56 protein-coding genes (1 of these 56 cut by a window edge) are annotated in these 56,847 nt (G+C 62.8%); 20 read left to right on the forward strand and 36 right to left on the reverse strand.

What is annotated here, in order from left to right:
- The 3 genes in view from IFT67_RS16520 to IFT67_RS16530 are tightly spaced (each overlapping or abutting the next) and all read right to left on the reverse strand, a layout consistent with a single transcriptional unit that may run on beyond the window.
- A protein-coding gene (locus IFT67_RS16520) for an SLC13 family permease (protein WP_192239268.1) crosses the window boundary here: on the reverse strand, positions 1–1,004 show its 5' portion. Its footprint begins 247 nt before the window's first position; 1,004 of the gene's 1,251 nt are visible here — the first part of the coding sequence; the start codon lies at positions 1,002–1,004; the stop codon falls past the left edge of the window.
- Positions 1,001–2,128: a metallophosphoesterase family protein gene (locus IFT67_RS16525; RefSeq protein ID WP_342450639.1), complete on the reverse strand. Its 1,128-nt coding sequence runs from the start codon at positions 2,126–2,128 to the stop codon at positions 1,001–1,003. Before IFT67_RS16525 ends, IFT67_RS16520 begins: the two co-directional genes overlap by 4 nt.
- Positions 2,125–3,375 carry an MFS transporter gene (locus IFT67_RS16530; RefSeq protein ID WP_192239269.1) on the reverse strand — a complete coding sequence of 417 codons (1,251 nt, stop codon included), beginning with the start codon at positions 3,373–3,375 and terminating at the stop codon, positions 2,125–2,127. Before IFT67_RS16530 ends, IFT67_RS16525 begins: the two co-directional genes overlap by 4 nt.
- Positions 3,376–4,068: 693 nt before the next feature.
- Here IFT67_RS16530 and IFT67_RS16535 point away from each other — a divergent pair.
- On the forward strand, positions 4,069–4,605 hold the full coding sequence (locus tag IFT67_RS16535) for a J domain-containing protein (protein ID WP_192239270.1): 537 nt from the start codon (positions 4,069–4,071) through the stop codon (positions 4,603–4,605).
- A 186-nt stretch (positions 4,606–4,791) separates the two neighbouring features.
- Here IFT67_RS16535 and IFT67_RS16540 read toward each other — a convergent pair whose 3' ends face one another.
- Positions 4,792–5,697: a LysR family transcriptional regulator gene (locus IFT67_RS16540; protein WP_192239271.1), complete on the reverse strand. Its 906-nt coding sequence runs from the start codon at positions 5,695–5,697 to the stop codon at positions 4,792–4,794.
- Positions 5,698–5,814: 117 nt separating this feature from the next.
- On the opposite strand from IFT67_RS16540, the gene paoA reads away from it, so the two are divergent.
- Genes paoA through paoC form a run of 3 tightly spaced genes read left to right on the forward strand, consistent with a single transcriptional unit; the run spans position 5,815 to position 9,601 of the window.
- Positions 5,815–6,447, forward strand: coding sequence for an aldehyde dehydrogenase iron-sulfur subunit PaoA (paoA, locus tag IFT67_RS16545; RefSeq protein ID WP_192239272.1), 633 nt, complete (start codon positions 5,815–5,817; stop codon positions 6,445–6,447).
- Positions 6,444–7,394, forward strand: a complete 951-nt coding sequence (locus IFT67_RS16550; protein WP_192239273.1) for an FAD binding domain-containing protein — start codon at positions 6,444–6,446, stop codon at positions 7,392–7,394. Before paoA ends, IFT67_RS16550 begins: the two co-directional genes overlap by 4 nt.
- Positions 7,391–9,601, forward strand: coding sequence for an aldehyde oxidoreductase molybdenum-binding subunit PaoC (gene paoC / locus IFT67_RS16555; protein WP_192239274.1), 2,211 nt, complete (start codon positions 7,391–7,393; stop codon positions 9,599–9,601). The genes IFT67_RS16550 and paoC overlap by 4 nt, the downstream gene beginning before the upstream one ends.
- Positions 9,602–9,815: 214 nt before the next feature.
- Here the strand turns inward: paoC and IFT67_RS16560 are convergent, their stop codons facing one another.
- On the reverse strand, positions 9,816–10,448 hold the full coding sequence (locus IFT67_RS16560; RefSeq protein ID WP_192239275.1) for a peptidoglycan-binding protein: 633 nt from the start codon (positions 10,446–10,448) through the stop codon (positions 9,816–9,818).
- 27 nt (positions 10,449–10,475) lie between these two features.
- On the reverse strand, positions 10,476–11,435 hold the full coding sequence (locus IFT67_RS16565; protein ID WP_192239276.1) for a hypothetical protein: 960 nt from the start codon (positions 11,433–11,435) through the stop codon (positions 10,476–10,478).
- A 175-nt stretch (positions 11,436–11,610) separates the two neighbouring features.
- Here IFT67_RS16565 and IFT67_RS16570 point away from each other — a divergent pair, with 175 nt between their 5' ends.
- Positions 11,611–12,324: a bacteriorhodopsin gene (locus tag IFT67_RS16570; RefSeq protein WP_192239277.1), complete on the forward strand. Its 714-nt coding sequence runs from the start codon at positions 11,611–11,613 to the stop codon at positions 12,322–12,324.
- Complete coding sequence (locus IFT67_RS16575; protein WP_192239278.1) at positions 12,321–13,175, forward strand: Brp/Blh family beta-carotene 15,15'-dioxygenase; 855 nt, start codon at positions 12,321–12,323, stop codon at positions 13,173–13,175. The genes IFT67_RS16570 and IFT67_RS16575 overlap by 4 nt, the downstream gene beginning before the upstream one ends.
- Here the strand turns inward: IFT67_RS16575 and IFT67_RS16580 are convergent.
- Genes IFT67_RS16580 through IFT67_RS16590 form a run of 3 tightly spaced genes read right to left on the reverse strand, consistent with a single transcriptional unit; the run spans position 13,151 to position 16,603 of the window.
- Positions 13,151–14,395, reverse strand: coding sequence for a DUF2254 domain-containing protein (locus tag IFT67_RS16580; RefSeq protein WP_192239279.1), 1,245 nt, complete (start codon positions 14,393–14,395; stop codon positions 13,151–13,153). The two genes, IFT67_RS16575 and IFT67_RS16580, sit on opposite strands and share 25 nt — an antisense overlap.
- A gap of 34 nt (positions 14,396–14,429) precedes the next feature.
- A complete protein-coding gene (locus IFT67_RS16585) occupies positions 14,430–15,443 on the reverse strand; it encodes an AI-2E family transporter (protein ID WP_192239280.1) in 1,014 nt (337 codons plus the stop codon).
- Positions 15,440–16,603, reverse strand: coding sequence for a YihY/virulence factor BrkB family protein (locus tag IFT67_RS16590; protein ID WP_342450640.1), 1,164 nt, complete (start codon positions 16,601–16,603; stop codon positions 15,440–15,442). The genes IFT67_RS16585 and IFT67_RS16590 overlap by 4 nt, the downstream gene beginning before the upstream one ends.
- On the opposite strand from IFT67_RS16590, the gene IFT67_RS16595 reads away from it, so the two are divergent.
- The gene (locus tag IFT67_RS16595; RefSeq protein WP_120298864.1) at positions 16,580–17,050 is read left to right on the forward strand and encodes a nucleoside deaminase; all 471 of its coding nucleotides are present in this window, start codon (positions 16,580–16,582) and stop codon (positions 17,048–17,050) included. The genes IFT67_RS16590 and IFT67_RS16595 overlap by 24 nt on opposite strands.
- A 14-nt stretch (positions 17,051–17,064) precedes the next feature.
- On the opposite strand, the gene IFT67_RS16600 is transcribed toward IFT67_RS16595, so the two are convergent.
- From IFT67_RS16600 to IFT67_RS16625, 6 genes are all read right to left on the reverse strand, one after another.
- Positions 17,065–17,946: a polysaccharide deacetylase family protein gene (locus IFT67_RS16600; protein ID WP_192239282.1), complete on the reverse strand. Its 882-nt coding sequence runs from the start codon at positions 17,944–17,946 to the stop codon at positions 17,065–17,067.
- A gap of 114 nt (positions 17,947–18,060) precedes the next feature.
- A complete protein-coding gene (locus IFT67_RS16605) occupies positions 18,061–18,486 on the reverse strand; it encodes a PAS domain-containing protein (protein WP_192239283.1) in 426 nt (141 codons plus the stop codon).
- A 490-nt stretch (positions 18,487–18,976) separates the two neighbouring features.
- A complete protein-coding gene (locus IFT67_RS16610) occupies positions 18,977–19,327 on the reverse strand; it encodes a response regulator (RefSeq protein ID WP_192239284.1) in 351 nt (116 codons plus the stop codon).
- A gap of 91 nt (positions 19,328–19,418) precedes the next feature.
- Entirely contained in the window at positions 19,419–20,768 is a 1,350-nt protein-coding gene (locus tag IFT67_RS16615) for an HWE histidine kinase domain-containing protein (RefSeq protein WP_244647455.1), read from the reverse strand.
- Between the two features lie 259 nt (positions 20,769–21,027).
- Positions 21,028–21,492 carry a response regulator gene (locus IFT67_RS16620; protein ID WP_192239286.1) on the reverse strand — a complete coding sequence of 155 codons (465 nt, stop codon included), beginning with the start codon at positions 21,490–21,492 and terminating at the stop codon, positions 21,028–21,030.
- A complete protein-coding gene (locus tag IFT67_RS16625) occupies positions 21,492–22,592 on the reverse strand; it encodes a histidine kinase dimerization/phosphoacceptor domain -containing protein (protein ID WP_132898241.1) in 1,101 nt (366 codons plus the stop codon). Before IFT67_RS16625 ends, IFT67_RS16620 begins: the two co-directional genes overlap by 1 nt.
- 346 nt (positions 22,593–22,938) lie before the next feature.
- On the opposite strand from IFT67_RS16625, the gene IFT67_RS16630 reads away from it, so the two are divergent.
- Positions 22,939–24,480 (forward strand): glycosyltransferase, encoded by a 1,542-nt coding sequence (locus tag IFT67_RS16630; RefSeq protein ID WP_192239287.1) that lies wholly within the window; start codon positions 22,939–22,941, stop codon positions 24,478–24,480.
- Here IFT67_RS16630 and IFT67_RS16635 read toward each other — a convergent pair.
- Positions 24,428–25,354 (reverse strand): phosphatase PAP2 family protein, encoded by a 927-nt coding sequence (locus IFT67_RS16635; protein WP_244647471.1) that lies wholly within the window; start codon positions 25,352–25,354, stop codon positions 24,428–24,430. The two genes, IFT67_RS16630 and IFT67_RS16635, sit on opposite strands and share 53 nt — an antisense overlap.
- A 239-nt stretch (positions 25,355–25,593) precedes the next feature.
- Between IFT67_RS16635 and IFT67_RS16640 the strand changes: the two genes are divergently transcribed.
- From IFT67_RS16640 to IFT67_RS16650, 3 genes are read left to right on the forward strand one after another with little or no spacing between them, the layout of a single operon-like run.
- Positions 25,594–26,121, forward strand: coding sequence for a sterol desaturase family protein (locus IFT67_RS16640; protein WP_192239289.1), 528 nt, complete (start codon positions 25,594–25,596; stop codon positions 26,119–26,121).
- Positions 26,118–26,900 carry a fatty acid desaturase gene (locus tag IFT67_RS16645; protein ID WP_192239290.1) on the forward strand — a complete coding sequence of 261 codons (783 nt, stop codon included), beginning with the start codon at positions 26,118–26,120 and terminating at the stop codon, positions 26,898–26,900. Before IFT67_RS16640 ends, IFT67_RS16645 begins: the two co-directional genes overlap by 4 nt.
- Positions 26,897–27,658 (forward strand): sterol desaturase family protein, encoded by a 762-nt coding sequence (locus IFT67_RS16650; protein WP_192239291.1) that lies wholly within the window; start codon positions 26,897–26,899, stop codon positions 27,656–27,658. Before IFT67_RS16645 ends, IFT67_RS16650 begins: the two co-directional genes overlap by 4 nt.
- Positions 27,659–27,804: 146 nt before the next feature.
- Here the strand turns inward: IFT67_RS16650 and IFT67_RS20445 are convergent, their stop codons facing one another.
- The 18 genes from IFT67_RS20445 to IFT67_RS16740 all read right to left on the reverse strand — a co-directional run bounded on the left by IFT67_RS20445 (position 27,805) and on the right by IFT67_RS16740 (position 44,158).
- Complete coding sequence (locus IFT67_RS20445; RefSeq protein WP_446740822.1) at positions 27,805–27,933, reverse strand: hypothetical protein; 129 nt, start codon at positions 27,931–27,933, stop codon at positions 27,805–27,807.
- Positions 27,934–28,126: 193 nt separating this feature from the next.
- The gene (locus tag IFT67_RS16660) at positions 28,127–28,447 is read right to left on the reverse strand and encodes an HNH endonuclease (protein ID WP_192239361.1); all 321 of its coding nucleotides are present in this window, start codon (positions 28,445–28,447) and stop codon (positions 28,127–28,129) included.
- A 72-nt stretch (positions 28,448–28,519) separates the two neighbouring features.
- The gene (locus IFT67_RS16665; protein WP_192239292.1) at positions 28,520–29,440 is read right to left on the reverse strand and encodes a glycosyltransferase; all 921 of its coding nucleotides are present in this window, start codon (positions 29,438–29,440) and stop codon (positions 28,520–28,522) included.
- On the reverse strand, positions 29,437–30,369 hold the full coding sequence (locus tag IFT67_RS16670; protein WP_192239293.1) for a polysaccharide pyruvyl transferase family protein: 933 nt from the start codon (positions 30,367–30,369) through the stop codon (positions 29,437–29,439). Before IFT67_RS16670 ends, IFT67_RS16665 begins: the two co-directional genes overlap by 4 nt.
- Complete coding sequence (locus IFT67_RS16675) at positions 30,366–31,439, reverse strand: glycosyltransferase (RefSeq protein ID WP_192239294.1); 1,074 nt, start codon at positions 31,437–31,439, stop codon at positions 30,366–30,368. The genes IFT67_RS16670 and IFT67_RS16675 overlap by 4 nt, the downstream gene beginning before the upstream one ends.
- Entirely contained in the window at positions 31,436–32,365 is a 930-nt protein-coding gene (locus tag IFT67_RS16680; RefSeq protein WP_192239295.1) for a galactosyltransferase-related protein, read from the reverse strand. The genes IFT67_RS16675 and IFT67_RS16680 overlap by 4 nt, the downstream gene beginning before the upstream one ends.
- Before the next feature lie 51 nt (positions 32,366–32,416).
- Positions 32,417–33,112 carry a PIG-L deacetylase family protein gene (locus tag IFT67_RS16685; protein ID WP_192239296.1) on the reverse strand — a complete coding sequence of 232 codons (696 nt, stop codon included), beginning with the start codon at positions 33,110–33,112 and terminating at the stop codon, positions 32,417–32,419.
- Between the two features lie 7 nt (positions 33,113–33,119).
- Positions 33,120–34,328, reverse strand: coding sequence for a glycosyltransferase family 4 protein (locus IFT67_RS16690; RefSeq protein ID WP_192239297.1), 1,209 nt, complete (start codon positions 34,326–34,328; stop codon positions 33,120–33,122).
- Complete coding sequence (locus IFT67_RS16695) at positions 34,328–35,158, reverse strand: sugar phosphate isomerase/epimerase family protein (RefSeq protein ID WP_192239298.1); 831 nt, start codon at positions 35,156–35,158, stop codon at positions 34,328–34,330. The genes IFT67_RS16690 and IFT67_RS16695 overlap by 1 nt, the downstream gene beginning before the upstream one ends.
- Positions 35,155–36,675, reverse strand: coding sequence for a YcaO-like family protein (locus IFT67_RS16700; protein WP_192239299.1), 1,521 nt, complete (start codon positions 36,673–36,675; stop codon positions 35,155–35,157). Before IFT67_RS16700 ends, IFT67_RS16695 begins: the two co-directional genes overlap by 4 nt.
- Positions 36,672–37,487 carry an MBL fold metallo-hydrolase gene (locus IFT67_RS16705; RefSeq protein WP_192239300.1) on the reverse strand — a complete coding sequence of 272 codons (816 nt, stop codon included), beginning with the start codon at positions 37,485–37,487 and terminating at the stop codon, positions 36,672–36,674. Before IFT67_RS16705 ends, IFT67_RS16700 begins: the two co-directional genes overlap by 4 nt.
- Entirely contained in the window at positions 37,478–38,473 is a 996-nt protein-coding gene (locus IFT67_RS16710; protein WP_192239301.1) for a Gfo/Idh/MocA family protein, read from the reverse strand. The genes IFT67_RS16705 and IFT67_RS16710 overlap by 10 nt, the downstream gene beginning before the upstream one ends.
- Before the next feature lie 2 nt (positions 38,474–38,475).
- Positions 38,476–39,585: a methyltransferase domain-containing protein gene (locus IFT67_RS16715; protein WP_192239302.1), complete on the reverse strand. Its 1,110-nt coding sequence runs from the start codon at positions 39,583–39,585 to the stop codon at positions 38,476–38,478.
- Entirely contained in the window at positions 39,582–40,475 is an 894-nt protein-coding gene (locus IFT67_RS16720) for a hypothetical protein (RefSeq protein ID WP_192239303.1), read from the reverse strand. Before IFT67_RS16720 ends, IFT67_RS16715 begins: the two co-directional genes overlap by 4 nt.
- A complete protein-coding gene (locus IFT67_RS16725; protein ID WP_192239304.1) occupies positions 40,472–41,650 on the reverse strand; it encodes an inositol-3-phosphate synthase in 1,179 nt (392 codons plus the stop codon). The genes IFT67_RS16720 and IFT67_RS16725 overlap by 4 nt, the downstream gene beginning before the upstream one ends.
- A gap of 734 nt (positions 41,651–42,384) precedes the next feature.
- Positions 42,385–42,804 (reverse strand): EAL domain-containing protein, encoded by a 420-nt coding sequence (locus IFT67_RS16730; RefSeq protein ID WP_192239362.1) that lies wholly within the window; start codon positions 42,802–42,804, stop codon positions 42,385–42,387.
- Positions 42,805–42,959: 155 nt separating this feature from the next.
- Positions 42,960–43,490 (reverse strand): diguanylate cyclase, encoded by a 531-nt coding sequence (locus IFT67_RS16735; protein WP_192239363.1) that lies wholly within the window; start codon positions 43,488–43,490, stop codon positions 42,960–42,962.
- On the reverse strand, positions 43,484–44,158 hold the full coding sequence (locus IFT67_RS16740; protein ID WP_192239305.1) for a hypothetical protein: 675 nt from the start codon (positions 44,156–44,158) through the stop codon (positions 43,484–43,486). Before IFT67_RS16740 ends, IFT67_RS16735 begins: the two co-directional genes overlap by 7 nt.
- A 454-nt stretch (positions 44,159–44,612) precedes the next feature.
- Here IFT67_RS16740 and IFT67_RS16745 point away from each other — a divergent pair, with 454 nt between their 5' ends.
- From IFT67_RS16745 to IFT67_RS20725, 3 genes are all read left to right on the forward strand, one after another.
- A complete protein-coding gene (locus IFT67_RS16745; RefSeq protein ID WP_192239306.1) occupies positions 44,613–45,644 on the forward strand; it encodes a diguanylate cyclase in 1,032 nt (343 codons plus the stop codon).
- 721 nt (positions 45,645–46,365) lie between these two features.
- Complete coding sequence (locus tag IFT67_RS20720; RefSeq protein WP_244647456.1) at positions 46,366–46,557, forward strand: hypothetical protein; 192 nt, start codon at positions 46,366–46,368, stop codon at positions 46,555–46,557.
- 25 nt (positions 46,558–46,582) lie between these two features.
- Positions 46,583–46,816 carry an SDR family oxidoreductase gene (locus IFT67_RS20725; protein WP_244647457.1) on the forward strand — a complete coding sequence of 78 codons (234 nt, stop codon included), beginning with the start codon at positions 46,583–46,585 and terminating at the stop codon, positions 46,814–46,816.
- Positions 46,817–46,963: 147 nt separating this feature from the next.
- Here IFT67_RS20725 and IFT67_RS16760 read toward each other — a convergent pair whose 3' ends face one another.
- The gene (locus IFT67_RS16760; protein ID WP_197983127.1) at positions 46,964–47,953 is read right to left on the reverse strand and encodes an SDR family oxidoreductase; all 990 of its coding nucleotides are present in this window, start codon (positions 47,951–47,953) and stop codon (positions 46,964–46,966) included.
- Positions 47,954–48,293: 340 nt separating this feature from the next.
- Between IFT67_RS16760 and IFT67_RS16765 the strand changes: the two genes are divergently transcribed.
- On the forward strand, positions 48,294–48,476 hold the full coding sequence (locus IFT67_RS16765; RefSeq protein WP_192239307.1) for a hypothetical protein: 183 nt from the start codon (positions 48,294–48,296) through the stop codon (positions 48,474–48,476).
- A 729-nt stretch (positions 48,477–49,205) separates the two neighbouring features.
- On the opposite strand, the gene IFT67_RS16770 is transcribed toward IFT67_RS16765, so the two are convergent.
- On the reverse strand, positions 49,206–49,805 hold the full coding sequence (locus IFT67_RS16770; protein ID WP_192239308.1) for a hypothetical protein: 600 nt from the start codon (positions 49,803–49,805) through the stop codon (positions 49,206–49,208).
- A gap of 612 nt (positions 49,806–50,417) precedes the next feature.
- Here IFT67_RS16770 and IFT67_RS16775 point away from each other — a divergent pair.
- Genes IFT67_RS16775 through IFT67_RS16795 form a run of 5 tightly spaced genes read left to right on the forward strand, consistent with a single transcriptional unit; the run spans position 50,418 to position 56,808 of the window.
- Positions 50,418–51,113, forward strand: coding sequence for an ImuA family protein (locus IFT67_RS16775; RefSeq protein ID WP_192239366.1), 696 nt, complete (start codon positions 50,418–50,420; stop codon positions 51,111–51,113).
- A complete protein-coding gene (locus IFT67_RS16780) occupies positions 51,028–52,818 on the forward strand; it encodes a Y-family DNA polymerase (protein WP_342450641.1) in 1,791 nt (596 codons plus the stop codon). The genes IFT67_RS16775 and IFT67_RS16780 overlap by 86 nt, the downstream gene beginning before the upstream one ends.
- Positions 52,815–56,078, forward strand: a complete 3,264-nt coding sequence (locus IFT67_RS16785) for an error-prone DNA polymerase (RefSeq protein ID WP_192239309.1) — start codon at positions 52,815–52,817, stop codon at positions 56,076–56,078. The genes IFT67_RS16780 and IFT67_RS16785 overlap by 4 nt, the downstream gene beginning before the upstream one ends.
- On the forward strand, positions 56,078–56,365 hold the full coding sequence (locus IFT67_RS16790; protein WP_056056312.1) for a hypothetical protein: 288 nt from the start codon (positions 56,078–56,080) through the stop codon (positions 56,363–56,365). Before IFT67_RS16785 ends, IFT67_RS16790 begins: the two co-directional genes overlap by 1 nt.
- Positions 56,366–56,367: 2 nt before the next feature.
- Entirely contained in the window at positions 56,368–56,808 is a 441-nt protein-coding gene (locus tag IFT67_RS16795; protein WP_192239310.1) for a hypothetical protein, read from the forward strand.
- The last annotated feature ends 39 nt before the right edge of the window (positions 56,809–56,847 follow it).

Genomic DNA, 56,847 nt, shown 5'->3' on the forward strand with positions numbered 1-56,847 from the left:
GCGGGCAGGTTGTTCATCAGGTTCGATCCGAACGCCAGGATCGTCCCCGATACCGCCGACGCCTGCGCCGGATCGGCCGACGCGGTGCGGATCGCGTGCGCGACCCACGCGATCACGCCGGTCAGGTCAAGCGCCTCGACCAGGACGAACAGTCCCGCGACCAGCGGCAGCACGCTCCACGAGATATCGCGCAGCAGCGCGACCGGCGACGACCGGGCGATCGTGCAGACCGCCAGCGTCGTGACGACACCGGCGATCGCGGTCGGCAGACCGAGTTCGATATCGAGCGCGGATACGGTGAGCAGCACGATTGCGGTGGCGACGATCCCGACGAACGCAGCCTTGCCGCCCGCGGTCAGTGGCGTGCGCTCGACCGCGCTGGTGCAGCTACCTGCCAGCCGCGTGCGCTCTAGCCAGCGCAGCACGGCGAAGGTGACGACGATCGACGCCAGTGATGGCAGCGCGAACGAGGCAAACCACTGGCCGAGCGGCGGCATCTTGCCACCGTAGAGGACGAGGTTGGCGGGGTTGGAGATCGGCAGGACGAAACTTGCCGCATTGGCGATCAGCGCGCAGGCGAACAGCAGCGGCAGGGGATCGGCCTTCGCCTTCTTTGCCGCGGCATAGACCGCCGGGGTCAGCACCACCGCGGTTGCGTCGTTCGACAGGAAGGTCGTCGTGACGATCCCGGTAACGTAGACCAGCGCGAACAGCCGTGCGGTCGATCCCTTTGCGTGGATCGCTGCGGTCGCCGCGACCCAGTCGAACAGCCCTTGGGCGCGCGCCACCTCGCTCAGCAGCATCATGCCGATCAGGAACAGATAGACGTCCATACCCTTTCCGACGGCATGGAGCGCTGCGGGGAAGGGCATCAGCCCGAACAGCAGCAGCAACGCTGCCCCTGCCACCGCCCAGATCGCTTCCGGCCAGCGGAACGGTCGTGCGATCACCGCAGCGGTCGAGGCAGCGCAGATACCCCAGGTGGCACCGGTCGCGAAAATCACCAGTGCTTCCCGTTCTTGTTCGGGCCGAGTTGCGTGCCGGCGATGCCGTGCTCGGGCCACTCGCCGATGCTGTGGAGATCGCGACCCGGCGCGATCGGCATGCCACGTCGCGGGATATCCGCTTCGCCGCGGACCAGGATATCGACCGTGTCGCGGTCGGTGCCGACGCTGGCCGCAACGCGGTGGAGCCCGGCGTCGAGCGTGATGCGCAACGACCAGAGCGCCGTGCCCGACACGGCGAGCATCGGCTGGGCAATGCCGTCGTCGACCGACAGCATCACCGGCTGTGTCGTGCCGCCGAACAGCCTGGTGACAATCTCGACCTCGCCCGGCCGCGGGACCTGCGTGGCATCGGCGGGGCGGGTCACCAGCCGGATGTCGGCAGGCGCGACGATCTGGACGAACGGCCAGTCGCCCCCGGTCTCCTTGAACCGCCAGCTTGGCACGCGGCCGTGTACCGTGACAATCGAGAAACCGGGCTTGCCGCCGCCTTCCTCGATCTCGCCGGTCGAACGCGTTGCGCCGTAGACGACCCGTCCGTCGTTGAGCAGCTCGTTGTAATGCGTATGCCCGGTATCGACGAAGGCGACGCGGGCGTCGGCGAAGATGCGGGCGATATCCTCGCCATCCGCGGCGAGGTCGCCGGGGTAGGCATGCATGAACACGACCGGCGTCTGCCGTTCCGCCTCGGCGCGCGCGAGTTCCTCGAGCAGGCGGTTGCGATGGTGCATCGTCAGCCGAAAATCTGGGCCGCCCGCACCCGGCGAGACGATATCGAGGAAGATGCAGCGATGCCCGGCGATGACCTCGACCTCGGGCCGGTTCGCTTCGGCAAACGCGGCGTCGTAATGCGCGAGATCGCCGAGTTCGAAATCGTGATCGCCGGGGATGACCCGGTAGGGCAGGCGCAGCGGGGCAAGCGTATCGGTGATGACCCGGTATTGTTCGGCCGTCGCGTGATTGGCATTGTCGCCGGGCAGGTAGACGAAGTCCGCGGCGTCACCGATATGCGCGTTGATCTCCGCGACGATCGCGGCGAGCCGGTCGCGGCTCTGCCAGCCGTTCGCCTCGTCCATGTGCAGATCGCCGATGTGCACCCATGTGATGGAGGAAGGGTGGGTCACTTGTGTGTCTCCGGCATGGCGGTGAGGTACAGCACGAACCCCGCCGCCGCGATCCCGGCGAGCGTCAGGAAGCTTGCACTGTATCCGGCCCAGACGATGATCGATCCGGCCAGCGTCGCCGACAATGCCGCCCCCAGGCCGAACACGCTCGACACGACGCCCTGGCTGACGTTGAACCGGCCGGATCCCTTGGTCAGGTCGGCGACGATCACCGGGAACAGCGCGCCGAAGATCCCCGCGCCGATCCCGTCGAGCGCCTGCACGCCGACCAGCCACCACGGATCGTTCGACACGGTGTAGAGCGCGCCGCGCGCCGCCAGGAAGCCGAACGCGACCAGGAAGATCGGCTTGGTGCCCCAGCGCTCGGTGTTGCGCCCGACGACGATCGCGACCGGCACCATCACGAGCTGCGCCGCGACGATGCACGCGGCGGTCAGCGACGTCGCCTTGTCGGTGCCGACGGTGCGACCTAGCAGCTGACTGACCGAGGTCAGCATCGCCGCATTGGCGAGATGGAAGGTGAATGCGGCCGCCGCGAAGATCATCAGCGGACGGTTCTCGATCAACGTCTTCCAGCCGCTCGGCTCCTCGCAGCCTTCTTCCGGCTCGCAGTCGAGGCCGCGCGCGACCGCATTGTCGATGTCGTCGTTCTTCAGCCGCCCCGCCACGATGACACTGGCGACCGTCAGCCCCGCCATCAGCCAGAAGACGACGACCGGACCGAACGACCAGGCAAGGACGCCGGCCAGCGCTGCGGACACGGCATTGCCGGCGTGGTTGAACGCCTCGTTGCGACCGACCCGCTTGGCGAACAGCTTCGGCCCGACCAGCCCCAGCGTAATCGCCGAGATCGCCGGTGCAAAGATCGCGCCCGCCGCAGCCGCGATCGACTGGGTGATCGTCACCATCGTGAAACCCGAGACGATCGGCAGCGACAGGCTGCTCAGCGTCACCAGCAGGGCGCCGGCGATGACGATGCGCGGCTTGTTCTTCGCCCGGTCAATCAACCCGCCCGCCGGCGTCTGCGACAACAGGCCGACGATTCCGGCGATGGTCAGCACGAGGCCGACCGTCGCTTCGTTCCAGCCATGCGAAGGCCCACGTACGACCAGCAGGTAGATTGCGAGATACGGCCCGAGCCCGTCGCGGACGTCCGCCAAGAAGAAGTTGAGCGCGTCGAGCGTACCGGTAGGCACGCTGCGCTGCGCCGGGTTCTTCGTCTCGGGCATGGCTGCCGCAGATGCCATCGGGTGTCTCCAGATTTCGCGTAAAGAAAAGTGAACCGCGCAGTAAAGCGCTTCAGAGGCGGCAGCCTGAACGGTGCCGTTCAGGTTGGATTTACAATGGCTTGAGGCATGCCGGATTAGCTGCGCAATATCGTTTCGGAGCTCATACAAGTTCCGAAGTGGACCGATATTCGTAAGAAATAACCATATATGACAGTATGTTAAAGCTTCTATGAATCGGATTTCACAGTTTGGTAGAGTGCGTTGACGATGGGGCGCGTTCCACGAAACGTTGATGGCATGCCTTTGGATCGGCAAGCTATCATTCGAGAGAAATCCGAAGGAATGTCCCGAGTCTGACGAGTATGGGCAAAGTGTCGAAGTGATCTGTTGTTGCGGAAAGCGACAGTTTTGCAGCCGACGAACGGACCCGGCGCGGTGCGCCTGATGCCGGGGGCACGCAAGGCGGTCATGGTGCCGAGATGAATGGATGTCCGAAGTTTGGGAGCGGGCGAGGCCGCCTATGCATACGGATGTAGGTTAGCGCCCGGGGGGCGGCGTCGTGTCATCGAAAGCAGGAAGTTGCGGATGGGAATGGTAGCCATCTAGCTGTTGGCGCCTGAAGCCGCCCTTTGGATCACCCAGAAGGCCAGGTTAAGATCAAGGGCCAGGCGGACTTTCCTTTTTCGCGTTTTAGCCGCAAGTAACAGCTAGATGGCGCTCTCACCCGACTATTATTCTGTTTTAGGGGTGCCCTCGACGGCAAGTCGCGACACTATCCACGCCGCGTGGAAAGCGCTGCTCCGTCAATATCACCCCGATGCCAACCATGGTGTGGATGTCTCTGCTCGTGCGAAAGAGATCAACGAGGCGTATTCCGTTTTGGGAAAGAAGGAATCGCGCGCCGCCTATGATCAGTCGCAAATCCGGCCGTCTGCTTACCGAGCGACAGCGGACCGCCCGTTTCACCCCAGGAAAGCCGGCAAGCGCCCGATGCGACCTAGCCCGTCGATGCAGCCCAGCGGTAGCTTCTCGCAGCCGCTACAGCCCAACGAATGGCTGATGGGTCTTTTCCTGCTGATCCTCACCGCCGCACCGATCGCTACAATTCTCGTTCTGTGGAATGAGGAATCCGGATTGGCACCTACGGTTCGACGTAGCGTCACCGCTAATCCCGTACCTCAGACCCCCGCAAAAGCCGTCCGCAGCTCATCGGGCACAAAACTCGGACTTGGACAGCCTGCTTCCTAAACTAACACCCAGTCGCGACGTTCGAGTTCGCAGGGTCGGGCGCCAAAAGCGGTCGCATTGCGGAGATGAACGAGCGGCTGAAGTTGGGAAGCTGGGAAGGGGCGGGGACGTCTGCTTCTGGGTCGTCGCTTCGTTATTAAAGGCCGGGTTTCAGACGCCTTGAATGCTTGGTGTCGAACAGACGCGTCAGCCAAGTGGTTTTAGTTCACCTGCAATCGTCAGCAGCGCGCGCAAACCCGCGGGTAACTGTCGCCGTCCGGAATAGTAAAGGTAGAAGCCCGGCCCGGTCGTCACCCACTCGGTTAGCACAAGGCGCAGGGTGCCGTCTGCGACATACTTGGCGAACAGGGCTTCAAGACCGAACGTCAGCCCCGCGCCGTTCAAAGCCATTGCCAGCGTTGATCGGCTATCGTCGGCAGTCATCGCGCTTTTGATAGGCATATCAAAGTCCCCGTCAGGCCCCTCGAATTCCCACCGGTAGATACTGTCGTCCCCAAGACGCACTCCAAGACACCGGTGATGCTTCAGCTCGTTTGGGTGCGTTGGTGTGCCATGTTCTTCGAGGTAGCGGGGAGAAGCTGCGACAACCCATCGGAGGTCAGTTGAAAGTCGCTGCGCGATCATGTCTTCGGGGACGGTGCCGCCATACCGAACGCCTGCGTCGAATCCCTCGCCAACGACATCGACGATGCGATTGCTCGATACCAGATCGACCTCAATATCAGGGTGACGGCGAGACAGTTCGGCAAGCACAGGACCAAGCACCAGCGTTGCCGCATCGACCACGGCGTTGATGCGGATTTTTCCGCCAGGAGAGGCGCGGAGCTGATCTAGGTTCTCCAACGCGGAGCCGATGTCAGCAAATGACCCGGAGACCGACTGCTCCAGCGCCTTTCCAGCCGACGTCAAGGTTACGGATCGGTTGGTCCGGTTGATCAGTCGGACACCCGCGCGCTCTTCGAAACTTTTGAGAGCATGGCTGACCGCGGAGGCAGACACGCCAAGCTCGAGGCCGGCCCGACGAAGATTGCGATGCCGCGCGATCGCTAGGAAATAGGCAAGGTCGGTAAGGTTGGTGCGGGTGACAAGCATCCCTAATGTTGAACCAGATTCAGTATCGCATCAAGCTGCTGACGGGTAACCTACTTCTGTTGAAAGCGTTTAATGGTCCTGACCGGCGCCTGTTGGCGCGCCCATGGAGGATCGCCGATGGCCAGTGAGACTTTTCAATTGTCCCGAAGGGAGATGCTGATGAGCAGCGCCACTACTGCGGCAGTATCCGCCATCGTGAGCGAAACAGCCGACGCCGCGCCGCCCGCGCAAGCCCTGCCGACATACAGAGTCGCCATGAGCGTGAACGGAACAGCCCAAGCGCTGACGCTCGATCCGCGTACGACCCTGCTCGATGCGCTGCGCGAACAGCTACATCTCACCGGCACCAAGAAGGGCTGTGACCACGGGCAGTGCGGAGCGTGCACGGTCATCGTCAACGGTGAGCGTATCAACGCCTGTCTCAGCCTCGCCGTCCAGCATGAGGGCGATGCCGTAACAACTATCGAAGGGCTCGGCACACCCGAGCGTCTGCATCCGATGCAAGCCGCTTTCGTGAAGCATGACGGATATCAGTGCGGTTACTGCACCCCGGGGCAGATTTGCTCTGCCATTTCCGTTCTCGAAGAAATTAAACGAGGCATTCCCAGCCATGCGCAGGCCGATCTTATGGCGGCCCCGCAGCCTACCGGTGCCGAAATGCGGGAGCGGATGAGCGGCAACATCTGCCGCTGCGGTGCCTATTCCAACATCGCTGAGGCGATGGCCGATGTCGCAGGAGCACGCGCGTGAAGAGCTTTACCTACGAGCGGGCAACGACGCCTGCAGACGCGGCTCGGATCGTTGCGCGCAATCCTGGCGCGCGGTTCCTGGCCGGCGGTACCAACCTGCTCGATCTGATGAAGCTCGAGGTCGAGACGCCGACCCATCTGGTCGACGTGCAGGACCTCAAGCTCGACCGGATCGAACCGACCGACGCTGGCGGGCTGCGGATCGGTGCGTTCGTCAGTAACACCGCGCTGGCGAGCGACGAGCGGGTGCGGCGTGACTATGGCGTCCTCAGCCGCGCTATCGTTGCCGGCGCCTCGGGCCAGCTGCGGAACAAGGCGACGACCGCTGGCAATCTGCTCCAGCGGACGCGGTGCCCGTATTTCTACGACACCAACCAGCCCTGCAACAAGCGCAAGCCCGGCTCGGGTTGCGCTGCGATCGGTGGCTATTCGCGCCAGCTTGCCGTCATCGGGTCGAGCGAGTCGTGCATTGCGACCCATCCGGGCGACATGGCGGTCGCGATGCGCGTGCTCGATGCGACAGTCGAGACGGTGAAGGCGGACGGGAAGACACGATCCATACCGATCGGCACCTTCCATACGCTGCCGGGTAGCACGCCTGAGCAGGATAATGTGCTCGATCACGGCGAACTCATCACCGCGGTCACCTTGCCGCGCCCGATCGGTGGTGCGCATGTCTACCGCAAGGTGCGCGACCGCGCGTCCTACGCGTTTGCCCTCGTTTCGGTCGCTGCCATCGTCCAGCGCGACGGGAGCGGCCGCGTAGCATTCGGTGGTGTCGCCCATCGGCCTTGGCGGGTGGAGGCTGCGGAGGCAGCGATGCCCCGCGGCGCGGCCAATATGGCGAAAGCGGTCTTTGCCGACGCACGGCCGACCGACGACAACGCATTCAAGATCCCACTCGCGACGCGCACCCTCGCGGCGGTGATTGCAGAGGTGAAGCCATGATCTTCGACACACCCGCAGGCGCCAACCCGACCGACCGGATGAAGGTGCTCGGCAAGCCACTCGATCGCTACGAAGGGCATTTGAAGACCACCGGCACCGCGACCTATGCTTATGAATGGCAGGATGTCGCGCCAGGGTTTGCGTACGGCTACATTCTCGGCGCCGCGATCGCCAAGGGCCGGATCATGACGATCGATACCCGCGATGCCGAACGCGCGCCCGGAGTGGTCGGGGTCGTCACATATCTGAATGCCGGTAAACCCGGGGTCGGCAAGTTCTACGTCCAGAAGATGCTCGCCGCGCCTGAGGTGGACCATTACCATCAGCCGGTCGCCGTCGTTGTTGCAGAGACGTTTGAGCAGGCTCGTGCGGCTGCGGCGCTGGTGCGGGTCGACTATCAGCGGACGGCAGGCCGGTTCGATCTGGCCGCGCAGAACGCCAGCGCGCCGGTCCCACCAGAGGGCGAGTTTGGCGGCCCCAACGAGAAGCAGGTCGGCGATTTCGCCAAGGCGTTCGCCGCGGCCCCGGTCAAGGTCGACGAGACCTACACCGTGCCCGACCAAGCGCACGCGATGATGGAGCCGCACGCCTCGATCGCGAAATGGGACGGAGACCGCGTGACGTGCTGGACGTCGATTCAGCAGATGAATTGGGGAACGCGGGACCTCGGGCTGATCCTCGGGATCCCCAAGCAGAACGTCCACCTGATCTCGCCCTATATCGGTGGCGGTTTCGGCGGGAAGGGGACCGTGCAGATCGATCTGGCGCTGGCGGCGATCGCGGCGCGCGTGGTCAAGCGTCCGGTGAAGATCGCGCTACAGCGTCCGATCATGTTCAACACCACGATCCACCGGCCCAAAACGATCCAGCGTGTGCAACTGGGGGCGGGACGTGACGGGCGGCTGACGGCCATCGGTCATGACAGCCTATCGGGTAACCTCGTCGGTGGGCGTACCGAACCGACCGTGACCTCGACGCGGACGCTGTATGGGGGCGCGAACCGGCTGACCCGGATGCGGCTGGCCACGCTCGATCTAGCTGAAGGCAACGCGATGCGTGCGCCCGGTGAAGCACCCGGCCTGATGGCACTAGAGGTCGCGATGGACGAACTCGCGGAAAAGCTGAAGATGGATCCGATCGAGCTTCGCATCGTGAACGATACGCAGGTCGATCCCGAAAATCCGAACAAGCCATTCTCGACCCGAGCGTTCGTCCGTTGCCTGCGGGAGGGCGCAGAACGCTTCGGCTGGGACAAGCGGCAGAGCAAGCCCGGTGCGGTCCGCGAAGGGCAATGGCTGATTGGTATGGGGATGGCGGGGGCGATCCGTGGCGGCAAGATCGCCAAGGCTGGCGCACGCGCCCGGCTTGATCGGCACGGCGTTGTGACGATCGAGACCGACATGACGGATATCGGCACCGGCAGCTACACCGTCGTCCAGCAGACCGCGGCCGAGATGATGGGCGTCGCGCCCGACCGCATTGTGGTGAAGCTCGGCGACTCCACCTTCCCGGAAACGCCGGGATCGGGCGGGCAGCAGGGCGCGCCTTCCGTGACCGCCGGCGTCTATGCGGCGTGCATGAAGCTGCGTGAAACCGTCGCTCAGCGGCTCGGCTTCAACACCGCCGACGTCGACTTTGCCGATGGCCAGGTGCGCAGCGGCAACCGTTCGGTGAAGCTTGCCGACGCGGCAAAGGATGGCGAGATCGTGGTCGAGGATCTGATGGAGTTCGCCAAGCTCGCGGATCAATTCCAGCAGCAGACCTTCGGAGCGCATTTCGTCGAGGTCGCGGTCGACGTCTATACCGGTGAGGTCCGGGTGCGGCGCATGCTCGCCGTCTGCGCGGCGGGACGCATCCTCAACGCCAAGACCGCGCGCAGCCAGGTAATCGGCGGGATGGTGATGGGCGTCGGTGCGGCGCTGATGGAGGAGATGGCGATAGACAAGCGTTTCGGCTTCTTCGTGAACCACGATCTCGCCGGCTACGAGGTGCCGGTGCACGCCGACATCCCGCATCTCGACGCTTTTTTCATCGACGAGGCCGATCCGACGATTTCGCCGGTAAAGGCCAAGGGTGTTGGCGAGCTGGGTCTGACCGGGGTCGCTCCTGCGGTCGCCAACGCGATCTACAACGCGACCGGCGTGCGCGTGCGCGAATATCCGATCACGCTCGAAAAGCACCTCGACGCGCTGCCAGCACTGACGTGATGGGGGTGGTTTTGCCGAGCGCTTGAACGGCGAAGATGAACGAGCGTCTGAAGTTGGGAAGCGAGGGAACGGGCGGTAGCGGCCGATTATGGGTCAGGCGCGCGACTCCATAAAGGGCGTTAGGCCTTTCATGCCGCTCTTACGATTACGCATCAAGGACTTGCAGAGGCAACGACGTGTCTCGTTTTTGACGCCGCCACACAACTATTGAACCTCACCCGCTGGAAACCATCAACGCGTCGAGGGTTGGCGACGTGATGGTGCCGGTAACGTCGAGACCGCGAGCCTTCTGGAACTTTCGTAGGGCCGAGCGCAGCGCCGGCCGGACCACTCCATCAACTGCTCCCGAGTAGAGATCCTGGGCTTTCAGGGCGATCTGGACCCGGCGCACAATCGACGTGAAGCGCTTCGTTCTTCCTGACAGTGCCGGTAGCCCGTCCGGGGGCAGTGCCGCTGCTCTGGTTTCGCGTGCAAACAGAGGCTGCACAGATGGTGTGGGCTCTGCCGGAGCTGACGGCGTGGGAGCTGGCGCGACGTACGGCGCTGAATAGGTCGGTGTGCTGTCGTAGCTCGGGCTGTACCCGCCACCGGATGACGAGCGATGACTGGTATGGCTGTAATGACCGCCGCCGCCACCGCCCGACCGGTGACTCGAATGGCTGGAATGACTGCGATGCTGGGCAAGCGTGATCGCGTGATCTTGCGAGAATCGACGCAGGAGGGCAACCCCCTGTGGATCATCAATAACCCGCATCGTGGCTTTCGAGAATGCCTGCGCCAGTGCGTCCTGTTGGCCAGAGAAGCCAGCCGCGAGGAGGCTCGACACAAGGAACTTAGTTCGTTTCACAACGGTCTCACGGTCACGCGTGCCTCCTCATCGGGATGCCATTCGAAGAAGCCGGAGCATTTCGTCTGCTCCCGGCAATCGCTGCACGCTGGCGCGAACTTGCGCTTCCAGTCGGAGATCGAAGCGATCGCAAGGCTGCGATAGGCGGCGGGAACCGTGCAGCGAGGAAAGTTGAAAAGCTGCGCTCTCACGCCGTGTAGCAGAGCCCGATCCAGCGCTTCCGCGATCGGCCCGAACCGCCTGCTGTGGTCGAAGAAGAGGGCGGGCCACCTGGTTTTCGCGAAGCCGACATGTTCCAGCTACATGATCGACCAGGCTTCGACAAAAGCGAAGCCTTGACGATACGTAGCCCGCGAGCACCGGTAAGCCACCGACATTGTCGTTCATCACGACCGTTCTCAGTTCGATCCGCGCCCCAGCCATCGCGAGGTTGGAAAGGCCCCCTGCGAGTTGTGCAAAGGCGCCGTCCTTGCCGACCAGAAGGTCGTGAAGGGCAAGTTCGGTGGAATAGAGCGGGATCCCCCAGCCGACGCGCCGGTACTCGGGAGCACCAAGCCGCTGGATGTCAGCCGCCGTCAAATGCTGACCATTGGTCAGAACGTGAAAGCTCGGATCCGCGCGAATGGAAAGCGTCCGCTCCATCAAAGTGAGAAGGCGCTCCTTGTACAGCATGGGCTCACCCCCTGAAATGCCGATGAGCATGTCTTCTGGGGCTAGCAAACACGCCCGCTCGAGTAGATCGAAACGGTCGACGTGCGTCTTCTTCGGTGGCTGAGAGCACATGACGCACAGCTGATCGCAGCGCTCGGTCACCAACAGCGTGTTCGTCGTCGACTCGGCTCGGAGCAAACGTTCGATGCGGCGGCGGGCCGGATCTACCAGCACCACCTCACCTTCAAGCTGCCCAGGGGGTATGCCCTCAATAGCAACTATGCCGAACGCGCCGCTGAACAAGCCTCCTTCGGCGTCGCTGACGCTGAGTGACAATGCGCCAGGGCTTCGTACGGCTGTGCACTTTCCGAAGGCGTAAGCATCAGTCTGTCGTGACGTCGCCAAACATGACGCATTCATGAACTTATCGCAAGCCAGGACCCAAAACATGTGAGCAATGTTAGGGGCTTAAGGTCGGCGCCGGGTCGTCCTCATGATAGGGGGCTCCCTCGTGGATCAAACCGCTTTTCTGATCGGCTTCAGCGTGATGTCGGTCGCGTCGCTGGCGATATACGCGACGGGTAAGAGGACGCATCCGTCGGGTCATCATACGCTCCTGCACGCCAGCGTTCCGTTCATCGCGGCAACCGCGTATCTCGCAATGGCCTTTGGGATCGGCACGCTGATCAACAGCGACGGCTCGGCGACCTATCTGGCACGCTATGTCGATTGGTCGGTAACGACGCCGATACTATTGTCCGGGCTGGTGCTGCTGGCGTTCCACGAGCACGGAAAGACAGGTGAAGTCGGCGGGTATTTGACATCGGTCATCGTCCTCGATGTCCTGATGATCGTCACGGGCCTGATATCGTCGCTTGCCGCCCCATCGCTGGCGAAATGGATCTGGTACGGATGGTCCTGCGTCGCGTTTCTCGGCGTCCTGTATCTGCTCTGGGGTCCATTGCGATTACAAGCCGTCAGCCGCGGTGCGGCGTTGGGCGCGGCTTACGCCAAGAACCTCATATTCCTGACGGTGATCTGGTTCCTCTATCCCATCGTCTTCCTGGTCGGGCCGGAAGGTCTAAAGCTGATCACTGATCCCGCATCGGTCTGGGCGTTCCTGATAATGGATATCATCGCGAAGGTAGGCTATGCGTTCTATGCGGCAGCCAACCTCGACAAGGCGTTGGCGCATCAGGGCGACGAACGAGGCTATCGGGCATGACACGACGCGCCCCGGCCCTTGGCTGGGGCCTCCTTTCCGGGGCGGCTTTGATCGCATCATTCTGCTTGCTCACCGTGCAGCTTGCGTTCGCAGCCATCGCGGTCGGCATCGTGGGCATAGTGCACGGCGCCAGTGATCTTGAAATCATCGAGCACCAGCGACGCCCGACATTCCTGGCACTGTACGTCTCTGCGCTACTGGTCTGTCTCTGGTGGTGGCTCGTCGATCCCGCGATCGCACTTCCCGCATTCCTGCTGGCATCCGCAGTCCATTTTGGCCTTGAGGATGCCCCGGCAAGCCGGCCGTTCGAGAGGATGGCCCGCGGCATAAGCCTGGTTGCCACTCCTGCGACGCTGCATGCGGCGAGCCTGACCCGCATTCTCGATTCTGCCGGCGTTCAAGCCTCAAGTCTGCCGACCATGGTCAGTAGTCTGGCGATTGCTGGTGGCTTAGCCGCCGGCTGCCTCGCGATCATCGGCGTAGCGCGTCACGATCGACGTCTCCTGGTTGGAACGACGGCACTACTGGTTCTACCCCCGCTCGTCGGGTTTTCGGTGGGGTTCCTCGTGCTGCACGCGGTGCCACAGACGAAAGAGCGTCGTGATCGCTTGCAGTGCGTCACGACCACCGCGTACCTTCGTACCACGGCTCCAGTCCTCGTCGCGGCCGTGACGCTGGTGGGGATCGTGGGCGGGGTGCTGCTGCAATGGGACCCTTCGGGCGTGCGTTCGCTATTTGCCGGCATCGCGGCACTGGCAATGCCGCATTTGCTGGTGACCCCGTATTTTGAAAGGGTCGCCCGGCAATCGGGGACTATGCCCCAGCCTCAAGCACGCCAGAGCTTCCTGTAAGCCGTATCGAAGGCCGTCAGATCGTCAGGATCCGTGATGGTGGTCGTCACCCGCTTCGCGTGACGGTGCGCCCAGCGTTCGATTGCGGCTTGTGCATCAGGCAGGTTCGCGTGCAACGCCGCCAGCGTCGCGGTCAGCCGCAGCGATACCTCGACCTCTTGAACGCCTTCGCGCAGGATCGGCCCGAACGCGTCCGTCAGCATATCGTCCATTGTCGGTCTGCCGATATGGACCGGATGGGTTTCGACCTTGTCATTGAGGCGCGTTGCGCTCGGCCGGAGCGTCAGGAACACGCGCAGCAAGGCATTAAGGACTTCGATCCCCGTGCCCGGATCGTTGGTTGCCGGCGCCAGCGCTCGGCTCGCGATCTCGGACAATGCGATCAAGCCCAGCCGTGGGTCCTGATCGAACGAGCGATGTCGCTCGATCGTGAAGGTCCTGACCAGGGCGGTCTGGACCGCGTGGATCGGTTCCCCCTTGACCCGCAGGAGCGTACGCGCGGGGTGCATCATCGCGCCAGGCAAGACGTCGACATAGACCGTCAAGCCGTGGCGGTCAGCGATGGTGCCGAGCGCGGCGACGTCGATATGCGTGATGTAGCCGGTCTGTAGAGAGTTTAGCGCCACGGCGTCGGCGGGGATGCCAACGGGAGCCCGCCCACCGAGATACGGATGCGCGGCGAAATCCCGCATCGCCTCGGTCGCGGCCTCCTCGACGCGGTCGATCACGTCGGCCATCCGTCCGAAGGCGGTGATATGCCCGATCCAGCGCAACAACGTGCCGACCACCAGCAGGATGACCAGCACCGTCGCCGCGAACAGGATGATTCGGCCGTCATGACCGTAGGCGCTGGTGTTCAGCCCGACGATACCCACCATCGAGAAGACGAATGCACCGAGGAAAGTCGACAGCGCGTTCTGCGAGGTCGGGTCGCTGACCATCAACTGGGTCGCACGTGGTGTCGCGAGTTGCGTCGCCGAAGAATAGGCGCTGACCATCGCGGTCAGGGAAAAGGTCGTGACCGCCAGCATGCTGGAGGCCATGATCTGGAGGATCGTACCGACCGATTGCTGCCCGATATCGGCGTCGAACGTGTAAGGTAGATACGGCGTGACGAGCCCGGCGACGATCGCCAGCGCGACGCTGAGCAGACTGATGATCGCCGCGCGGAACCAGATCTGCCGGACGATCCGCTTTAGGATCCATGACCATTGCCTCATGCTGCGTTCTTCGAGCGGTCGTTGTCCCCGATCATCATGACGACAGCAGCTTGGCGATCCAGCGGCTACTATCGAACTGGCCGCAGATCATCACGATGGCCGCGGTCAGCGGCACCGCGATCAGTGCTCCGGCGATGCCCCATACCCAGCTCCAGAACGTCATCGCGACGATGATCGCGAGCGGCGACAGCGACAGCTGCTTGCCCTGCAGGATCGGGTATACGACGTTGCTGATCGTCATCTGTAGAACCACGAATCCTGCGAACACCAGCAACGGCATCTGCCATCCGCCGAACTGGATGAACGCGAAGAGCACGGGCGGGACGATGCCGACGATGTTGCCGATGACGGGGACGAAGTTGAGCAGGAAGTTGAGGATGCCCCAGACCAGCACCAGCTCGAGCCCCGTCATCCACGACCATAGCGATGACGCGACGCCGGTCAGGATGCTGGTCGCAAGCGTGGTGCCGAGATAGCGGCGGATCTGGCCGGAAATCTTCTCGCCGACTTCGAGCATGTCGCGTCGCGCTCCACCCTCGAACATCTCGTACAGCTTGCGCCGAAGCCGTGGCACTTCAGGCAGGCCGAGCATCACCACGATCCCGATGAAGCCGACATAGGTGACGAAGGCGTAGACGCCGCTCGCCAACATCTGGACCAGCATCGTGATCCGCTGCCGGTTGATCGTCCCGGCGATCGGCACGCCGCGATCCGCCGCCCATGTGGCGAGGTGGTTGTAACCCCGCTCGAGACCTGCCCATTGCGACGCAACCGCGCCGATCACCTGGCCGACCGAGAGGTACACCGCGGCGGCGAACGCTCCGAGGATCGTGACCAGCGACAGGAGGGTCAGCGTATAGGCGACCCAAGAGGGCATGAACCGCGCCAGCCAGCGTTTCAGCGGCCAGAGCGCGGCGACGATGATTGCGGCAAAGGCGATCGGCATGATGACCGCAAAGCCGATCCGTAGCGCGGCAATCAGCAGGATCGCCGTGATGATGCCGAGCAGACGGTTGCGATAGCGGTCCTGCACGGGGTTTTCGGTCATTCGGCACGTTCCTTTATGTGTTCGCCGGCATGGCGCATGGCTTCGGCATTGAGCCGCGCGCCGAGCAGAAGGGCCCAGGCCGACACCATCAGCCAGAGCATCAGCACCACGACCGCGGACAACGAGCCATAGGTGTCGTCGAAGCGCGCGAACCGCGCGACATAGGCGCGAAACATCATCGTCGCGGTCAGCCACAGGGCGACGCCGGCGATCGTGCCGGGCAGGGCGCTACGCCACGGGATCGCCTCCGACGCCGGGGCATAGCGATAGAGCGCGATCAGGCCACCACCCGCGCCAAGCGTCAACGAACCGAACAGCGTGATCGCAGAAACCAGCCGGGCCCCCGGCAGTCCGTCGGGAACATAGCTCTGCAGGAACGTGAGGACCGACAGCGATACGAGCGCCGTCAGCACCAGCGCGGCGCAGCCCAGCACTATGATCGTCGACACCAGCTGCCGACGCAGTCCACGACGCTCGCGCTCGATGCGATAGGCAAGGTTGATCCCGTGGAGCAGCGACCGTCCCGCACGACGCGCGCTGAACAGAGCGATGCCGAGCGACACTATCAGCGTAACGATCCCACCACGACCGCTGGCAAGCCCGTGGTTCAGGTTCGCCGCCACCAAATGCTGCGCGCTGACCGGCAGGATGGCGACGATCTTGTCCATATTGTCAGCGACCGCGGTTGGTGGAACCACCATGCCGTAAACGCCCGCGACGACGCCGACGAGCGGTATCATCGCTAGGAATGCGGCAAAGGCAATCGAACTCGCGGCAATGCCAAAATCGTCACGGAACGCGCTACGGACCGTCCGGGTCGATAACACAGCCCATAGCCCGATCCGACCAAGCGCTTGGGTAGACATCTTGAATCGCAGCAGACGAACACCGGAACGGAGGGATTGGCGCCCCTTCAAGTCCGTAGCCATCATGGACCAGTGTTTCCGGTGCATGGGCAAGACGTGAAGCTGCGGCAGGATAAGTCGGTCACGGTCAGCTCCACATTGCTCCGGCATACCGTTCGAGATGGGGACAGAGTTCCCGCGCGTCGTACTGAGCCAGTCGCCGGATCCAACTCGGACTTGGGTCGTCTGTATACCGCCCGCCGTTGCCGGCCGTTTTCTCAAGGAAATTTCATGAACGACGTGGACATACGGCATCTGCAACGGTGCGTTGAGTTGGCGACAGAAGCGGTCGACGCGGGAGATCAACCGTTCGGCTCGATCCTTGTATCGCGAGACGGAACCGTATTGTTCGAGGACCGAAACCGGACGGGCGGTGGCGACGCCACGCGTCATCCCGAGTTCGCGATCGCGCGCTGGTCGGCCGAACACCTGACGCCCGAGGAGCGGCGACATGCTGTCGTCTACACCTCCGGCGAACATTGCGCGATGTGTGCAGCGGCGCATGGGCTCGTCGGGTTGGGCCGTATCGTCTACGCGACGTCCACGCCACAGCTCAGTCACTGGATGCAGGAGCTGGGCAAGCCCTCGCTCGGGATCGCCCTGCTGCGCATCATCGACGTGGTGCCGGATGCGGACGTGGCTGGCCCGGTGCCCGACTTTGCCGACGAGGTCCGAGCACTCCACGCACGTGCCGTCAGCTAGTGTGATACAGGCGGTCAGACCGCGAGGCCATGCGCCTCGACATGGGCGGCGATGTCGCCGGCGGTCGTCCACCAGATACGGGGATCGTCCGCTTCCCGAAGCTCCGTCAGGACGCGGGCAAGTGCCGGAACGCGGTGTGCCTGCCCCATGATGAAGGGGTGGAGCGCGATACCAAGGACGAGCGGCCGCCGGTCGCATTCGGACAACAGTTGTTCCACGCCTGCGCGTATCATTGCCGCAAACGTCTCTGCCTCTTGGTGGCGCTCGATGATCGCGGGGAGGTCGTTAATTTCCTGAGAGTAAGGAACGGAGAGAAGCCCGCCATATTTGGTCGAGAGTCGGGTGGGTTGATCGTCGTGCGCCCAATCGAGCACGTAACGGTAGCCGTTCTTGGCAAGCAGATCCGGCGTGTGTTTGCTTTCTGAAATCCAAGGCCCCAACCAGCCAGACGGTCGTATACCGAGCGTCGCTAACCTCTCGGTAACGTCTGTGATCAAGCTATCCTCGCGCAGGCCGAACATGTTCCCCTGCGCCTTCGCATTGGTGCTGCCGTGCGCCGCAATCTCGTCGCCACGATCACGGCATGCTTCTGCCAAGCCGGGGCAACGATCGAGCACGTCGGCGTTGAGCAGTGCGGTGGTCCGCAGCTTCAACCGATCAAAGAGATCGAAAAGCCGCCATGCTCCCACGCGATTGCCATAGTCGCGCCATGCGTAGTTCATCACGTCAGGTTCGGTCTGAGACGGCGCTAGCTTTGGCCCCAAACCGCCACCGAAGTCGAAGACCTCATAATTTACGCCGACGTAGATAGCGAGGCGACGTCCACCCGGCCAGTCGTAGTCCGGCCGGTTTGTGATGGGGCGGTATTCATAGCGGTCATGGTTCGGATTGCTCATGACGGCGCAACGCACGGACAAGCGAATGGCGTCACCGCGATCTCACGAAATGTCTATTTTCGGGCACCAATGCTCTCAAACCGGTAACTTTTAGGGCTGAGTTCCCCCGCAGGGTCAGGGCCGAATACCCTTCGCCTTACTGTCATGAATATCAATATTGACGCCGAACCATTTTATGATCTTTCCGTTCTCGTCGCGCAGCGGCACGGCATGAACGTGCATCCAGCGGTAGTTTCCGTCCTGTCCTTTAAGGCGGTATTCTGCGTCTACCGCTTGCTGATCCTGAACGGTATTACGCCATTGTGTAACCGTCGCTATCCGATCTTCAGGGTGTATTGCAGTCAGCCATCCATAGCCTTTCCAATCGTCGTAACTCTGACCGGTGTAAAACCGCCAACTAGGGCTGTCGATTTCAATTAAGCCGTCTGGCGCGCTTTCCCAGGTTGCCCTGACAATGCCTTCGGCGAGAAGTCGAGCACGCGTTTCTTCATCGAAAGGCGCATCGCTATCGAAGAATCCCCATGCCCGAGCATCGCCCATGTCAGGCCTCCTCGGGTGTTCGGCTATGCCGACTGTGTACATTGTTGGTCGGGCAAAAGAGAGGGTATTTGGAGGTGTCTAGTATTAACTCCCGTTCAATGCGCAACCTCATCCCCTCGGGGCCGTATACTTGCCAAGTTACCACGGCTTAGAGCCGTGACCTTTCGGTCGAATAACGCCGCTGTCCCTTGCAAGCTGTGACAGGTGCTCAGCTGCTCGCAGGTGTATAGCCCTCACTTCCTCGATCGGAGACAAAACCGCCGCAACAATGTGCTTCGACATCTCAATATGAGGATTATTTAGAAACGGCGATTGAGACATGCACTACCCCTCCTGTCGCTTATTATCGCCGAAGCCAGCCACGTTTATAACAACGCAGCAGTGACAGGTTCGGCCCGCAAGTCGGGCTAAATACTAGACTTTTGTCGGCCCTCAGATGGGCCGGATCACTGGCAGAGCTTCGCTTCACTATCGGTCGGCGATTGCTGGCTCAGGCGGGCACTAGGCTTTGGAACGCCGCGATAAGAGCCTGTTCGTTGATCGGTTTGTCGAGAACAATCATCGATGGCCGACTTACATGGCATGCTTCGCGCGTGCCGGTCACGAAGATCACGGGCGTCGGCCCATGCTCCAATATGATGGCTTCCACCGCGGCAGGGCCGGTACCGGCTGAGAGATTGACGTCGGACATGATGATGGAGGGAGGCCTCAATCTCGCGGCATCGATTGCCTCATCTTGCGAGGCAGCCTGATCAAAGGATGTCCCGCCAACCCGCTCGATCAGCTGGATGATGTGATCGGCGATGAGGAAATCATCCTCGATGACGAGCACATGGCACATATGACAGATCCCGATAAACTGAGCTCTCAACCAATGTGGTCACGCAATGGGCCCGCCACGGGGTTAATAAATGTCAGACAAGGCCGAAAGCTTAGATCGGCGCTTCAATTGCGAAGCGAACACCTTCCGGCAAATATTGGATTTCCGCCTTGCCGCGGATATGCCGTGACAGGACGCGCTCAATCATTCGCGTACCAAATCCAACACGTGTTGGCATAGCAACGATAGGTCCATCCTGCTCCGCCCAGGAGAAGGTAAGCCGGCGTTCCGTTGCATTGCCGTTCAGGTCCCAGCGTATGGTCACCTGCCCCTCCGGTACCGAGAGCGCTCCATATTTGATCGCATTGGTCGCCAGCTCGTGCAGCGCCATCGACAACGCAAGTGTCACTTCCGGGGTCAGCCGTATCGTCGGGCCGACAGCGGAAAACCGTCGACCGTTGCTGTCCATGAACGGCGCCAACACCCGCTCGACGATCTCACCGATTGCCGCGCCTTCGATCTCATCCTTGAGCAGAAGTTCGTGCGCAGACGCAAGGCTAGCGATGCGGCCCGACACCGCATCCCGAGCCTCACCAAGAGACGCCGCATCGCGTAGCGTCTGGCTGACAACGGCACTTACTGTAGCAAGCGTGTTCTTCACGCGATGCGTCAGTTCATGTGCCAGAACCGACCGTTGCTCCTCGGCAAATTTGCGCGCTGAAACATTGCTCGAAAAGCCCGAAACCGCCAACGGTGTGCCATCCGCGCGACGCTGCAGCGAGCCTTGGGAATGGATCCAGCGTTGCTCGCCTTCAGGCGTTAGAATGCGGTATTCGACGTTATACCGTGTGCCATGTTCGATAGCGCTGTTCAGCGAGGTCGTGAGGAGGTCTCGATCCTCTGGATGAACGCATGCCAACATACCTTCCATCGACAACTTTTCGCCGACAGGCCGGCCAAAGTTCGTCAGGCAACTTGGCGAGTAGGTGAGCCGCCATTCTGGCAGGTCGATGGTCCAAGTGCCCAGTCCGCCGGCATCGAGCGCAAGTGCCAGGCGGGCCTCTCGTTCGGCTAGCGCAACTTCCCGCTTCGCAAGCTCGGCACTCAGCGTGTCGCGGTCGCGTTCCAACTGCAACAGCCCGTGCCGCTCGAGTGTGACATCGAGCTGAGATGCCACGAAGTAGCGTAGGCTGCCAGTCGCGTCATGCACGGGCGCGACCATGAGGCGGTTCCAGAACGGCGTGCCATCACGACGGTGATTCAGGAGGTCGATATCGATCGGCTCGCGGCGAGCGATCGCGTCCTTCATGCGTCGGACGTCGGCCTGATCGGTCAGCGGTCCCTGCATGAAACGGCAATTCCGGCCAACGACCTCGACCGCCGAGAACCCCGTCAGAGCCTCGAACGCACGATTGACGTAAACCAGCGGGTTATCTGGTAGCGTTGGATCGCTGACGACCATCGGCGTTATGCAATGATCGAACGCCGCAACGAAGGGGTCATGCTCGTTGAGGCGGGACGCAAATGCGTCGACAGCCTCGCGTACGACACCTGTGGCATCGTGCGGTCGAATAGGCGAAGGTGGGAGTGGCTGACGGTCCAAAGCGGGAACGTCCTAGCGGTAAGACGTTGATGGATCAACGTAATCGAAATTATGTATAACTTCTGTCATCTGTCGTCCCACCTCGTGAGGCCATACGATTGTCGCTTATCACCCGAAATCAGGGACTGGTCTGGGACCAATCTGCGGCAAACGCGGGCGCAGCAATGAAGCTCGCTGGCTGCGGGGATACGGGCGGCGGATCGCAGACACCCTCTTCGATGTAGCGCATTGCGGACATCAGACCATTCCGGGAGAAGGGCTTGGGTATGATGCCATGGCCACCGGCAAAATCGGCTGGAATCTTGAGCGGGTTTGCAGTGACGAAGACGACTATCGCGCCCGCCCATCGCTTCCTGATCAATGCACAGACATCCAGGCCGCTGGTGCCTTTCGCAAGCTGTATGTCGACAAAAGCCAGGTCCGGGTGGAGATCGCCTGCTAGGTCTTCAACTTCATAGAGAGACGCGGCCTCGCCGACGACACGGTGACCGGAGTCTTCGATCATCGCTTCAATATCCATCGCCAAAAGAGCTTCGTCCTCGACGATCAGCACATTCAACGGCGGTTTGGCACGTCCACTCATTAATCGTCCACCGGGAATGAGAGAGATACACGAACACCGGGGGCGGCGTCGGACCATACGACGTCGGCCCTGACTTGCTTGGCGAGGCGGGAAATAAGCATTTTGCCAATGCCGTCCGGCTGAACGTCATTGCTGGCAAGCCCATGCCCATCATCGGTGATTTCGATCAGGGCATTATTGCCTTCTAGGGCGGTGCGGACGGAAATCGTACCCGCTCGCCCGTCGGCAAATGCATGCTTGATGGCGTTGGTCGCTATTTCGTTGAGGATCAACCCAAGCGACGCCGCCTTACTGGACGGCACCTCTATTTGCGAAATGTTCGAAACCAGCTTGATGTCGTCGCGTCGGCTGGCACCAACGACGTCGCTGATCAGATTTTCGGTAAACGCCCCGACATCGAACCGGGTGACGTCGTCCGACTGATAAAGGCGGCGATGCACTGTCGCCAGCGCATCAACCCGTTCGAGCATGGTTTCAAGTTTTGATGAAACGGCCGGGTCTGATATGCTACGCGCCTGCAAACGCAGAAGTGAACCGATCATCGTAAGGTTGTTCTTTACGCGATGGTCGACTTCGTGAAGAAGTAGAGTTTTTGCATCTAACGCGGCCTCGAGGTCTGACGTGCGCGCCTCGACTTCCTGTTCGACCAATAACTTCTGCTTCGAAATGATAGTCTGCGCCTTGACGCGGTCGGTAACGTCAAGCTGGGAGGCGAAGAAGAATACAACCTTGCCGGCGTCATTGCGTACAGGACTCAGGTACAACGCGTTCCAGAACGCAGATCCATCTTTTCGATAGTTTAGAAGGTCCACGGCAATGTCGGTCTGGGCGTCGATTGCCTGACGCACCTTAGCCACCTGCTCTCGGTCGGTGTCGGGACCCTGCAGGAAGCGGCAGTTACGGCCGATGATTTCACTTCGGTCGTAGCCCGACAGCGTTTGAAAGGCTTCGTTGCAGAAGACGATCGGGTTATCGGTCTGCGCGGGGTCCGTAATGACCATAGGCATTCGGGTAGCCCGAACAGCCGCGGCAAAAGGGTCCGCTCGTCCGTGCTCGTAATCGAGTGCTTCCGTCAGATGCCAATCGTCCCGCTGCTTCATCACGCCTCCGTGGAGCGTGCCGACCAGCCGAACTCCGTGCCGGGACTAAATCGTTTTGATCGTTTTCCGTTCCGTTGAGAGGTCGACTTCGTCTCACTGAGGCATGACCATTGGGCGGGATGGTTTGTCCGTACAAAGCCTTTTGGGTTCGAAAATCGGCGACGCGTGTGCAGGCTGGAAGCTGAACGACCGAAATTAGAGAATGGCGACCGGCGCTGTTTTCATGAACGATCTCCTTGGCGTCGCGCACTAGCTCGGGGCGGCACGGCAGGGCAAATGGCTGAGTTTTCGCCGGTGGGGCGCGAAGCAGTCAACCCCGGCAGCGAACGTCCTCTTTCCTCCCATCATGTTACTCGCGAGCGGAAAGCCTGGCTTCAAGATCGGTTATATCGTGAAGCTGAACCAGCGTCAGAAGGCAAGACGTCGGTCGGCTTCACTCGCATCGAACCTCCCTTTTAGAATTAGCCCATCGCGATCATTGGCGAGGCGGGTGCTCTCTTCGAATTATTGCGCTATCGCGCATCGCCCGCATGCTGGTAGTAGCCGATCGAACACGACGGCGACGGAAAGCTCCACGGCATTGACGGTCAAAAGGCGGCATATCGCCATCATCGCGCCGCCAACGGCGGGCCACATCAATCCGCTGGCAGCATTGGGAACATCGCTCGTCGAAACGGGACATAGGGTCACGATAGTCCACTCGACCGACGTTGAGTCACTGGTGCCCGACTGCGGCGTCGGGTTTGCGGCGTTTGATCACCCCGCGGACGGGGAAGGCCTGCTGGCAGAGTATTATCGCAAGCTGGCGCAGCCATCGGGGCCGGTCGGACTACCCCGCATGATCCGCGGTACCGCATCGATGACTGAACTGCTTCTGAAGGCTCTCCCGACGGCGCTGTCGAGGCTGGGGGTCGATGCGATCGTCGCCGACTCGGTCGAGCCAGCCGGACCACTGGTGGCACGACATCTCCGACTGCCCTTCGTAACGGCCGTTACCGGATTGCCCTTGCTCAGGGAGCCGACGGTGCCGCCACCCTTTCTCGGCTGGGCGTATCGTCCCGATGCGGTGGGGCGGAATCGCAACAATGGCGGGTACGCAATCAGTGACCTGTTGATGCGGCCAATCACGAAGATGGTGGCGACGTATGCACGGCGTTGGGGGCTCGATCCCGACCCCCGATATCAATGGTCCAAACGATTGCAGATCGCGCAATGCCCCGAAGGCCTGGACTTTCCGCGCTTGGCCTTGCCGAAGAGCTTTCGATACGGTGGGCCATGGCGACGGGACGAGCTCGAGGAAAATCTGCCGGACGACGACGGTCGACCGCTCATATTCTGCTCGCTGGGGTCGTTGCAGGGCGCGCGCCGATCGCTGTTCGCGGCGATGACGGCGGCCTGTTCCGCGGTGGGTGCCCGTGCGGTGGTGGCGCATGGCGGCGGGCTGAGCGACCGCGAAGCCCACTCGTTACCGGGAAACCCGTTGGTGAGGGCATTCTGGTCGCAGACCCGCATCCTGCCCCAATGTTCTGCCGCGATCCTGCATGGCGGGTTCAATACGGTGCTGGACGCGCTCGCGGCGGGTGTTCCGATCGTCGCCGTGCCGCTGGCGTTCGAACAACCGGCGACGGCGGCTCGTCTGAAGCGAATCGGGGCTGCACGCGTCGTCTCTGCTGCCGACGCAGGCAAGGGAGGTCTCGAACCGGCGTTGCGGCTGGTGTTGCGCAATCCGGAATACCGTCGTGCGGCACGAAGTATGGCGACGGATATGGCGGCTGCAGGCGGCGCGGCCGAAGCGGCGGCGATGGTCGACGCGGCGCTCGGCCGTGAGACCGACGTCAGGCCGGCAGGGCTGAGTCCACCTGATGGAAAGGCTGCCTTTGCCGCGTGAGGTGGCGCGCAGCAAGGAGGGCAGGCGGTGCGAGGACAAGCCCCACGATGACGTCCATCCCATAGTGACCGCCGAAGATCGGCGTCGCGACGATCGTCAGTATGGCCCACGCCCGGCCCGGTAGGGCAACCCGCGGCATCGCGCCGAATGCCCAGATGAAAATGGCGGCGAGCGTCGCGTGGAAACTGGGAAAGGTGACGATCCCCATAAGCATGGAGAGGTCGAGCACGCGTTGGGATCCGTCGCGAAGCCCAGATATCAGCCCTTGTTCCAGCCAGGCTATCGATGGCCAGAGATGCGCGTAGCCGGATGGATCGAACAGGTTGCCCATCGCCGGGGTAAGGCCTGAGATCAATATGGTGACGAAACCGGACAGGATCGCCGCGCAAACCATTATCCTCAGCGTGTCGAATTTTCCCATGCCGCTCAACGCAACGATAACGACGATCATCTGCAAGGTGAGGCTGTGATACGCCAATCCGAGTAGCCAGATTGCTGGAGGGTATGTGTCCAGCAAGGCGAGCATTACCGGCCAGTTGAAGCCAACTGCACGGTCAGCGGCGGCCAACCGCACGTCCCATAATTGTCCGGCATTCGCCGCCAATGCATACGCCAGCACTACGCCTAGCAGCGTAAAGAGCGTCATCTGAAGGAACGCGGTCGCGCCAGCCGCAAGCCGCGGTCGCATGGTATACCTACCGATCGTCATCGCGCTGCCGAGCGCCATCAATGATGCGATCGCGGGGGCCGCGCGGATCGGATCCACCGAGAAGCGGTGATGATATTGGGCGGCGAGAAAACTCCCCAGCATGGCTGCAATCAACAGCCAGGAGGGAGTATCCCGATGGTCGGCGCGTGAGACTCGGGCGATCATCGCGGTCAAACGCGGCTTGTCACCCTCCGGTGCCAGGGTGATGGCACTTTACCGGACATCTTGTCGCGAATGCTCGTTACAGCGTTCTGCAAACGGCGACGACAAAACGCCGGCCGCAGCCGTCACCAACCCGAGATTTTGTGGCGGGGCGCCCTCGCATCGAACGCCGGTAACCGTTATGTACGCATCATGTTGAATTCGTTGCACCCGGCCATCGTCATTTCGTGCGATCGAGCAAAGTGACCTGGTTCGAAAAACTCGCGATCGTCGTCTTCATGGTGTTGTTCATGGAGTGCTTCGCGTGGGCGGCGCATCGCTACGTCATGCACGGCTGGGGCTGGGGCTGGCACAAGTCGCATCACGAAGATCATGACGGTTGGTTCGAAAAGAACGACCTTTACGCAATCGTGTTCGCGATCGTGCCGATCGTGTTGTTCGTCGTCGGGCTTTGGTGGGAACCGCTGTGGTGGGCAGCGCTTGGCATCACGGTGTACGGCGGCATCTATGCCTTCGTGCACGACATGCTCGTGCATCAGCGCGGCGGCTTTCGCTGGATACCCAAGCAGGGGTATTTCAAGCGCCTGTTGCAAGCGCACCGCCTGCACCACGCGGTCGAGGGCAAGGACGGAACCGTCAGCCACGGCTTCCTGTTCGCGCGTAAGCCGTCGGTGTTGAAGGCGCAGTTGCGCGCGAACGCCGATCCGCAGCGGCGTGCGGTACGTCCCGATAAAGCCGGAAACTTCGTCTCGGCAGACGCGAAGAGATGAGCGGGACGGTTCGCCAATCGGAAGCCCTGAAGCACCAGACGCGTGTCGGCGTGTCGCTGTCAGCCGCGATCGTCGTGGCGTGGCTGGCGATCCACGTAACCGGTATCTTCTTCTGGCGGTGGAGCGCGGATACAATCGTGTTGGCCATCGTGATGGTCACCGTCCAGACTTGGCTGAGTACCGGACTGTTCATCGTCGCGCATGATTCGATGCACGGTGCGCTAGCACCCAATCGGCCGCGCCTGAACCGCGCGATCGGTGCGACCTGCCTGTCGCTCTATGCCTGCCTGTCCTATGCATCACTGTTGCCGCAGCATCATCTGCATCACAAGGAAACGGGGAGGGCGGGGGATCCCGATTTTCACGGTGGCAATCCAAGTCTCGGCGGCTGGTTCCTGCAGTTCTTCAAGACCTATTATTCGCACGGGCAGATCATCAGGATCACCGTGGTCGCACTGATCTATACGCTGCTGCTCGGGGCACCGCTCGGCAACATTGTCATATTCTGGGCTCTACCAGCCTTGGGTGCGGTGGCCCAGTTGTTCGTGTTCGGGACGTGGTTGCCGCACCGGGAACGCGAAACTCCCTTTGCCGATTCGCACCGCGCACACAGCATCGATGTGGGTCCGATCCTGTCGCTGCTGACCTGCTTTCACTTCGGCGGTTATCATCACGAGCATCATCTCTCGCCGGGAACGCCGTGGTGGGGGCTTCCGTCCCGTCGCCGTGCTCTTGCCGGGCGAGCCGACGATCGCAGAGTCGTGAAGGATCAAGCATGACGCTCGCCATCACCCTCTCCGCCGTCGCGATGACCGTCATCGTCGGTGTCCGCTATTTACTCGTCTCGGGCGCGTTCGCGTGGATTACGGTCCGCAAGCATCCGGGGCTGTACCTCGGGCTGGACCCGCAGGTCCGTCGCGAGATTATCTGGAGCCTAGCGTCTGCAGCGCTCTACGGGATCCCGGCCGGCGTGGTCGCGTGGGGATGGCGGCACCATGGCTGGACGCAGGTGTACTCCGACATCCACGCCTATCCGCTCTGGTACCTGCCGGTTTCGGTCTTCCTGTATCTGCTGCTGCACGATGCATGGTTCTACTGGACGCACCGCTGGATGCATCGTCCCAAACCGTTCAAGCTGGCGCACGCGCTGCATCATGCCAGCCGTCCGCCGACGGCATGGGCTGCGATGGCGTTTCACCCGATCGAGGCCTTGACCGGCGCGGTGGTCATTCCGTTGCTGGTGTTCTTCGTTCCGATCCATATCGCCGGTCTTGGCATCGTACTGACGATCATGACGGTGATGGGGGTCACGAACCACATGGGATGGGAGATCTTCCCGCGGTTCATGTGGACCGGGCCGCTGGGAGCATGGCTGATCACGGCCAGCCATCACCAGCGGCACCACGAACTCTATGGCTGCAACTACGGCCTGTATTTCCGACATTGGGACCGGTTTTGCCACACCGATCGCGGCGTTGGCGATTTCGCGCGAGAGCACGCCCGCGCCGCACGTCGGGCCGAAGTGGTAAATTCCTAACAGCATCGATGAATGAAGCACCCGTTCGTTGATCAGTTGATCGGTACGTCGCCGGTGACCGCGATCATCGCACCGGTAATGTAGCTTCCCTCCTGCGACGCAAGGAGGACACAGGCCAGAGCAAGCTCGGTTCGGATGTCGGCGCCTTAACGCGCGTAAGCAATGGCGATGGCATTGCCGATGCCAGAATCATCACCGGTGATCAGCGCGACCTTAACCTTCAACAGGCTCCTGCCGACATAGCTTTCCTCGCCGTGGTCGGGTTTGATCTTCATGTTTGCGACAAGCCCCGGGCGCGGCTGCTGCGGTTCGCCGGAAAAACTCGTCGGGAGGGGCTGGTGCGCGGATCACCGGTCCTGGAAAGCGTCCTGTTGTTCGGGTCGCTGAAGGAACGGTCCTTCGATCGTTAAGTCCCGCCAACATAAAAGTCCGTTGCCGATGACTTATCTGTCGTCGAGGCCGATGCAATCAGCGGATATCGGCGCGGCGGGTGGGGGCGTGAAAGTCCGCGGGCTTGTCGGCGATCCAGCGCAGGAAGCGACTGATGTCCGGGCGCGCTTTCAAGACATCGAGATCCGCAAACGTCGTCGCAAGATCCTGATTCGAGACGCTGGCATGGATGATCCGATGACAGATCGGATGAACCGGGATGACCTCCGTACCACCCCGGCTTTTCGGAATACGGTGATGCCATTCCACCTTTCGTCCCAAGGACCGCTCGCACAGGCCACATCGCCCGAGGTCTTCGGCAGCGATCGTCCGCGCCTCCGCCTCCAACAATCCTGCCATCCGCTTCACACGTCCGCCCATCATTCGAATATGGTGTAGCGTGGGGAAAAGAACACGAGGTACAAAGGCTTATCAGAGGAAGCGTGACATGCTTCGCTGGAGCACGGTCGACCAGAAGTAAGCGAAGCCCCGGGCCTTATGCCGCAGTCGGAACCAGTAGAACCGCTTGATACCGGCATGCGTGGCGACGGGCCGTGTCCAGTCGAAGCGAACGGCAAGAATATCCTCGACGATGGCGCGAAGCGCGCGTCGGTCAGAGACAAGATACTTGGCGTACAGAGCGCCGTCGCCAAAGCTGTAGCCCGCCAGCAATCGTGTCTCGTCGTCGATATGGCGGCGCCCGTGATGATGATCGACGACCATCAGCGGGTCGTAAAGCACCGCAACGCCGAGCCCTGCTGCACGAAACAGGAAATCCGTATCCTCAGCAGACACGAATGGCGCGCCGGCCCCGAACCGTTCGTCGAAGCATCCCGTCAACCGCAGGACATCCGCGGTGAACGCCAGATTTGCCCCCATGATGAACCCGCCCGGAAACCCGCGCGACGGCGCGACCATGGGGTGGTCTTCGAGCTTGATCGTGACGGGGAGATCGGCAGGGTTGCCGAGCAGGATACGGCCCCCGATGATCGCCGGCCCGCTGGCCCTTTCGAATGCGGCACAGACGGCGGCAAAATAGTCTTGATGCAGGACGCAGTCGTCGTCCGTCATCGCGATGATGCGTCCGGTGCAGTGCGCCAGCCCAGCATTGCGCGCGCGGGCGAGCCCGGGATGCGGTTCGTGGGCGAGGTGGACAGGGAAAGCCTGCCCGGCTTGCCACTGCGCCAGTCGCTGCGGCGTGCTGTCGACCGAGCCATTGTCGACCAGGACGACCTCTACGGTCGTGTTTCTGGCATACGTTGCCGCGCGCTCCACGGACTCTAGCGTCGCCACCAGCGACCCGGCGCGATTACGCGTGCAGACGAGCAGGCTGACGTCGATGGCGGCAGTCACCGCACGCCGACGAGTTGCTTGGCAAGAACCATGGCGTGTTCGATCGTCGAGGCCCTCGTCACGATTGCGTCCGGGGCAGGCCAAGCGTCGAGATATGCGGCGATCTTGCCGTAGTCATTGTCGAGAACGACGTGCGAAATGCCGAGCAGGTCGGCGAGGATGTGACCGTGGAGTCGGTCCGTCACGACGACCCGGCCTTGGGCGAGCAACCGCAGTCCACGGTCGACGCGTGCCACGGCTTGGGCTTCGCGTGCTTTGGCGTCGCCGCCGACCGGTAGATCGACGTCATCCTCGAGCCAATCTACGACGGTCGCTGGATCGGCCGTCGGTATCGCATAGCCTTGCCGTTCGTCGTCGGTACGCATCAGCATCAGCACGTCGCATTGCGCCACGTCGCGCGACTGCTCGCCGAGGGCATATGCCGAGTCCGGCGCAAGGTGCGACGGGCAAGCCAGATACTTGCGTGCGAAGCTCAGGCTGCGCGTATCGCGGACGTACAGGACGAAGTCGGGATGCTCGGCGACGAGCGCGGCGAACCGATCTACCTCCGACGGCACGCGAAAATGGATCGACTGCGGTAGCTGCACGACCGGTCGATCGCGGACCTTTGCCAGGATGTCCTCGCGGAATCGCTGGTGATGCGGCCAGATGTCGCCGAGGTTGCCGCCGCCGTGCAGGAACAGCACGCCGTCGGGGCAGGCGCTACGAAAGGCATCGAGATCGAAATCGTGCCAGGTCGAAACGTAACACGGATCGCGCCCTGTTATCGCCCGCAGCATGGCGAGTTCACCGAGCCAGATCGCGCTGTCTCCGACGTTCGCATGGTCCGGAAAGTCGACCAGTGCATAGCGAGAACCAAGCGCGACATGCGTCCGGTATAACGCGGTAAGTAGCGCGCGCTGCTCTCCCAGATGGTCGCTGGCCGTCATGCGCGCCGCCCTTGTTCGTGACCGACCACGTCACGGTACAGGTCCTCGCATCGACCGAGCCACCGATCACGGGTAAAGGCCGTCTTGACCCGCTCGCGTTGCGGAGCGCGGGGACGTTGGACAGCCGCCGTGATCGCATCGGCGAGCGCCGGAACATCACCGGGCGGCGCGAAACACCCTGCCTCGCCGATAATTTCTCGCAGCGCGCCGCGGTCAAAAGCCGCTACCGGCAGACCGCATGCCATCGCCTCGACCGCGACCAAGCCGAATGGTTCGTCCCAGCACGGCGTGAACACGAACACCGACGCACGCCCCATCTCCGATGCCAGTGCCGCTGCATTTAGATGTCCGCCATATCGGATGCTGCCATCCAGCAGCGGCGCGACGTCGGCGTCCCAATAGGCGCGATCCTCGATCGGTCCGAACAGCGTGAGCGGAACGCCGGCTATTCGGGCCGCCTGCGCTGCCAGATGGGGCGCCTTATCGGGCGTCATCCTTCCGCACCAGACCGCGCTGCCATCGCCTTCCGTGACGAACGGCCACGCGTCGGGGTCGATACCGTTGTGGAGTACCGAGGCTTCGCGTGGCGGGCCGTCCGGCCACCAGGCGGCAAGCTGGTGGGCCGAGGTCGCGGTCAGGCGGTTGGTCGGCGTGACGCTGGCATGCACGAACCAGCGCAGCGCGTCGTAGGGCGGGACGTGCAACGAGGTGACGGTCGGGACCGCAGCGGTCCGCGCCGGCTCGAGCGGGAATCGATGCAGGCTATTGTTATGCACTACATCGAAGTTACCGGCAGCGATCCGGTCGCAGGCCGCAGCATAGCCGTCGTCGAGGTGCGCGATCAGCGGCGCGAAGCCGCGGTGCTCGGCGCCCGGAAAGGTGCGTTCGTAATGCCCCGGGATCACGGCATCGATTGTGAAGCGCGGATCGCTGTCACCCGAGGCGAACAGTACCACGTCATGACCACGCGCCTGGAGACCCGCTGCCAGATGCCAGCATTGCGATTCCATCCCGCCAGCAAAGGGTTGGGCAATCGGCTGGCGGACATGGCAGAGGACCGCGATCCTCATTCGGCCGCCGCGGCTCTCTCGCTTGCGGCCAGCCGGTCTTCGAGCAGGCGGATGACGGTCGCGGTATTGGCATAGGGCTGATGGCTCTGCTGGCCGGTCAGCGCGAGATCGGCAGCATCCGGGCGCCGCAGGATGCGGATCGGCCGACCCGGGGTGGGGTCGATTAGGCCCATCAGGCGGAAGGCCTGGAGCCAGTGGCCCATCGTCCGATAGCCCCATTTGGTCTCGAACAGCTCGGCATTGCGCACGACGCTGTCGAGGTGATGCACCGGCGGCATGTGATGCGGATGATATTGGTGATAGGCCAGACCGCCCTTGATCCACGCGATCGCAACGCCGGTCTCGTCGAGCGCCTTGCCGAAGTCAGTATCCTCGCCGCCATAGCCGACATAGCGCTCATCGAAGCCGCCGAGACCTAGGAACGTCGTCCGCCGCATCGCGAAGTTGAGCGACCAGAAACAACGATAGTCGGTGCAGATCTCGATACCATGGGGCGGGGGACCGCGACGGTCCGAATGCTTCACCGCGATCTCGGCGAACCGGTCATACTGCCAGTCGCCGTCGGTCGCCCCGCCCGGCAGGTAAAGGACCTCGCCCATCAACAGCCCGTCGAACGTGTCGAGGAACCCGGCATAATCGGCGATCAGCGTGGGCGTCGGGATGCAGTCCATGTCGAGAAAGACGATGACATCGCCGGTCGCCGCGCGCGCCGCGACGTTACGTGCGGAGGCGAGGGGAAGGGCGTCGGCGACGACCTGCATCTGGCGGATTGGGAACGGCGTCTCGGGGAGGTCGTACAGCTCGTCCTGCATCACCGCGACGATCAGTTCGGTCGGCATCTGCGTTTGCCGCATCAGCCCGCGGACGACGTTGACGAGATGGTCTGGACGCCCCTTGCCCAGGGTAACGACGGAAACTTCGGTCATGATGATGGCTCTGCTTGGAATTGGGGACGCGCGGCGGCGGTGGCCGGTCGATCAGAACGCTTGGAGGGGGTAGAAACGTTCCTCGGCGATCCGTTCGGTCCGCTCGGTCATTGCTTCGACTCCACCGAACTGGAAGCCGAGTTGCGACGTGTACGCGGCACAGGCGGCGATCCGCCGCGCGCGTGTCTTTGGCGTTAGGTGTTCGATCACCGCGGGCATGGCGGCAACGCGGTCTTCGCGATCGGCATAAGGCCAGTCTTCCCATAGCAACACGGTGTGATCGGCACAGGATCGCCGGATCGCCTCCAGAACGACGTAATGGTCGACATGGTTGCCGAGGCACAATGGCCCGAGGAGGAGATCCGGCCGTTCCGCCACGAGAAGCTCAGCCAGCGCCGCCGCGACATCGTCGACGATCCCGTCGTCGGGCAGCCGTGCCGCGAACAGCATCTTTGCCGATGTGTACCCGCGGTGCGGCGCCTCCAGAAACGGCAGATGGATCGCGTGCGCACCAAGCGCTTCGCATGCTGCGTGATCCTCGGCGCGGCGCAGCGCCATATAGTCGACGTCGGTGCCCAGGCCCTTGTCGAGCTGGCACGCGAGCGCGAACCCGGTCGGGTGCGCGACGTTGCCGGTGAAGCAGGTGGCGACGGTGACGTCCCAGCCCTGATCTACGCGCGACGCCAGCAACCCGCCGGCGGAAAAGGCGGCATCGTCCAGATGCGGCGATATCGCGAGCAACTTCATCGATCGCTCACAGCAGATGCGGTTCGCTGCGGAAGCGGCAGGGCGTCACCGGCAGGTCCCTGTCGAAAGCGGCTTGCGGCTGGTTACGCAGGTCGCGGTAGATACCGAGGATCTGCTGCCCGACCGCATCCCAACTATACACCCGGCGGCATTCCTCCAGCGCGGCAGTCGCCAACCGCGTGCGGAGGCTCGTATCGGTGATGACGCGGGTCAGCGAGGCAGCCAGCGCGGGCACGTCGCCGGGATCGGTCAGCATGCCGTTCTCGTGGTCGCGGACGCAGTCAACGACGCCGACGGCGTGGCATGAGACGACCGCGAGGCCGCACGCCATCGCTTCGAGGATGGTGTTAGAGAACCCCTCGGCATAGGTCGGCGACACGAACACGTCGTGCGTGCGGTACAGTTCGGGGACCGCGTCATAATCCGCATAGCCGCTGAACGTCACGCGGTCGGTGAGCCCGAGTTCGGTCGTGAGCGCCTGCGCGGGGTCGACGTCGGGACCGATGCCGGAGATGGTCGCGCGCCATTCGCCGCGCACGTCCGGCAGCGCGTGGAGGAAGTCGAGCACGCCTTTGCGGCGGTCGACGCGACCGTGATAGAGCAGGCGGATCGGACCTTCGGGCGCATCACTGGATGCCGGCGTGAAATGGTCGGTATCGACGGCGCCTGGAACGATCGTGAACCGGTCGAGCGCGGTGCCGAGCCGGTCGTGAACTTCGCCCGCGAAACTGTTGCCGCCGATCAGCAGTGCGCCGGCATAATCGAGCACGCGGACCATCGCGAGCCGGTGTGTTTCGCAGCACGAGCCGACCCAATGCCCGTCACCACCCTGGATCGATACGACGCAGGGCAGGCCGAGGCGGCGGGCCGCGATCATCGTCGCCCAGCCGGTCGGATAGCCATATTGGGCGTGGAGCATGTCGAACGGGTTCACGACGTGATCGCGTGCGATGGCCTCGACGATTGAGTCGATATCGCGCTCGAAATTGCCGTCATCCTGTTCGCCCAGCGCTTCGAGGCCGACGACGCGCACGCCCCGCACCGGTGGCGGGGGGCCGCCGCCGTAAACGCGGGCGCGCGCAGGATCGCCATAATATTGGCTGATCATCGTCACATCGTGGCCCGCCGCGACAAGCTGGCGCAACAGGTTGATCGCGTAGATCGACATGCCCGATATCGCCGGGAAGAAACGGCGCGAGACGAAACAAATTCGCATCAGGTCAGCGCCGTGCGGAGATAGGCGATCGATTCCGGAATAGCTTGATGCGCGCGGGGGCTCTCGCGCGACAGTTCGACGCAGACCAGCTTGTCGAAGCCGATCGACTCCAGCGCGGTGAGGATAGCGGGAATGTCCATGTCGCCCTGGCCGAACGGGAGATGCGTGTGATCGCCGCGGCGCATGTCCTCGACCGCGACGGTGCCGAGACGGTCGGCATAGGCGCGCACCGCGGCGTCGGGGGCGATATCCTGCGTGACGAGGCAGTGACCGGTGTCGAGCGCGAGCCGCAGGTCGGGATGGCGCTCCGCAAGCCATGAATAGTCAGCAACCGTTTCGATCAACATGCCAGGCTCGGGCTCCAGGCTGACCGGAATGCCGGTGCGGGCGGCATGCTCGACGACCTTGCCGAGGCCCGCGTCGAGCCAGTCGAGGGCATCACCATGCGCTACTCCGGGCTTCGGCACGCCGGCCCAGAACGACGCGGTCTCGGCATGCAGAATCGCCGCGACTTCGAGCGCGCGAGCGAGGAACGCGACGCGGCGCTGTCGGCCTTCGGGATCGGCCGTGACCAGCGTCGGTTCATGCTTGTCGCGCGGGTCGAGCAGATAGCGCGCGCCGGTCTCGATGACCGACCCCAGTCCGAGCGACCGCAGCAGCGCGCCGACGCGTTCCGCCTCGCGTGCCCAATCGTCGGCGAAGGGATCAAGGTGGTGATGATCCAGCGTGAGCGCGACGCCGTCATAGCCCGCGTCCGCGATCAGGTGCAGCGCGTCGTCGAGCCGGTGGTTGGCCGCGCCGTTGGTGTTGTAGGCGAACCGCAGCGTCATCGTGCCGCCTCCGTCTCGAGGCTGTGTTCGGACCAGGCGACGTGATGCGCTTCGGGTTCGCGGTAGAGCGGATAGAGCGGGCCGACGATATCGTCCGCAAGGGCGGTATCGAAGAACGGCTGGCCGCCGAGCCGCGCGACTGCTTCCTCTGTGAGGCGGACAGGTCGGCGCGTCGCGCTTTCCTCGCCGCCGAAGCTGACCAGCGGGCTGTCAAGCGCGACCAGCTTGGCGATGTTGCGCTCGCCGATCCGGTAATAGCTCATCGTCTCGACCTCCATGCCCGGCACGATCACCTTGACGACCGCGACGCTGGCATCCGCGGGGGACATGTCGACGTAGAGAATGTCGAAGCCGGCCGCCTCGACGGCTTCCCGCGCCAGTCGCCCGCGCGCGCGTGCATCGGGCACGTCCGCGCGGGGCAGGTCGGCAAAAGCGCGGCGGCTGCGCTCGGCGAGCATCGTGTCGGCGAGCCAGTCCCTGAGCGTCGCTGCATCGACATCGGTCCAGCGCTGCATCTCCGAGAACGCGCGGCTGTCGCTCGATTTGGCGGCACCGCCAGCCTGCGCCATGAACCTATCGATATAGCCGCGCGGCGCGATCGTCTCGGCAAGCGCCATCGGGCCATGCGCGAACGCCTTGCGCGCGCGGCTGGCGGCGTATTCGGCGATCGCCTTGGCCAGCGCCTGCACCGCGTCGGGATGCGCCGCTTCGCCGCACGCGGTCGCCATGATCGGCACCGCGGGCTCGCGCGCATCGACACCAACGCAATAGACGTTGGCGAGGCCGAACTCGTCTGTCGCGAACTTGGGGATCACTCGGACGGCGGCGGCGGCGAACCGGTTGATCAGGTCGCCGATCTCGGCAGGCAGGCTTTCGGGGAGGTCGATCGCGACGCCGCGGTCGAGCGCGCGGAACAGCAAGCCGTTGCCGTCGCGCTGAAGGATCTCGCACAATCCGTGGCCGATCGCCCAGTCGAGGTCCGGCCCCGCGCCCATCCCGTTGGAAATTATCGTCGTGAACGGCACGTAGCCGGGGGCCAGTTCCTTCGCGGAATAAGCGGCGAGGTCGATCGGCACGAGGACGCTCGAGCCGTCCGCCCACCGCCGGGCCTCGACCCAGTCGAGCGGAGTCTCGCGGCCAACCGGGGACCCTGCGGGAAGACACAAGGTGAGCGGGTCAGCGATCCCGCGTTCGCCGCGTTCGCGGACGAGGTCGGCATAGCTGCCATGCGTCTTGCCGCGCGCGGACAAGGTCAGCGTCGGCCAGACCATCTCGGCAATCTCGCCCAACGCGCCCAGGATCGCGGTCTGGTCGGTCGCGCCATAGCCGACGCCGTAAGGCATGATGCCGTCGAGGTCGTTGGTTTTGGGGAACAACGCGACGACCCAAACCGGGATGCCGACGCGGTCGATGCCGTCGATCGGGAACGCGACGATGTCGCCTGCGGGAAACGCATCGAGATACAGGTGGCAGGCCGCGTCCAACTGTTCGGGGAGGCCGGTGATGGTGCGGGTCATAGCGGGATCCTCTTCACGCCCGGGGCACGGGCCAGCGCCTCGTCGAGCACGGCGACGGCAACGTCGCGGCCGACTTCGGGGGCATATTCGAACGGGGTCAGGACGGCATCGAACGCCAGCGGCGCGATCACTGCGCGGTAATGGCGGATCTCGCCATGCGTCAACGGGATGTCCTTGTGGAACGCCTTGTGGCTGGAGATCGCGTGGCTGACGCCCGCGGCGTCCTGGTCGATCTTGAACATGTCGCCGCAGAACAGGCGTTTGCCGACCGCATCGTGGAGCGCCGCCTGACCCTCGTAATGACCGCCCACGTGATGCAGCGTATAGCCCGGCGCGATCTCCAGTACGTCGTCATACGGCGTCGTGACGCGGAACGCCTTGGTCATGCCAAGGTCGTCCTTATGGATCGCGAGCATCTCCGGGTTGCAGTCGCGCTGGAGCTGGAACAGCGCGCCATAGCCATGCGCGTGACTGGCGGCGAGATAGCGGATGCCGCCGAGCCGCGCGATCTGTTCGAGCATCGCGGGCGAATAATAGGGCGCGGCTTCGAAGGCGATGTTGCCACCCTCGCGGACGATCAGCCAGCCGGTGCCCCCGAGTCCGAGGTGCGGGGTCGTGCTGAACGCCCAGAGATCGCCGGCAACCTGTCGCCAACTGCCGTCATGGCTTGCGGCGACCTCCTGTTCGGGGAGGAAGCACCAGCCGTCCTCGGGCAGGTCGTTGCGCGTATCGTTGCACACCGGGCAATCGGCGGGCGCGAAATGGCGCTGCCAGAAACCGCAATGCGCGCAGGCGTACCAGCTCAGAGGCATGATCGCGCCTCGGTATAGGCGGCGTCGAATAGGCGCATCAGCGACAGGTCCCTGTGAATCGAGAAATCATGCGCTTCGCCGCGGACGGCGGCGGCGAACGCGGCAGCCTGCGCGGCGAAGGGCGACAGCGCGGCGTCGAAGGGCAGGGCGGTCTCATTCCCGGTCCGTGCGCAACGCCGGATCACGGTGCCGCCCTCGGTCTGGCCCATCGTGTCGGTCGCGACGAGCAGGCCGTCCTCGCCAAGGATCTCAAGCCGGCGACGGGGCAGCACTTCGGGGCAGTTATACGCGACATGGCTCTGAACCAGGATGCCGCCTGCGGTGCGACCCGAAAGGATGCCGCCATCGTCGACCGGATAGTCGTGGATGCGCCGCTGCAGGTCGATGTGCAGGCGCGCGAGCGGTTCGTCGACCAACATCGCGGCGAGATCGAGGCCGTGGAGGGCGAGGTCGATGACCGCGCCGCCGCCCGCCGCTACCGGATCGGCGCGCCAATTGCAGCCGCTGCCTTCGCTGGACGGCGACCAGCTCGGGTCGACCCAGCAGGCATAGACGATCCGTACCGCGATCGGTCGGCCGATCGTCCCGTCGCGGATCGCCTGCGCCATCGCGCGGTGAGCAGGGTGGTGACGCTGGTCGAACGCAGTACCGTAGAGATGTCCCGTAACCGCCGCACCGATCGTCTCGGCATCGTCCAGCGTCGCGGCGATCGGCTTTTCGCACAGCACCGGCACGCCCGCTGCAACGGCCGCGCGGACCGGGTCGGCGTGAAGATTGTTGGGCGTGGCGACGTAGATGCAGTCGAGCGCGGCATCGGCCAGCATCGCCTCGGCGGTATCATAGGCAAGAATTCCGCCCGACATCGCGCTGGCCTGCGCCATCGGCGAGGGGTCGGCGATCGCGACCAGCGTCCCGCCCGCCGCGGCGATGCCGGGCGCCATATAGTCGCGTGCGACCCAGCCGAAGCCGACGATGCCCCAGCGCATGCTCACCACCGCGCCGGCAGATCGAGGATACGACGGTTCCGCGCCGCATCACCGGTATCCGACATCCATGTTGCAGCTGCGCCATATTCCGAGCGGTAGCGATCGGAGGGCCAGCGCGGGGTGCCGCAATCAAGCAACGGGTTCGGTTGCAGGACCGCATCGGCGGCCGGCATCGCCAGTCCGCCGGTAAGCGCACGCGCAGCGCCACCGTTCGCCTCGACGCGGTCAGTCTCGACGATTGACCACGCCTCGATCTCCGGATCGTCGAACCACGCGGTCGCTGCAGGCGCATCCGTCGTAAGCAACGCCCGCCGCAACTCGCGTTCGTCATACACGACGGCATCTGGAAACAGCGCTGCCCATTCGGATGAAGAGCGTGCCGGTCCCATTGCCCCGCCAGAGACGGCGGCGTTGTGAAGATGGCTTACCGCAAGCACGCCACCGGGTGCGATGGCTTCACGCAATAGCCCGGCGATCCGCGGCTGGTCGGGCAGGAAGTAGAAGGCATCGTGACATGCGACGAAGTCAAACTTCTGCGTTTCCACTGGCCACAGAGCGGCCGCGTCAAACACGACATACTCCGCGGCTGGCGCGACCCAGTATTTTGCGAGCCAGCATTTCGAGAACACGACGTCTGCGCCGACGCACGCGACGCCCCGCGCTGTCAGCTCGCGCAGATAGTGACCAATGCCGCACGCAAGCTCGAACCCGGTACCCGGTTTGCACCAGTGCGCCTCGACCAGCGCGAGCCCGGCGAGGTACGTCGGGTCGCTCCAGCGATGTGCGAAGTAATCCGCCACCGGCCCCATTCGCAACAGCCCCATCGCCGCGCGCAACGTCAGCGTATCACGCTCGCAGACCAGCTGCTTCAGCTCGCCGAGATCGGTCGCGGGGCCGGTCCACCACGCGTCCTGATCGGTCAGCAACGCAACCAGCGCATCGTCCGGGCAGCCTGCGTCGAGATGGTCGAGTGCTACCGCGACCAGCCCCTCGCTGTCGGTCCGCAGATACGGGATGCCATCGACCACCGGCCAGCGCTCGCCGGGTGCGGCCAGCGAATGCGACGTATCCGCGACGAGCGGCCGTCCGGTAACGGGCGAGCGATAGTTCACAGCAGGCCGACGTCCGCCAGAACGCGGTCGTGGAACGTCTTGACCGGGCCGGCATGGACCAGTTCGTAGGTGTGCAGCACTGCGTCCATCGTCGCCGAGGCGGCGCGCAGATGCTGTTCGATCTCCAGCACGCGGTCGAGCACGTCGGCGGCGTGGAACGCGCGCGCCGCCGGCGTCGTGTCGCCGGCGATCGGCGCGATAGCCGCGCGAACCTGCGCCGCGACTGCCGGGTCGAGCATCGCCATCGCCTGTTCGCGCGCTGCGTCGATCACGCGGGCGAGCAGATCGCCGAGCAGCACTTCGCCGGTAAACCCCGCGTCGGGCATCGCCGCATTGTGGAAATGATGCGCCATCGACGCAAGGAACACCTCCGCCGGATTCGCGCCGTAACCGGGCGCCGCGAGTACGCCGTACACTGCGACGATCAGGCAATGCTCGGCATGGTTCTCCGGCGGCTGCAGCAACAGCCGCGGCCGACCCGGACAGGTGACGCCCGCACGCGGTTGTGTTGCAAGCTGCGTGACGAACCGTGGCATTGGCCCGGCCGTCGGCGCACCCTCCGGCAGTGCTCCCCGAAGGTCAGCGGCGAGCGCCGGGTCGATCAACACCGCTACATCGTCAAACCCACGTTCGAGCACAGCGCACGCTTCCGCATCGGTCAGACCAAGCTCAGCCAGCGTGGCGCGGTCGAGGTCACCCAGTCGTGCCGCAGCAAGCGCAGCGGCGACCGTACGACGCATCACCTCGGCCGGCGCCTCGCCCGCCGCCAGCGCCGCCCAGCCGCGCGCAAACAATCGCTCGGCGATCGACCCGTCGCGCTCCGCCGACCGGATCCGCTTCAGGTCGCCGAGCTCGCGCAACAGCGGTAGATGCGCCGCATCGAGCGTCACCGGCGGTCGAGCCAGGTGTCGAGGATCAACTGCTGCTCGCCGAACGCGTGGGTGGGCTCGCCGCCATCGGCGGTCTGCGGCATCTTGAAGAATATCCCCATCTGGTCCTGCACGCCGCCTTCGCCGCGCGTCTGCGCCAGTGCCAGGCAGCGTGCGATCTCAATCGCGAGCGGCGCTGCGAGCACCGAATCCTTGCACAGGAAGTTCAGCTTCAACTGCATCTTCTGGCCGAGAAAGCCGGTCAGGTCGATGTTGTCCCACGCTTCCTTGTTGTCGCCACGCGGCTTGTAGTAATGGATCATGATGATGTGATCCTCGACCGGATAGCCGAGGATCTGGTCCAGCACCGACTTCTTGGTGTCGACCTTGGAGGCGAGGCTCTTGGGATCGTCGAGCGCCAGACCATCCGAATTGCCGAGGATGTTGGTGGAGAACCAGCCGTCGACATGCAGCGCACGATCACGCAGCGCAGGCGCGATCACCGTCTTCAGCAACGTCTGCCCGGTCTTGCCGTCCTTGCCGGCGACCGGTACGCTGCGCTGGCGGGCGAGCTCAGCAAGCGGCGCAACGTCGGCGGCGACCGACGGGGTGAAATTGGCATAGGGCGTGTCGCTGGCGATTGCGGCATAGGCATAGAGCATTGCCGGGCTGATCGCCGCGTCGTCGTCGTCGAGGCCGCGTTCGAAGCCTTCGACGCTGGTCAGCGCGTCCGCACCGAGATCGGCTTTGCGCTCCGTCGAGGCGAGATTGATCATCACCACCCGGTCCAGATTTTGCTCGGTCTTGAACCGAGCTAGGTCGTCCTGGATGTGCTGGACCGCGGCGCGGTGGCCGGGCGCAGCGATCTTATTGGCGCCGTCGATATTCGCACAGAAATCGGTCGACCCAACCGCGGGCCATGGCCGCATGTCCGACAGGCTGGACGCCCCGTTGGCGAGCTCGCTCTCGGTCAGCACGCCGTGCTTCAGCGCGGCGGTCGCGAGATCGTCATGGCTGAGATCCCAGCCGCCGAAATGAAGGTCGCGGTATGCCGCCATGCCCTCGACGTCGCGGCTGGCGAGCGGCAGGCCCGACAGGTCGTTTGACCCCGCACGGATCATCGCGATCCCAGCGGCCGCGGTGGTGGCCACCGCGCCATTCAGTCCGATCACTGCGATCCCGACCCGTTCGCCCATAACTACGTCCTCTCAAAACAGAGGGCGGAGCTAGCCAACCGATAAACAAAGTCCATCGATGTCTGCTGTAATTTAAGCTAAAGTGCTCTGCGAATTACATATGTTGCCGTTTTTGCGGTATGATAACGCCATCCCGGCAGTCACGCCATCTCGTCATGACGCCAAGACCAGTATCACTCCTCCGATAGGCCGCCTTAGCGCCACCTGCCTTTCCAATAGCGGAAGGTCCGTTTTCCCTCCCAACTCGGGCATCCCTGCTTAGTGCGCGGCGAGACTCCGACGACAAATAGCGCGATCAGAACACCGACAGAAAGCGTGAGCGTTTACATGCGGGCTTAGTAAACCCGATTTTTGAAGTTTGCGAATGGCTGTTCATCAGAAGCCCGACAGTCGCGGCCGTCTCTCCAAAAGACGGCTTTGTCCCAATTCTCACCACTCATGCGGCCACGTCGGCAATGATATGACTACATGAACAAACGGCCGAAGTTGGGTGGGCCGAAGGAGCCCGCGAACGTCCGCTACTGGGTCGTAGCGGTTGAAGGGCAGACGATCCCCGTCCGTCCATTTGGCGCCATTCACTTAATGCGCTGGCGTAGTCATAAGCGGACAATCGTTCGCAACCGGATCCGGCGTAGGTATGTCTCTCATTAATCGGTTCGAACTCTCGGTGCCCTTGATCCAAGCGCCGATGGCGGGTGTCGCCACACCTTCGCTGGCGGCAGCGGTCCATACCGTTAGGCGGCGCACAGCACAGGTCGAGCAGATTTCCGGCGTTCTGACAGCCAGGTGGCAAACCGGTCTGCTTCCATCGGTCGCGCAAACCAGAAGCCTTGAGCTTCTTCGCAGCCAAGCTCTTTGAGAATGGCTGCCGCCTCTGCAGTTTCCACGCCCTCTGCGACCACGCGATAGCCAAGCTTATGAGCCAAGCTGATCATCGTTTCCGCAAGTTCGAAGTCTGGGCCTTCCGCGATGGTCAGGTCTCGTATGAACGTCTGATCAATCTTTACGATCTGTGCTGGCAGACGTTGCAGGTAGGCCAGACTGCTATAACCGGTACCGAAGTCATCGATAGCAAGGCAGAAACCTGCATCTCTAAAACTTCGGCATGCGTCGCCCGGTGGCCGATTTAGGCTGCAACAATCTTTCCAAAATATCCAAGGGCGATCGGTTCATGCAGAGATGGAAATTCCGAACCCCGATGTCGCTTCTTGCCAGCGGACGGGTGAGCGTCTGGATTTGAGAGGTGCGATCAGTAAATTAAACGGCCAATACCGGGGCAACTACAGTAGGCAGAGTGCGAAGCTCTAATTTAGCGAGCCGCAGACATACCAGATTTAATGCCCGAGCCTCGATCACTGGCGAGATACAGGCTCGGCGCCGCGCCTGTAGCGAGTACAGCGCGGGAACGCCCCTGCAGTTTTGCATCGTACAGGGCTTTGTCAGCCTCTAGCATCAACGTCGAGAGGTCGAACAACGTATCCGATCTTATGGAAATTCCGACGCTCGCGCCGACTGTAACGGTGGTGCCACCCAACAGGAACGATGTACCGGACAATGTGTCGATGAAGCGCTGCGCGGTTTGACAAGCGGTAGAAGGATCCATCTGATCCGCAAGAATGATAAATTCGTCGCCTCCAATTCGGGCGACGGCGTCGATCGCTGGCGTTACTTGTCTCATTAACTGGCTAACCTCAACCAGCAATTGATCGCCGGCCGCGTGGCCGAGCGTGTCATTGATTGCCTTGAAGCCGTCGAGGTCAATATAAAACAGCGTGGTCCCGCTATTGGCGCAGTCTGAACGATGGGCGACGACGTCTTCGAGACCGGCACGGTTCAGCAGGCGGTCAGCGTGTCCTGCCGCGCGCGACGTCCGTTCTCACGCTCTGATCGCATGGTCTGAACGAGCATTGCATTCAGCCGATAGGCGGCACACGTCATTGCGTAGATATACATGGGTATCTGCAGCGCGGTTGCGAGCATGATCAGTTGGCCGGATAGGATACCAGCGACGGCGCACGGTCCAAGGCTCAGCATTATCATGACCATCACGAGCCTTGGAGCCGAAAAGTTACGAAACGCCACGCCCCCGGTCATGGCCGCTGCGGACAGCACCACAAGAGTGGCAGCTAACCAATCCCCGCTCAAAACAGTGATGAAGCAACCATAGCCTACCGACGCTGCCCAGCACATCGCCGCAAAAATGTAGAGATCAATATGCGCCCTCTTGCCGCTCGTCGCGGCGCGTGACCCTTTGACGAGCAGCGGCAGCCGCAATGCGGCGAGTCCAATTTCTAGCGCCGCCCAGAGGAGGAACGCCGGTGTGGGAATCCGCATGGCCACGATCGATGAGACGAGGATAGTGTTGAACACACCGCCCAGGAAGATCGGGAGGGATCCGTATAATCCTTGAACCAGGGAGGGGCGGATTTCAGGCGGTACCACACCAGCGCACTCGACCAACCAACGCGTGACAGCCCAACGTGGCAGTATGCCATCACTCTGCAGCATCAACGTTACTCCTGAGCCTCCCCCCGGGAGCTCCCCTGTTGAATGCCATTCTGAGGTTAAATTTCGGTCAATCTGGATCGGTGCTGGTATGCTGCGGACCCGTACATCAATGTTTGAAAGCCAAGATGAATGAACGGCGGAAGCCGGGGAGCGCGAAATGGGCGCTGAGCGTCCACAATTGGGTCAACGGCTCGCCGGTCGCGCAGCCATCCGTGACCTGTTAAAGAAGGCCGCTCGTTTCAACGAAGAGGAACGGCAGAGACTAACTATCCATTTGCCCAGCAGAGCACTCCCGCTCCGGTTGGATGAGGTCGAACGATACTGCGGAGCGTAATACTGCTCCGCGATGGGAGCCTAAGGGATGCCCGTTTCCGAATAGCATTGTCAGTAGGCCTAAGTGGCTGGAATTGTGTCGTCGCTCCACGTACCTTCCTCGACGTACCCATCGCCGCCCGTGGTCGATGGCGTTTCGATGTGGATGGGATTAGTGCGGGGGACAAGACCGTCCTTCGAAAGAACTTCAGCCTTCCGATCGGAAACCGACATCCACGACGACGCAAATCATGAGCTTCGCAATTTGAGACTGCTGAGCGAGCATTGCGGCGACGTGTTCGCAACGGTCGGGCCGGACATGAGGTTTCGCTACGTCTCTCCGTCCGTAACGAGGATCTTGGGATGGCCGATAGAGTCCGCGATTGGCCGTGCAGTCACCGATTTCGTCGTGGACGAGGACGTGCCAATTATCGGGGCTGCGACCTCGCAACTTCGCGCCGGACTCATCAGAAGCGCGATCGTCACCGTTCGCGTCAGGCATCAAGACGGAACGATCGTGTGGGCCGAGATCACCTCCCGTCCCATTGGCGAACCCGGTTCGGCTGACCTCGGTGAGCGGGCCGTCGTGATACGGGACGTCACTGAGCGCAAGGCGTTGCAGGATGCCCTGACCTCCATGGCGATGAAGGACGGTTTGACCGGCCTTGCCAATCGCCGTGCCTTCGATATCGCACTTGGGGACGCATGGTCAAAGGTGAGGGCATCGCGAAGTCAGATGTCGCTACTGCTGATCGACGTGGACTTCTTCAAGGAGTTCAATGACGCCTACGGACATCAGACTGGGGACGACTGCCTCCTTGCGATATCAACAGCGCTTCTCGGGCTGCCTCTTGCGGTGCGCGATGTCGTAGCGAGGTATGGCGGCGAAGAACTGGCAGTCATCCTGCACCGCTCCGGCGCCGCGGAGGCGGTGAAAATGGCGGGACTGGCGTGCGACGCGGTGCATCGTCTGCAGCTTCCTCACAGGCGGCCCCCGACGGCCGATGGGATACTGACGATCAGCGTCGGAGCAGCGACCGTTCTTTGGCGAGAAGGCGGGTCTTCAAACATGCCCCACGCCCTTATCGCCTCGGCCGATCGCGCGTTGTACCAAGCCAAGAGCAACGGTCGAAACCGAGTATCGACCGGTCTAGTGCTGGGCGCGTCAGCCTAGCCGGCGGTACAGACCAAAGAGTACACGCATGCTGAACCTGCTGGACCTCATGGAGGCAACGCGTGAATGTTGTTTCTTATCCGGTCGTTTAGTGCGCCAGCATGAAGATGAATGAGTGGGCGAAGTTGGCGAAGACGAAAGCCTCATGAGCGTCCGCTACTGGGTCCAGCTGTCGCAGTCCTTTGGGTTACCCCCGGGGCGGGGCTCGGGTACCTGATCATATGCTTTCAAAATACGATTAGCCCGTGGACCTGAGCCTCGACAATGTTCGTCCTTCTACGGCGCCAACTCGATCAACCTGCGATATCTTGGCGGCGCGGAAGGCCGCGGCAATCGCGTGCTGGTGCTGGTCGACGGGCATCGCTGGGTCGATGCAGTCGGCCAGCGCGGGTTTCGCGACTTCGTGGACCTGAACACGATCCAGCTCGGGACCTTCCGAAGAACCAGACGTACGCCAGTCCTGTTCGCGGCGATGCCGGGAACCCGCCAAGGATACCCGATCCACCAATTATGGTGTAGTTGTGGATCGGCGTCGAAAGCTCTGCCATGGCAAAGTATCGCTAGTTTATTGGAACTACTCGAAAACCTACATGGTAGGGGACTAGATCGGCGCCGATTGGAACCCTTCCCTAACCGACATTTTTCAAAAGATTGCAGTCGGTTGCTTCCCTAGCTGCAGGGGCTCGCTTTCGACGCTGATCCACATGCTGGGACCGCGCCCTTGTGCACCGAGATCACGTCCGAGCATTACGACGAGACCTACGACATCAATGTGAAGGGCACGATCTTCACGGTGCAGAAGGGCTTGAAGCTGATGGGCCAAGGCGGTTCAATCATCCACCGGCTCGACTACCGATGTGATGGGAACGCCTGCGTTCAGCATCTACAGCGCTTCAAAAGCTGCTGTTCGTAACCTCGCGCGAAGCTAGGCACAGGATTTGCGTGGTACGGGTATTCGTATCAATGTTTTGCCGCCAGGACCAACGCTCACCGAGTTGGCGGCCGAGGTTGTCGGTCGCGATGCCATGATCGAGATGGGATCTACCACGCCGATTGGGCATGTCGGCGACCCGTCCGAAGTCGCGGCAGCCGCGGCATTTCTCGCATCGTCGGATAGCAGCTTCATGACAGGCAGCAGGCTGTTCACCGACGGAGGGTTGGCTCAAATCTGACGCACTAAGCCAGCGGGCGAAAAGCCCGCTGGCTTTGAACGCGATACCGGCCAAATTCCCACGCTTAGATGTACTTTACTCGGTCAGGCCTACGAGAACCCGAACAGGCGATCTTCGCCCCGGTACGGACCACCCGCTTTTCCGATTTTACGCCGGCTGCCCATTTCCGCCAGTTGATCCGAAAATCTGGCCCGTCGAATAGCTCAGGGACGGATCGGCTGCGGCAACGTACAGTGCAGCAATCTCAGCTGGCTGGCCGGCGCGCGCCATTGGCGAGTCCTCACCGAAGCTTTTTAACTTCTCCGGCGTCGCCCCGCCGCTAACCTGCAGCGGAGTCCAGAACGGGCCCGGCGCAACTGCGTTCACGCGGATACCGCGACTGGCAAGCTGCTTGGCCATGCTTTTGGTGAAGTTCAGCACCGCGGCACGGGTCAGCGCATAGTCGACGATGTCCGGTGAAGGATTGCCAGCCTGCTCGGAGGACGTGTTGACGATCACCGCGCCAGCACTCATCCGTTCGAGTGCCGCCTTCGTCAGCCAGAACGGCGCGTAGACGTTGGTTTTCATCGTATCGTCGAAATCCTGGCTCGAGATATCGGCGATACCCGGACGCGTCTGCTGACGGGCCGCATTGTTGACCAGGATATCGAGCCCGCCAAGCTGTTCGCTGGCTTGCTGCACCAGCCGGCGGCAAAAACGTTCGTCGCGCAGATCCCCTGGAATTGCGACCGCCTTGCGACCCTCGGCCCTGATCAACGCAACGACTTCGCGCGCGTCCGGTTCTTCGGCGGGCAAATAGTTGATTGCAACGTCCGCGCCCTCTCGCGCATACGCAATCGCTGCAGCCCGACCAATGCCACTGTCCCCGCCGGTTATCAGGGCCTTCTTGCCTGCCAGCTTGCCTGAACCCTTGTAGCTTTTCTCGCCGTGATCAGGTCGCGGTGTCATCTTTGACGCAAGACCGGGCCAAGGCTGCCGTTGGACGGGGTAGGGGGGCTTGGGATACGCTGCGGCTGCCGGTGTCGTCGCGGCATTACTGCCACCGCTTTGCGCTGCAGCGTTTGCGGCCGTCGCGGCGATGGCACCGGCGGTAATGGCTGCCCCCGTCACGAAAGTGCGTCGTGTGGTATCGGTCATGGTCATAGCTCCCGGAATGATCACGACCCCAAGCGCTAAACGATTGCTTCTGTTCCAGTTTCGGCCGCTACGCGCGCCTCGCTTTCTGTGCGCACAATCGAAAAAAACGAATTTTCTTCAAGACGGATGACCGTCTGCGAACGGTATTTGTCCTCCCTAGCTACTCTTGCGACGCCGAACGCGTAAATGAACGAGCTTCTGATGTCGGAATGCATAGAACGTCGCATGCGTCCGCAAGACCGGGTCCTGCAGATCGCTTTGCCGAACATCACTACCGCGTGACGAGCAGTAGCAACCGTGTGCCTTCTCGGATCGTTACATACGCTTAAGGAGAATAGTCATGGCCGCCACACAGGACGAAGAACCGGGCTTTGAGACCGACGTTAACGAGCAGCCGGATAGCAATAAAGGTCCCGGGGACAGCGTCGAAGACAAACATCCGGTTGAAAAGCAAAACTCTCACGATATCGAACAGACTCAAAAGGAAGGAGCCGAAAAAAGAGAAGAAGGCGGCTTGTACTGATTGTTCCACGATGAGTAGCCAAACATATTGACTCTACCCGACAAAGCATTTGTAAACTAATCACATTTGAATCGCCAATGCAGCGCAAATTGGTGGCTCTGACTCACTCGTGTATTTGATTGGTCCTAGTATTGTCATAACAATGAGCCAATTCACGCGCTTGCGCTAAATGGGCAGCAGCGGCCGTCATGCCCTCACGATCCGCGAGAACAAGTGCCGCGTCAATTGCTGCGCAAAGCTCAAGCTGCCCGTTTGCCTGACCGTCTGGCATCATACTTCCCTCCAATGCCAGCTGCCGGCAAAATTGAATTAAATAAAACAATAAATCTATGTTATGGTTCCAAATGATCGGCGATTATGAACGAAGCCAGATGGCCCAAAGCCTTCTTCGCGTTCGTGAAGTCCGTCAGGATAGCTATCCGTCTGAAATTTTTGACGAATTTGCCTGAAATATGCTGCTGCATCTTTTCGTCACCACATCGAATAACAAGATGATGACCGAAAATAGAATGATAGACATGTCTGGAGCATCAATGGCTGTCGGGCGCCGGTGGCTTGCTCATCTGCTCGCTGACGGCCAGATATCTGATCGCGGGGATGGCCAAGATGTTTCGTTTACTCCGAACTCTGTTGCTTGCATGAGAGCATTTCTTGATCGGGCCTGTAATATACATCGGGAAGCGGCCCAGTTTACGAGGTAAAGACATAACCAATTCGCTGGTCTACTAACTAAGGCCCGTCTCCTTCCTCAGCATCGCGTCCGTAAGCGTATTGCCTGCTATCCCCGGCCGCGACCGCAACAACGACATTGCCGACGAAGAACTCGACGATGCCGACAATGCTGCCAAACGCGATCAGCGCCGACGTCGTCACGGGCAGCGCTGCCGTCACCTTACCGATCGCGACTTTCGCCTCCTGGCGGACAAACCGAAGCCGTTCCAACACTGGCTCGAGCGATCGACCTTGATCGACTGCCGCGATCAGATCGCCCAGCGCACGATGCAGCGCCTTCAGCTGCTGCAGCGCTACCGCGCGATCGGCATCGACCGGCCCACCATTGTCGCAAGCGAGTTCCTCATCGTCAATCAGCCGTTGCACGGCTTCCAGGGCAACAGGCGCTAGTGCCTGAATGGAAGCGGCATGCTTGCGTAGGGAAGGGCGCCCGGTCCACGTTGCCGAACTGACGGCATCCGGTCCGCGAACTTCGTCCCAGAGCGCCTTGAATTGCTCACGAACCATCTCACGCCGAAGGGTGCGATCCTTGGTTTCTCGCGCATGGCGTACGAATACCTCAAGACTGGGCTGCGCCGCGACAAAGGCGGGCGCCAACGGCCGCAGGTCGGTCCGTCCAAGCGGACTGGACACCCATCAGCATGCTCGACGACAGCCGATCGCTGTACGCGAACCCCCGGTAGCGCAGAGCACCGGATAAGCTGTGCCGACCGCCTTCAGACAAAAAAAAGGGGCCGCCAAAAGCGACCCTAGAAGTTTTTAGGAGAGGATGCCTGAAAGGCGTTATCTTGATATCCGGCAGACCGGGCAATGGCGATTGCAAACCTGGCTAATCCGGATTGCATTTCATGCACTTGGAGAAAGGTTAAACCAAACTCGTTCCCTGGCCAGCTTGATGACAGCGGCGGTATCTACGAGGCTCGACACTGCGAGGAAACGGTCTGGATCCCACACATTGATCGCATGCCTGACGACAATCGTTCGGATACGCGCAGGTCCGACAGCCCGCCTCCGCGACACATAGCCAGACGCGCTTCGCAGCGTTCCTAGCCGGAACGTTTATCCACATGAGTCTCGAGTCTGACGCTTGACCAAACGGTTTTGGTAACGGAACATAAAGGGAACATGTAGAGTCTAGATATCATGATCAACGCCCTCGAGTCCCTGCCGACCAGCATCGCCCACCTGCGGACAATCGCAACGCCGGTGATGGATCACCGCATCATGCCGTTCGGTATCCCTGCGCTCGACGATCGCCTCGCAAGCAGGGGCCTTCGCGCTGGAGCACTGCACGAGGTCGCCGCACTAAGCTGTTCGATGGTCGACGATGCCGCGGCAACGCTGTTCCTGGCAGGCATCGCCGCGCGAGAGGCGGTCCACACAGGCGGACCGGTGCTGTGGGTGAGCTGTCGCAACGATCTCTATGCCCCTGGCCTCGAACAGGCGGGCCTATCGCCTGCCGACTTGATCCATGCACAACCCCGTGACGATGCGGCCTTGCTCGCGGTCGTCGAAGATGCGGTGCGCGACGGAACGCCGTCGGCGGTGATCGCCGAGGTAAGCCGGATGTCGATGGTGGCGACCCGGCGCCTGCAACTTGTGGCAGCCGATGCCGACATTCCCATTCTAATCCTGCGACGCCGACGTAACCGCGAGCAGGATCCACTCGCCGAACCGTCCGCGGCCTGGACGCGCTGGCGGATCGCCAGTGCGTCCTCCGAGCGCCTGGGGGTTGCCGGCGTCGGCCGATCGCGGTGGCAGGTCGAGGTCGCACGGCAGCGTGGCGGCGAAGCATTTTCGATGATTTTGGAGGGCTGCGATGAGACGGGTTGTCTCGCTGTTCCTGCCGCACTTGGCCATCGAGCGGCTGAGACGGCTGGACCGGCACGCTACGCGGCCGCCTGAGCGGCCCGCCCTTCAGCCTCCCGTCGACGACGATCCCGGTGCGTGCTCCGTACCGCGGGGCGGCGGGTGGCGGCCGGGTGCGCGCTGGGCTCGCGCCGACGTAGCGACCAGGCAAGACGTGGAAGGCCAGATCGCAGCGCTGCCTGCCCATGCAAAGCCGCCTATGCGCGAACTTGGCCGACGCTCGGAAGCGGCGAACAATCCGTTCCACGGACCAGCGCAGGAAGACATTCACGAGAAGGTCGCGGCGACCGTTGCTGCGTTCCACAGGGCGCCGCTTGCGCTGGTCGGCAAGGTTGGCCGGCGCGAAGAGGTCGTGGCCGCCTGCGATGGCGCTGCGGCGTTGGGGATCACTATCGGGATGGCCGCGACCCATGCGCGTGCGCTGGTGTCCGATCTCGACATCCGACCGTCCGAGACGGAGGCGGATGCCGCGATGCTGGATCAGCTCGCGCTACGCGCGGTGCGCCGCTGGTCGCCGATCGCAGCGGCCACGCCGCCCGATGGGCTATGGCTCGACCTGACCGGCTGCGCGCATCTCCATGGCGGCGAAGAACGGTTCTGTCGGCGTCTGCGCGCGTTTTGCCAGCGTGCCGGGTTCACGGCACGCGTGGCGGTGGCGGACACACCGGGCGCCGCCCATGCCGTTGCCCGGTTCGGGTCGGCCGACATCGCGATCGTGCCCACAGGGCGGACGGTCGAAGCACTCAGCGGCCTGCCGGTCGCCGCCTTGCGCCTCGCAGGCACGGCGCTCGTCGCCGCCCGTAAGTTCGGCTTCGAACGCGTGGCCGATCTCCTGCCGGTTGCACGCGGGCCCCTGGCACGTCGGCTCGGGCTGGCGGCGATCACGCGGCTCGATCAGGCCCTCGGGGCGGTCGCCGAACCGATCACGCCGCGGACCGACGAGGTCATGCCGATCGTCGAGCGCCGATTGCTCGAACCGATCGTCACCGCAGACGCAATCGCGCAGGTCATGGAGGATCTGCTTGGTGACATGGCCGAGCTGCTCCGCGCGAAAGGGCTCGGCGTACGATCACTACGGCTCGGCGGGCTACGCGTCGATGGCAGCGAGCAGGTCGTGGCCGTCGGCACCTCACGCCCGACGCGCGAGGTCTCGCACCTGCTGCGGCTCATGAAGCTCAGGATCGAACGTATCGATCCAGGACTGGGGCTCGAGCAATTTTATCTGGCGGCGCCGCACACCGAGCCGCTCGACGCGATCGATCTCGGCGCGGTTCTCGCCGGTGAGGTTCTCGTGCGCGATCCCGCCCGGCTCGTCGATGTCGTTGCCGGCCGCATCGGCGCTGACGCCGTATTTCGGATTGCCCCTGTTGAAAGCCACGTGCCCGAGCGCGCCGTCATGCGCGCCGACCCGGTGGTAGCACCCGCGGGCTGGCCAAAATGGCGACGGCCGACGCGCCTGCTGGCCAGACCCGAACCGCTGTGGGGCGTGATCGCGCTGATGCCCGATCAGCCGCCCCGGCGGTTCGAGTGGCGCGGCCGGCCGCACAAGGTCGTGGCCGGCGACGGCCCCGAGCGGATCCACGGTGAGTGGTGGCGCCGTGACGCGGAAGTGTGGGCGGTGCGTGACTATTACCGCGTCGAAGACGAGACGGGCGGTCGTTACTGGGTGTTCCGGCGTGGCGACGGGTTCGTCGAGGACACCGGCGATCTCAGCTGGTGGATGCACGGCGTGTTCGCATGACCGACTATGTCGAACTCCAGGTCCTCACCCACTTCTCGCTGCTGCGCGGCGCCTCGAGCCCTGAGGAACTGTTCGCGGCTGCAGCGCTGCTCGGCTATCCGTCGGTTGGGGTCAGCGACATCGGCACCGTCGCGGGTGTGGTGCGCGCCTGGGAAGCGCAGAAGGCGACGGGCGTTCGCTCGATCGCCGGCACGCGCGTCAATCTCTCCTGCGGGCGGCAGTTGCTGCTGTACCCGACCAACCGCCCCGCCTGGTCGCGCCTGACGCGCCTGCTGACGGTGGGTAAGAAGCGGGCGGGGAAGGGGGGATGCCTCCTGCACTGGCATGACCTCGAACCCTGGTCGGAGGGCATGATCGCCATCCTGCTGCCGGTTGAGCCGGACGAGGATAATCTGGCAGCGCTCGCCGACCTGAAGACACTCTATGGTCGTCGCGGGTATATGGCGCTGTTTCAGCGGCGCCGGCCGGACGATGCCGTGCGGATCGATGCACTGGCGCGTCAGGCGGGCGGCGCTGGCGTTCGCGCAGTGGTGACGGGTGATGTCCTCTATCACGCGCCCGAAGCGCGGCTGCTGCAGGACGTCGTGACCGCCGTGCGTGAGAAATGCACCGTCGACGAACTCGGCTACCGGCGTGAGGTCAACGCCGACCGTGCACTCAAATCCCCCGACGAGATGGTTCGGCGGTTCAAGGCGTATCCCGATGCTTTGCGCGCGAGCGTCGACATCGCGCGTCTGTGCACCTTCGATCTGGGTGAACTGGCCTATCAGTATCCGCATGAGCGGCTGATCGACGGGCTGACCGCGCAAGAAGCCTTGCAGAAGCTGGCGGAAGACGCTGTCGCTGCCATGTTCAACGGCGCGGTGCCCGATGCCTATACCGAGCAGATCGCTCACGAGATGCGGCTGATCGGAGAGCTCGGCTATGCGCCGTATTTCCTGACCGTCTACGCGATCGTCCGCGAAGCCCGTCGGCGCGGGATCCTCTGCCAGGGCCGCGGTTCGGCCGCCAATTCCTGCGTCTGCTTCGTGCTCGGCGTTACCTCGATCGACCCGATCAAGCACGAGCTGCTGTTCGAGCGGTTCGTATCAGGCGAGCGCCGCGAGCCGCCCGATATCGACGTCGATTTCGAGCATGAACGCCGCGAAGAGATCATCCAGTGGATCTATGAGACCTATGGCCGCAACCACTCGGCATTGACTGCGGTCGTCACGCGCTACCGGGCGCGCGGCGCCGTCCGCGATGTCGGCAAGGCGCTTGGCCTGCCCGAGGACCTGACCTCGTCGTTGGCCGGCCAGGTATGGGGCTGGTCGGCCGAAGGCGTTGGCGAAAAGCAGGTCAACGAGCTGAACCTCGACATCGGCGATCGTCGCCTGCGCCTGACGCTGGAATTGGCGCGCAAGCTGATCGGCGTACCGCGCCATATGAGCCAGCATCCGGGCGGCTTCGTGCTCACTCATGACCGCCTTGACGATCTGGTCCCGATCGAACCCGCCGCGATGGAAGACCGGCAGATCATCGAATGGGACAAGGACGACATCGATGCGCTGAAGTTCATGAAGGTCGACGTGCTGGGTCTCGGCATGCTCGGCTGCATGAACCGCGCCTTCATTATGCTCGAGGCAGACAAGGGGCTGCGGGTTGGCCTGGCCGATCTGCAGGACGATGATCCGGACGTCTACGCGATGATCTCGAAGGCCGACACGCTCGGCACCTTCCAGATCGAAAGCCGCGCGCAGATGTCGATGCTGCCGCGCATGAAGCCGCGGCGCTTCTACGACCTTGTCATCCAGGTCGCGATCGTGCGGCCGGGGCCGATCCAAGGCGACATGGTCCATCCCTATCTGCGTCGGCGCGAAGGGCTGGAAAAGCCGGAATACCCACGGCCCGAGCTGCGCGCAGTGCTGGAAAAGACTCTCGGCGTGCCGCTGTTCCAGGAACAGGCCATGAAGGTCGCGATCGTCGGCGCCGGGTTTACGCCGGCCGAAGCCGACCAGCTGCGCCGCGCCATGGCGACGTTCAAGTTCACGGGCGGCGTGTCGCACTTCAGCGAAAAGCTGATCGGGGGCATGGTCGAGCGCGGCTATCCACGTGAGTTCGCCGAGCGCACCTTCCGCCAGCTCGAGGGGTTCGGGTCTTACGGCTTCCCCGAAAGTCACGCGGCCTCGTTCGCCAAGATCTCCTACGCGTCGTCGTGGATGAAGCATCATCACCCGGACGTGTTCTGCGCGAGTCTGATGAACGCGCAGCCGATGGGCTTCTACGCGCCCGCCCAGATCGTCCGTGATGCGCGTGAGCATGGCGTCGTGGTTCGCCCCCCTTGCGTCAACGCAAGCCGCTGGGACTGTACGCTGGAGCCGTATGGCGGGCGGTACCTCGCCGTACGCCTAGGGCTCCGCCAGATCCGCGGCCTGTCGAACGCAGATGGCGCCAAGATCGTCGGCGCGCGCGAGCTGACCGCGTTCGAGAGCGTGGAAGACGTGTGGCGGCGATCGGGAGTCCAGCGCGCCGCGATCGAGAAGCTCGCCGACGGCGATGCCTTTCATAATTTCGGTGCCGATCGTCGGCATGGCTTGTGGAAGGTGAGGGGGCTCGGCGAAGCACCGCTGCCGCTGTTCGCCGCAGCCGACCGCGCGGATCAGGCCGTCAGCGCGGAAGGGATCGAACCTGAGGTCGAGCTGCGCCCACTGACCGACGGTCGTGAGGTGATTGAGGACTACCGCGCGCTGCAGCTCTCGTTGCGCGCACATCCGCTGACCTTCGTGCGTGATGAACTGGCCAGGCGTGGCGTGACCAAATGCGCGGACCTGGCCACCATCCGCGATGGAAGGCATGTGGAGGTCGCCGGCATCATTCTCGTTCGCCAGAAGCCGGGGTCTGCCAAGGGCGTGCTGTTCATCACGATCGAAGATGAGACCGGCATCGCCAACGGCATTCTGTGGCCCGATCGGTTCGAGCGCCAGCGCCGCACCGTGATGTCCGCGTCGATGATCGGCATGAAGGGCAGGGTGCAGAAGGAGGGCGAGGTCATCCACGTCATCTGCGACCGGATCATCGACCATGGCGATCTACTGCACAGGGTCGGCGAAATGTCGTTCCCGCACCGGACCGGCCGCGGTGACGGCGCGAAACATGCGGGCTCCCCTGACCGCGGCGACAAGGGCTGGAACCCTGCCCCTCGCAACGCTTACTGGCCGCCCCATGCGGACGGCATGGATCCGGAAGCCGTCGTGAAGTTCAAATCTCACGACTTTCATTGATGGCCAAGCTCGTCCGTCATCAGCGCGTTGTCATCGCGCTGTCGGTGCATATCCTGCGCGGCGGTGTCGCGCGCTGCTCTGACGCCCGCGTCGATGTCGTCGAGATCCGGTTGGCGCTGCGCTGTCTGCTGCCGCACTGCCCGGAACGCTGGCCACTCGAACTCTACTGGGACGCCGCAGCCCAAGAGAACGAGATCGGCAGGGCGCAGGGCGTGACCGCGGCATTCAACGGGATCGTTCGCCAGCTGCGGCGCGCCGGCTGTTATGAAGAGGTGACCGAACCGTGAGTATGCGATTACCGCGAGCAGCCATTGCTCGCGTTCCCGACGGCACGCGGATCGTCAGCATCGAGCGCATGTCGCGGGCGTTCACCAAATATCATCTGGATGACGGACGTGCACTGCACCGGTTCAAGATGGAAGAGCCGCATGCGACGCCGCATGACCACCCCTGGAGCTTCGAGACGGAGATCCTTGATGGCGGCTATGTCGAAGAGGTGTTCCACCTGGATCCAAACGGCGGTTGGCACAGCGAGCTGGTCCACCGGCTTCCCGGCAAAACCTATCATGTCGATGCCGCGCACATTCACCGGATCGTCGAACTGCCGACGAGCGAATGCTGGACACTTGTTCGTGCAGGTCCCCACACGCGAGAAACCCGGTTCTGGCGGTTTGGAGACAGGGTTCAGTCTCGGCGCTGGCATGAGCGAAAATGGACACTCCACCTGTGACGAACACGGCATGACGGAGGTTTCGGCGTGTCGTCACAC

Source organism: Sphingomonas sp. CFBP 13728 (genome assembly GCF_014841895.1).
Classification (GTDB): domain Bacteria; phylum Pseudomonadota; class Alphaproteobacteria; order Sphingomonadales; family Sphingomonadaceae; genus Sphingomonas.

Bases quoted from the DNA above. Each gene is read 5' to 3' on its own strand.
- IFT67_RS16620 (WP_192239286.1), bottom strand. From the start codon at position 21,492: ATGAGTGGACGTGCCAAACCGCCGTTGAATGTGCTGATCGTCGAGGAC.
- IFT67_RS16660 (WP_192239361.1), bottom strand. From the start codon at position 28,447: ATGGCAGGATTGTTGGAGGCGGAGGCGCGGACGATCGCTGCCGAAGAC.
- IFT67_RS16690 (WP_192239297.1), bottom strand. From the start codon at position 34,328: ATGCGAATTTGTTTCGTCTCGCGCCGTTTCTTCCCGGCGATATCGGGC.
- IFT67_RS16680 (WP_192239295.1), bottom strand. From the start codon at position 32,365: ATGACCGAAGTTTCCGTCGTTACCCTGGGCAAGGGGCGTCCAGACCAT.
- IFT67_RS16765 (WP_192239307.1), top strand. From the start codon at position 48,294: ATGGCCGCCACACAGGACGAAGAACCGGGCTTTGAGACCGACGTTAAC.
- IFT67_RS16775 (WP_192239366.1), top strand. From the start codon at position 50,418: ATGGATCACCGCATCATGCCGTTCGGTATCCCTGCGCTCGACGATCGC.
- IFT67_RS16710 (WP_192239301.1), bottom strand. From the start codon at position 38,473: ATGCGCTGGGGCATCGTCGGCTTCGGCTGGGTCGCACGCGACTATATG.
- IFT67_RS16760 (WP_197983127.1), bottom strand. From the start codon at position 47,953: ATGACCGATACCACACGACGCACTTTCGTGACGGGGGCAGCCATTACC.
- IFT67_RS16780 (WP_342450641.1), top strand. From the start codon at position 51,028: ATGAGACGGGTTGTCTCGCTGTTCCTGCCGCACTTGGCCATCGAGCGG.
- IFT67_RS16575 (WP_192239278.1), top strand. From the start codon at position 12,321: ATGACACGACGCGCCCCGGCCCTTGGCTGGGGCCTCCTTTCCGGGGCG.
- IFT67_RS20445 (WP_446740822.1), bottom strand. From the start codon at position 27,933: ATGAAGATCAAACCCGACCACGGCGAGGAAAGCTATGTCGGCAGGAGC.
- IFT67_RS16625 (WP_132898241.1), bottom strand. From the start codon at position 22,592: ATGAAGCAGCGGGACGATTGGCATCTGACGGAAGCACTCGATTACGAG.
- IFT67_RS16580 (WP_192239279.1), bottom strand. From the start codon at position 14,395: ATGAGGCAATGGTCATGGATCCTAAAGCGGATCGTCCGGCAGATCTGG.
- IFT67_RS16635 (WP_244647471.1), bottom strand. From the start codon at position 25,354: ATGATCGCCCGAGTCTCACGCGCCGACCATCGGGATACTCCCTCCTGG.
- IFT67_RS16740 (WP_192239305.1), bottom strand. From the start codon at position 44,158: ATGCTGCAGAGTGATGGCATACTGCCACGTTGGGCTGTCACGCGTTGG.
- IFT67_RS16695 (WP_192239298.1), bottom strand. From the start codon at position 35,158: ATGACGCTGCGGTTCGCCTACAACACCAACGGCGCGGCCAACCACCGG.
- IFT67_RS16645 (WP_192239290.1), top strand. From the start codon at position 26,118: ATGAGCGGGACGGTTCGCCAATCGGAAGCCCTGAAGCACCAGACGCGT.
- IFT67_RS16785 (WP_192239309.1), top strand. From the start codon at position 52,815: ATGACCGACTATGTCGAACTCCAGGTCCTCACCCACTTCTCGCTGCTG.
- IFT67_RS16790 (WP_056056312.1), top strand. From the start codon at position 56,078: ATGGCCAAGCTCGTCCGTCATCAGCGCGTTGTCATCGCGCTGTCGGTG.
- IFT67_RS16670 (WP_192239293.1), bottom strand. From the start codon at position 30,369: ATGACGGCCAGCGACCATCTGGGAGAGCAGCGCGCGCTACTTACCGCG.
- IFT67_RS16630 (WP_192239287.1), top strand. From the start codon at position 22,939: ATGTTACTCGCGAGCGGAAAGCCTGGCTTCAAGATCGGTTATATCGTG.
- IFT67_RS16605 (WP_192239283.1), bottom strand. From the start codon at position 18,486: ATGGGCGATGCTCGGGCATGGGGATTCTTCGATAGCGATGCGCCTTTC.
- IFT67_RS16600 (WP_192239282.1), bottom strand. From the start codon at position 17,946: ATGAGCAATCCGAACCATGACCGCTATGAATACCGCCCCATCACAAAC.
- IFT67_RS16540 (WP_192239271.1), bottom strand. From the start codon at position 5,697: ATGCTTGTCACCCGCACCAACCTTACCGACCTTGCCTATTTCCTAGCG.
- IFT67_RS16585 (WP_192239280.1), bottom strand. From the start codon at position 15,443: ATGACCGAAAACCCCGTGCAGGACCGCTATCGCAACCGTCTGCTCGGC.
- IFT67_RS16650 (WP_192239291.1), top strand. From the start codon at position 26,897: ATGACGCTCGCCATCACCCTCTCCGCCGTCGCGATGACCGTCATCGTC.
- paoA (WP_192239272.1), top strand. From the start codon at position 5,815: ATGGCCAGTGAGACTTTTCAATTGTCCCGAAGGGAGATGCTGATGAGC.
- IFT67_RS16530 (WP_192239269.1), bottom strand. From the start codon at position 3,375: ATGGCATCTGCGGCAGCCATGCCCGAGACGAAGAACCCGGCGCAGCGC.
- IFT67_RS16615 (WP_244647455.1), bottom strand. From the start codon at position 20,768: ATGGTCGTCAGCGATCCAACGCTACCAGATAACCCGCTGGTTTACGTC.
- IFT67_RS16535 (WP_192239270.1), top strand. From the start codon at position 4,069: ATGGCGCTCTCACCCGACTATTATTCTGTTTTAGGGGTGCCCTCGACG.
- IFT67_RS16705 (WP_192239300.1), bottom strand. From the start codon at position 37,487: ATGCCTCTGAGCTGGTACGCCTGCGCGCATTGCGGTTTCTGGCAGCGC.
- IFT67_RS16590 (WP_342450640.1), bottom strand. From the start codon at position 16,603: ATGCCGTATGTCCACGTCGTTCATGAAATTTCCTTGAGAAAACGGCCG.
- IFT67_RS16795 (WP_192239310.1), top strand. From the start codon at position 56,368: ATGCGATTACCGCGAGCAGCCATTGCTCGCGTTCCCGACGGCACGCGG.
- IFT67_RS16685 (WP_192239296.1), bottom strand. From the start codon at position 33,112: ATGAAGTTGCTCGCGATATCGCCGCATCTGGACGATGCCGCCTTTTCC.
- IFT67_RS16595 (WP_120298864.1), top strand. From the start codon at position 16,580: ATGAACGACGTGGACATACGGCATCTGCAACGGTGCGTTGAGTTGGCG.
- IFT67_RS16675 (WP_192239294.1), bottom strand. From the start codon at position 31,439: ATGAGGATCGCGGTCCTCTGCCATGTCCGCCAGCCGATTGCCCAACCC.
- paoC (WP_192239274.1), top strand. From the start codon at position 7,391: ATGATCTTCGACACACCCGCAGGCGCCAACCCGACCGACCGGATGAAG.
- IFT67_RS16610 (WP_192239284.1), bottom strand. From the start codon at position 19,327: ATGTGCCATGTGCTCGTCATCGAGGATGATTTCCTCATCGCCGATCAC.
- IFT67_RS16700 (WP_192239299.1), bottom strand. From the start codon at position 36,675: ATGACCCGCACCATCACCGGCCTCCCCGAACAGTTGGACGCGGCCTGC.
- IFT67_RS16725 (WP_192239304.1), bottom strand. From the start codon at position 41,650: ATGGGCGAACGGGTCGGGATCGCAGTGATCGGACTGAATGGCGCGGTG.